This is a genomic window from Antribacter gilvus, from assembly GCF_003946865.1.
Classification (GTDB): domain Bacteria; phylum Actinomycetota; class Actinomycetes; order Actinomycetales; family Cellulomonadaceae; genus Antribacter; species Antribacter gilvus.
This window is the reverse complement of the sequence record NZ_QXTH01000014.1, coordinates 57672-115342: the sequence shown is the minus strand read 5'-3', so window position 1 is coordinate 115342 and position 57671 is coordinate 57672. Positions and strand designations below refer to the sequence as shown.

At 73.1% G+C, this 57671-nt stretch carries 45 protein-coding genes and 1 riboswitch (2 of these 46 cut by a window edge); of the genes, 26 read left to right on the top strand and 19 right to left on the bottom strand.

What is annotated here, in order from left to right:
• The 7 genes in view from D1350_RS20630 to D1350_RS20600 are tightly spaced (each overlapping or abutting the next) and all read right to left on the bottom strand, a layout consistent with a single transcriptional unit that may run on beyond the window.
• On the bottom strand, positions 1–960 hold the 5' portion of the coding sequence (locus tag D1350_RS20630; protein WP_125777926.1) for a PfkB family carbohydrate kinase. It extends 621 nt beyond the left edge of the window; only the first 960 of its 1581 coding nucleotides appear in the window; its start codon is at positions 958–960; its stop codon lies off the left edge, out of view.
• Complete coding sequence (locus tag D1350_RS20625) at positions 957–1643, bottom strand: D-sedoheptulose-7-phosphate isomerase (RefSeq protein WP_125777925.1); 687 nt, start codon at positions 1641–1643, stop codon at positions 957–959. The genes D1350_RS20630 and D1350_RS20625 overlap by 4 nt, the downstream gene beginning before the upstream one ends.
• On the bottom strand, positions 1640–2983 hold the full coding sequence (locus tag D1350_RS20620; protein ID WP_125777924.1) for a glycosyltransferase: 1344 nt from the start codon (positions 2981–2983) through the stop codon (positions 1640–1642). Before D1350_RS20620 ends, D1350_RS20625 begins: the two co-directional genes overlap by 4 nt.
• On the bottom strand, positions 2980–3987 hold the full coding sequence (locus tag D1350_RS20615) for a glycosyltransferase family 4 protein (protein ID WP_125777923.1): 1008 nt from the start codon (positions 3985–3987) through the stop codon (positions 2980–2982). The genes D1350_RS20620 and D1350_RS20615 overlap by 4 nt, the downstream gene beginning before the upstream one ends.
• Positions 3984–5102 (bottom strand): glycosyltransferase family 9 protein, encoded by a 1119-nt coding sequence (locus D1350_RS20610; protein WP_125777922.1) that lies wholly within the window; start codon positions 5100–5102, stop codon positions 3984–3986. Before D1350_RS20610 ends, D1350_RS20615 begins: the two co-directional genes overlap by 4 nt.
• On the bottom strand, positions 5099–6700 hold the full coding sequence (locus D1350_RS24845) for an HAD-IIIA family hydrolase (protein ID WP_125777921.1): 1602 nt from the start codon (positions 6698–6700) through the stop codon (positions 5099–5101). Before D1350_RS24845 ends, D1350_RS20610 begins: the two co-directional genes overlap by 4 nt.
• Positions 6697–8427: a carbamoyltransferase family protein gene (locus tag D1350_RS20600; protein ID WP_125777920.1), complete on the bottom strand. Its 1731-nt coding sequence runs from the start codon at positions 8425–8427 to the stop codon at positions 6697–6699. The genes D1350_RS24845 and D1350_RS20600 overlap by 4 nt, the downstream gene beginning before the upstream one ends.
• Before the next feature lie 191 nt (positions 8428–8618).
• On the opposite strand from D1350_RS20600, the gene D1350_RS23875 reads away from it, so the two are divergent.
• The 4 genes from D1350_RS23875 to D1350_RS20585 all read left to right on the top strand — a co-directional run bounded on the left by D1350_RS23875 (position 8619) and on the right by D1350_RS20585 (position 12500).
• The gene (locus D1350_RS23875; RefSeq protein ID WP_164545256.1) at positions 8619–8819 is read left to right on the top strand and encodes a hypothetical protein; all 201 of its coding nucleotides are present in this window, start codon (positions 8619–8621) and stop codon (positions 8817–8819) included.
• The gene (locus D1350_RS20595) at positions 8816–10201 is read left to right on the top strand and encodes an FAD-dependent oxidoreductase (protein ID WP_164545255.1); all 1386 of its coding nucleotides are present in this window, start codon (positions 8816–8818) and stop codon (positions 10199–10201) included. The genes D1350_RS23875 and D1350_RS20595 overlap by 4 nt, the downstream gene beginning before the upstream one ends.
• Positions 10202–10509: 308 nt before the next feature.
• Positions 10510–11574, top strand: a complete 1065-nt coding sequence (locus D1350_RS20590; RefSeq protein ID WP_125777918.1) for an alpha/beta hydrolase — start codon at positions 10510–10512, stop codon at positions 11572–11574.
• Between the two features lie 131 nt (positions 11575–11705).
• A complete protein-coding gene (locus D1350_RS20585; protein ID WP_240644249.1) occupies positions 11706–12500 on the top strand; it encodes a PAS and ANTAR domain-containing protein in 795 nt (264 codons plus the stop codon).
• Between the two features lie 69 nt (positions 12501–12569).
• Here D1350_RS20585 and D1350_RS20580 read toward each other — a convergent pair whose 3' ends face one another.
• Positions 12570–12845, bottom strand: coding sequence for a DUF4235 domain-containing protein (locus D1350_RS20580; RefSeq protein ID WP_125777917.1), 276 nt, complete (start codon positions 12843–12845; stop codon positions 12570–12572).
• Positions 12846–12882: 37 nt separating this feature from the next.
• A riboswitch (TPP riboswitch) is annotated at positions 12883–12987 on the top strand.
• An 18-nt stretch (positions 12988–13005) separates the two neighbouring features.
• On the opposite strand from D1350_RS20580, the gene D1350_RS20575 reads away from it, so the two are divergent.
• From D1350_RS20575 to D1350_RS20565, 3 genes are all read left to right on the top strand, one after another.
• The gene (locus tag D1350_RS20575; protein WP_125777916.1) at positions 13006–14052 is read left to right on the top strand and encodes a thiamine ABC transporter substrate-binding protein; all 1047 of its coding nucleotides are present in this window, start codon (positions 13006–13008) and stop codon (positions 14050–14052) included.
• A gap of 176 nt (positions 14053–14228) precedes the next feature.
• Positions 14229–15920 (top strand): ABC transporter permease, encoded by a 1692-nt coding sequence (locus D1350_RS20570; RefSeq protein ID WP_476692391.1) that lies wholly within the window; start codon positions 14229–14231, stop codon positions 15918–15920.
• Complete coding sequence (locus D1350_RS20565) at positions 15920–17071, top strand: ABC transporter ATP-binding protein (protein WP_125777915.1); 1152 nt, start codon at positions 15920–15922, stop codon at positions 17069–17071. The genes D1350_RS20570 and D1350_RS20565 overlap by 1 nt, the downstream gene beginning before the upstream one ends.
• 11 nt (positions 17072–17082) lie before the next feature.
• Here the strand turns inward: D1350_RS20565 and D1350_RS20560 are convergent, their stop codons facing one another.
• A complete protein-coding gene (locus D1350_RS20560) occupies positions 17083–18267 on the bottom strand; it encodes a PrsW family intramembrane metalloprotease (RefSeq protein ID WP_125777914.1) in 1185 nt (394 codons plus the stop codon).
• A 77-nt stretch (positions 18268–18344) separates the two neighbouring features.
• Here D1350_RS20560 and D1350_RS20555 point away from each other — a divergent pair, with 77 nt between their 5' ends.
• Complete coding sequence (locus tag D1350_RS20555; RefSeq protein ID WP_206074619.1) at positions 18345–19121, top strand: copper homeostasis protein CutC; 777 nt, start codon at positions 18345–18347, stop codon at positions 19119–19121.
• A 111-nt stretch (positions 19122–19232) separates the two neighbouring features.
• On the opposite strand, the gene pgi is transcribed toward D1350_RS20555, so the two are convergent.
• Entirely contained in the window at positions 19233–20942 is a 1710-nt protein-coding gene (gene pgi, locus D1350_RS20550) for a glucose-6-phosphate isomerase (RefSeq protein ID WP_125777913.1), read from the bottom strand.
• Positions 20943–21072: 130 nt separating this feature from the next.
• Between pgi and D1350_RS20545 the strand changes: the two genes are divergently transcribed.
• Complete coding sequence (locus D1350_RS20545; protein ID WP_125777912.1) at positions 21073–22287, top strand: phosphotransferase; 1215 nt, start codon at positions 21073–21075, stop codon at positions 22285–22287.
• A 118-nt stretch (positions 22288–22405) separates the two neighbouring features.
• Complete coding sequence (locus D1350_RS20540; protein ID WP_206074618.1) at positions 22406–23905, top strand: M81 family metallopeptidase; 1500 nt, start codon at positions 22406–22408, stop codon at positions 23903–23905.
• A 79-nt stretch (positions 23906–23984) separates the two neighbouring features.
• Here D1350_RS20540 and D1350_RS20535 read toward each other — a convergent pair whose 3' ends face one another.
• The gene (locus D1350_RS20535; RefSeq protein WP_125777911.1) at positions 23985–25115 is read right to left on the bottom strand and encodes a GNAT family N-acetyltransferase; all 1131 of its coding nucleotides are present in this window, start codon (positions 25113–25115) and stop codon (positions 23985–23987) included.
• Between the two features lie 108 nt (positions 25116–25223).
• Positions 25224–26213, bottom strand: a complete 990-nt coding sequence (locus tag D1350_RS20530) for a LacI family DNA-binding transcriptional regulator (protein WP_125777942.1) — start codon at positions 26211–26213, stop codon at positions 25224–25226.
• Positions 26214–26547: 334 nt separating this feature from the next.
• Between D1350_RS20530 and D1350_RS20525 the strand changes: the two genes are divergently transcribed.
• The 6 genes from D1350_RS20525 (at position 26548) to D1350_RS20500 (ending at position 33750) form a co-directional block, all read left to right on the top strand.
• Positions 26548–27855, top strand: coding sequence for an ABC transporter substrate-binding protein (locus D1350_RS20525; protein ID WP_125777910.1), 1308 nt, complete (start codon positions 26548–26550; stop codon positions 27853–27855).
• A 5-nt stretch (positions 27856–27860) separates the two neighbouring features.
• Entirely contained in the window at positions 27861–28919 is a 1059-nt protein-coding gene (locus D1350_RS20520; protein WP_420807830.1) for a carbohydrate ABC transporter permease, read from the top strand.
• Positions 28916–29803, top strand: a complete 888-nt coding sequence (locus D1350_RS20515) for a carbohydrate ABC transporter permease (RefSeq protein ID WP_125777908.1) — start codon at positions 28916–28918, stop codon at positions 29801–29803. Before D1350_RS20520 ends, D1350_RS20515 begins: the two co-directional genes overlap by 4 nt.
• A gap of 29 nt (positions 29804–29832) precedes the next feature.
• A complete protein-coding gene (locus tag D1350_RS20510; RefSeq protein WP_125777907.1) occupies positions 29833–32241 on the top strand; it encodes a beta-xylosidase/alpha-l-arabinosidase in 2409 nt (802 codons plus the stop codon).
• A gap of 71 nt (positions 32242–32312) precedes the next feature.
• On the top strand, positions 32313–32687 hold the full coding sequence (locus D1350_RS20505; RefSeq protein WP_125777906.1) for an RNA-binding S4 domain-containing protein: 375 nt from the start codon (positions 32313–32315) through the stop codon (positions 32685–32687).
• Positions 32688–32697: 10 nt separating this feature from the next.
• Positions 32698–33750, top strand: a complete 1053-nt coding sequence (locus tag D1350_RS20500; RefSeq protein ID WP_125777905.1) for a dipeptidase — start codon at positions 32698–32700, stop codon at positions 33748–33750.
• Positions 33751–33776: 26 nt separating this feature from the next.
• Here D1350_RS20500 and D1350_RS20495 read toward each other — a convergent pair whose 3' ends face one another.
• From D1350_RS20495 to D1350_RS20470, 6 genes are all read right to left on the bottom strand, one after another.
• A complete protein-coding gene (locus D1350_RS20495) occupies positions 33777–35264 on the bottom strand; it encodes a M1 family metallopeptidase (RefSeq protein WP_240644247.1) in 1488 nt (495 codons plus the stop codon).
• Between the two features lie 144 nt (positions 35265–35408).
• Positions 35409–35681 carry a hypothetical protein gene (locus D1350_RS20490; protein WP_125777903.1) on the bottom strand — a complete coding sequence of 91 codons (273 nt, stop codon included), beginning with the start codon at positions 35679–35681 and terminating at the stop codon, positions 35409–35411.
• A gap of 184 nt (positions 35682–35865) precedes the next feature.
• Complete coding sequence (locus tag D1350_RS20485) at positions 35866–36855, bottom strand: alpha/beta hydrolase (protein WP_125777902.1); 990 nt, start codon at positions 36853–36855, stop codon at positions 35866–35868.
• A gap of 107 nt (positions 36856–36962) precedes the next feature.
• Positions 36963–42374, bottom strand: coding sequence for an InlB B-repeat-containing protein (locus tag D1350_RS20480; RefSeq protein WP_125777901.1), 5412 nt, complete (start codon positions 42372–42374; stop codon positions 36963–36965).
• Between the two features lie 287 nt (positions 42375–42661).
• A complete protein-coding gene (locus D1350_RS20475) occupies positions 42662–45388 on the bottom strand; it encodes an InlB B-repeat-containing protein (RefSeq protein ID WP_125777900.1) in 2727 nt (908 codons plus the stop codon).
• A 285-nt stretch (positions 45389–45673) separates the two neighbouring features.
• Positions 45674–46264: a 1-acyl-sn-glycerol-3-phosphate acyltransferase gene (locus D1350_RS20470; protein WP_206074617.1), complete on the bottom strand. Its 591-nt coding sequence runs from the start codon at positions 46262–46264 to the stop codon at positions 45674–45676.
• 79 nt (positions 46265–46343) lie between these two features.
• Here D1350_RS20470 and D1350_RS20465 point away from each other — a divergent pair, with 79 nt between their 5' ends.
• The 9 genes from D1350_RS20465 to D1350_RS20425 all read left to right on the top strand — a co-directional run bounded on the left by D1350_RS20465 (position 46344) and on the right by D1350_RS20425 (position 55618).
• Complete coding sequence (locus D1350_RS20465) at positions 46344–48497, top strand: hypothetical protein (protein WP_125777899.1); 2154 nt, start codon at positions 46344–46346, stop codon at positions 48495–48497.
• Positions 48498–48545: 48 nt separating this feature from the next.
• Positions 48546–49076 carry a histidine kinase gene (locus D1350_RS20460; protein WP_125777898.1) on the top strand — a complete coding sequence of 177 codons (531 nt, stop codon included), beginning with the start codon at positions 48546–48548 and terminating at the stop codon, positions 49074–49076.
• A 70-nt stretch (positions 49077–49146) separates the two neighbouring features.
• Complete coding sequence (locus tag D1350_RS20455) at positions 49147–49989, top strand: DUF4097 family beta strand repeat-containing protein (RefSeq protein WP_125777897.1); 843 nt, start codon at positions 49147–49149, stop codon at positions 49987–49989.
• Positions 49990–50069: 80 nt separating this feature from the next.
• Entirely contained in the window at positions 50070–50999 is a 930-nt protein-coding gene (locus D1350_RS24785; protein WP_125777896.1) for a cold-shock protein, read from the top strand.
• Between the two features lie 147 nt (positions 51000–51146).
• Positions 51147–53015 carry a molecular chaperone DnaK gene (gene dnaK, locus D1350_RS20445; RefSeq protein ID WP_125777895.1) on the top strand — a complete coding sequence of 623 codons (1869 nt, stop codon included), beginning with the start codon at positions 51147–51149 and terminating at the stop codon, positions 53013–53015.
• Positions 53012–53653, top strand: a complete 642-nt coding sequence (gene grpE / locus D1350_RS20440) for a nucleotide exchange factor GrpE (protein ID WP_125777894.1) — start codon at positions 53012–53014, stop codon at positions 53651–53653. The genes dnaK and grpE overlap by 4 nt, the downstream gene beginning before the upstream one ends.
• 14 nt (positions 53654–53667) lie before the next feature.
• Positions 53668–54684, top strand: coding sequence for a DnaJ C-terminal domain-containing protein (locus D1350_RS20435; RefSeq protein WP_125777893.1), 1017 nt, complete (start codon positions 53668–53670; stop codon positions 54682–54684).
• A 4-nt stretch (positions 54685–54688) separates the two neighbouring features.
• A complete protein-coding gene (locus D1350_RS20430; protein ID WP_125777892.1) occupies positions 54689–55147 on the top strand; it encodes a heat shock protein transcriptional repressor HspR in 459 nt (152 codons plus the stop codon).
• A gap of 162 nt (positions 55148–55309) precedes the next feature.
• Positions 55310–55618, top strand: a complete 309-nt coding sequence (locus tag D1350_RS20425; protein WP_125777891.1) for a DUF1540 domain-containing protein — start codon at positions 55310–55312, stop codon at positions 55616–55618.
• A 24-nt stretch (positions 55619–55642) separates the two neighbouring features.
• Here D1350_RS20425 and D1350_RS20420 read toward each other — a convergent pair whose 3' ends face one another.
• Positions 55643–56410: a nucleotidyl cyclase domain-containing protein gene (locus D1350_RS20420; protein WP_125777890.1), complete on the bottom strand. Its 768-nt coding sequence runs from the start codon at positions 56408–56410 to the stop codon at positions 55643–55645.
• Positions 56411–56460: 50 nt separating this feature from the next.
• Here D1350_RS20420 and D1350_RS20415 point away from each other — a divergent pair, with 50 nt between their 5' ends.
• Positions 56461–57671 carry the 5' end (the start) of a sigma-70 family RNA polymerase sigma factor gene (locus tag D1350_RS20415; RefSeq protein ID WP_125777889.1) on the top strand. Its footprint extends 2869 nt past the window's final position, so only the first 1211 of its 4080 coding nucleotides appear in the window; the start codon lies at positions 56461–56463; its stop codon lies off the right edge, out of view.

Genomic DNA, 57671 nt, shown 5'->3' with positions numbered 1-57671 from the left:
CCCCCCGGGGGCGCTCGCCTCGGAGGGCGACGACCGGCGCTCCTCCAGCCCTCGCCGGAAGCCCTCGGCGCCGCCCGAGGCCACCCAGGCGCTCGCGGCGACGACCGCCTCGTGCACCGCTGCGCCGGGGGCGTCGCCGCGGGCCAGGCGGTCGGTCACGGTCACGGCGAAGCGGTCCCCCGCACCGCAGGGGTCGCCTCCGGGGCCCGCGGCGGCGGGCACGTGCTCCCCGGCACCGCGCCCGACGGCGAGGAACGCCCCGCGCTCACCCGCCGTGATCGCCACGGCGTGCGCCGACCACGCGCGCACGAGCAGGGCGGCCAGCGCCCCGGCACCGGCGGCATCGGCGTCGGCCCCGTCGGGGAGGGTGACGGCGGCCTGCTGCGCCTCCGCGAGGTTCGGGGTGACGATCGCCGCCCCGGGGACCGGGGTGCCGCCGCGGGGGTGCGGGTCCCAGACGAGCGGCACCCGGAAGGCCGCCTCCGTGAGGAGGTCGCGCAGGACCGGGTCGCGCGTCACGCCGCCGCCGTAGTCGGCCACGAGCACCGCGTCGCAGTCGTGCAGGGCGGCGCGCACCCCGGCCGCCGCCCGGCCCGACCGCAGGCCCGTGGGGGTGCCGGGGCCGCCGTCGTCCACCCGGACCAGGCTCTGGCCGGCGCTGCGGATGCGGGTCTTGCGGCGCGTGGCACCCTCGTGGCCCAGCGCCACGACGGTGACGCCCTTGAGCTGGCGCTGCAGCTCCTGGCCGTCGGCGTCGTCGGCCACGGGTGCGACGAGCGTGACGTCGGCGCGCTGCGCGGCAAGGATTGCGGCGAGCCCCGCGCCGCCGGGGCTCTGCCGCACCACGTCCACGTCGACCACCGGTACCGGTGCGTCCGGGCTGAGCCGCGTGACCGTTCCGTCGACGTCCCGGTCGAGCAGCAGGTCGCCCACCACGGTGAGCCGCGGCCGCCCGGTCATGTCCGGGCCCCCGTCCGGGACCCGGCCCGGGTCGCCGCCCGGACCCCGGCCACGCGGCCGGCGTCGTGCTGCTCCACGCGGGCGTCGATCGCCGCGCACAGCGTGTGCACCGCGACGAGGTGCACCTCCTGGACCGTCGACGTGGACTCCGCCGGGACGGTGAGCGCGTCGTCGCAGAGCGCGGCGAGAGGGTTCGGCGCGGGGCCGGTGAGGGCCCAGGTCGTCAGGCCGAGCTCGCGCCCGCGCCGGGCCGCGACGAGCACGTTGGCGCTCGACCCGGACGTCGAGAGGCAGAGCAGGACGTCGCCCGGGCGGCCGTGGGCCGCGACCTGGCGGGCGAACATCTCGTCCTGCCCGTAGTCGTTGACGATCGCCGTGAGGCTGGACGTCTCGGCGTGCAGCGAGATCGCGGCGAGCGGGACGCGCTCGCCCTCGAACCGGCCCACGAGCTCGGCGGTGAGGTGCTGCGCCTCGGCGGCGCTGCCGCCGTTGCCCGCCACGAGCAGGCGATGGCCGGCCAGCATGCGGTCGGCCAGGTCGCTGCCCCAGGTCTCGAGGCGGCCCACGTCCGCCGACAGGCTGTCGAGGCCGACGGCGAGGTCGGCGCGGTGCCGGCGCAGCCACCGACGGGCGCCGGGGCGACCGGGCTGCAGCGCCGTGGGGAGGTCGGGCTGGGAGCTCATCGGGCACCTCCCGCGATGCCGAGGTAGTCAGGTTGTCCGACGAGGTGACTACCTCGGCTTCCGGCCCGTGCCGAGGTAGTCAGCTTGTCGGACGGACGCACTATCTCGGCGGGGGTGCGGAGGAGCGCCGCGTACGCCTCGTAGGTGCGGCGCGCCACGGTGCCCCAGCCGTACAGCCGCTCGGCCCGGACGCGGGCGGCGGCGCCGAGCTCCCGGCGCAGCCGCGGGTCGGTCAGACGCCGGAGCGCGTCCGCGACGGCACCGGGGTCGTGCGGAGGCACGAGGATGCCGGTGCGCTCGTGCACCACCGAGTCGAGCATCCCGCCCACCGCGGAGGCGACGACCGGTCGCCCGCACGCGGCCGCCTCCAGCGGGACGATCCCGAAGGGCTCGTACCAGGGCGTGCAGGCCACCACGTCGACGCTGCGGAGGAGGGCCGGGACGGCGTCGTGCGCCACGGAGCCGAGGAACGTCACGCGGTCGCCCACGCCCCGTCGCGCCACGAGCTGCTGCAGGCGGCGCACCTCGGGGTCGGAGTCCAGCCGGGCGGCGGGCGGGCCGCCGGCGACGAGAAGCTCCACGGCCTGGCCCTCGCCGCGCTCGGCGAGCAGCGCGAGCGCCTCGACCAGGGTGTCCACGCCCTTGCGCTCCACGAGCCGGCCCAGGGACAGCAGGCGCAGCGGCCCGCCGTGGCCGTCCTGGCGGGCCCGGTCGGCGCCCGGCGTGAAGACGCCCAGGTCCACGCCGCACGGGACCACGCGGACGCGGGTGGCGGCGGCACCGAGGGCACGCAGCTCCCGGACCTCGTCCTCGCAGGTGGCGACCACCAGGTCCACCTCGCGGCACAGGGCCGCCTCGAGCGCGACGCGCTCGGGCGGGCTGGTGTCCGCCGTGCCCTGGTGCCGCCGCTTGACGACGCCGAGCGCGTGGAAGGTCTGGACCACCGGCACCGGAGGTGTCCCGCCCGACACCCAGCGGGACGCCCGCAGGGCCGCGAGACCGGACATCCAGAAGTGGGCGTGCACCAGGTCGGGTCGCTGGGCAGGGTCGCCGAACCGCTCGGCGAGGTCGTTGCCGAGGTCGCGCATCCAGGGGAGAAGCTCGTCCTTCGGCAGCGGTTCGGCGGGCCCGGCGTCGATGTGGACCACGTCGACCCCGTCGGTGAGGGTCACCCGTTCAGGGAGCGTGGGGTCGTCCCGCCGGGTGTAGACGTCCACGCGGTGCCCGTCGGCGGCGAGGTGCCGCGCCAGCTCGGCGACGTGGACGTTCTGCCCTCCGGCGTCGGCGCCCCCGAGGGCGGCCAGCGGGCTGGCGTGCTCTGAGACCATGGCGATCTTCATGAGGTCACCTCCTGTGTCAGCAACGAGGTCCAGCGGTCCAGGAACCGGTCCAGGGGGTAGTTCGCGAGGACGTGCTCGCGCGCGGCCTTGCCGTAGGAGGCCGCCTCGGCGGGGTCGGCGAGCCAGCGCCGCGCCACGGCGACCAGCTGGTCGGGGTCGGCGCTGAGGACGCCCGCCTCGGGCGGTACGGCTGCGTACGCCTCGGTGACGGGCAGCGCGAGGACGGGCAGGCCCAGGGCCATGGCCTCGAGCAGCGACAGGCCCAGGCTGGTCCAGCGGAACGGGTGGAGGTAGGCGCGGGCTCCCGCGAGCCGGTCGTGCAACCGGTCCTGCGGCACGTCGTGCAGCCGCTCGGCCGACCGGGCCGCCACCGGCCCCATCGAGGCGAGGTGCTCGGCCAGCCGGGACGTGCCCATCCCGTAGACCTCGACCGGGATCTCGCGTGCCACCCGGAGCAGCACGTCCGTGCCGGCCACGCGCCACCGCCGCACCGGCTCGTTGACGACGACGGCAAGACGGTCGCGCTCGCCGGTGTACCGGGGGCCGGGGTCGGGGATGCCGTGCTCGATGACCGTCGTGCGCGCGCAGCCCGTGTCCCACATGAGGGCGTTGAACCAGGTCACGTGGACGATCGGGACGTGACGCCCGGTGCAGGCGTCCTCGTCGGCCACGGGGTGCCGCGTCCCGGCCGCGTGCCCGGTCGGCGCGTTGTGCTCCAGGTAGACGGCGGGGACGTCCACCCCGGCGCGCCGCCCGGTCCACTGCTCGAGCAGCTGCGCCTCGTGCGGACGCTGGAGCACCACGACGTCGACCCCGCCGGCGTCGAACGCCCGCCGGAGCGCGCTCGGCCCCAGCTCGTGCACGGAGGCGGGCCAGTCCCAGGTGCGGGCCCGGCCGCGGCCGTCGGCCGGCCGGCCCGGCAGCACGGGCACGAGGTACTCGTGCTCGCCCTGGACGAAGGCGGTGGTCCACGAGCCGTGGACGTGCCACAGGAGGATCCTCATGCGTGTGCTCCTTCGATCCCGATCCTCGCCGCCCCCGTGGGTGCCCGGTGGGGCGGGCCCGCGAGACGCACGACGGCGTCGGACACCTCGTCCGGCGTGACCGACGCGAGGCACGGGTGGCCCGCCACCGGGCACGTCCGGGCGCGGGTGCCGCGGCACGCGGCCGACTGGTCTCCGAGCAGCAGGTACGGCACCCCGTAGGGAGCCCACCGGGACGCCGGGACGACGGGGGCGAACAGGCTCACCACCGGCGTGCCGACGGCGGCAGCCAGGTGCGCGGGGCCCGTGTTCCCGACCACCACGCAGGCCGCGGCCTCCAGGACCGCGGCGAGCTCGGCCAGGCTGGTGCGCCCGCCGAGGTCGACGGCGTGGTCGCCCGCGACGAACGCCGTGAGCTCCCGCTCCGCCGCCGAGCCGGTGACCACGACCTGCCACCCGTCGTGGGCGAGGCGCTCGGCGAGGGCCCGCGCGTCGCGCGGCGAGGGTGCCCGGGCGGGCACGGAAGCCCCGGGGTGCACGACGACAGAGCGCGCCCCGGGCACCGGGACGGACGGCAGTGGGACGGACGGCAACCGGACGGCCGGCAGCTGGACGGCCGGCAGCGGGCGGCGCACGGCGAGCCGGCCGTCGTCGTCGGGCGGCAGCTGTGCCCCGGCGGCCCGGGCGAGCTGGAGGGCGGCCTCCGCCTCGTGGAGGCCCGGCGGGCGCTGGTGGCGGACGTCGAGCAACGAGCCGGGGTAGTCCTCGCTGGTCGCGACGACCCGGCGCACGCCACCCAGCCGGGCGAGGAGCGCCATCGGCAGGGGCGACTGGTGGTACGACGTGAAGATCACCGCCAGGTCGTAGCGGCGGGCCACGAGGGCCGCGACGAGGTCGACCACGGCCTCCCGGTCCACCCGGGGCGGCTCGAAGCCGGACCACGGGGCGTCGAACCGCAGCACCTCGTCCACTCCCGGGAGCAGCGCCGCGGCCTGCAGCCCCGAGCCCGAGACCAGGAGGTCCACCTGGCCGTAGGTGGACGCGAGCGCCCGCACGGCGGGGCCGGCGAGGAGCACGTCGCCGTCGCTGTCGAGCCGCACGGCGAGAGCGCGGGTGCGGGTGCGGCGGGCCGTCACAGCAGGGTCACCGCCTCGTCCAGGGTGGTCGCCACCGCGGGGGCGGCGGACACCTCCTCGTGGCGGGTCACCTCGGTGGGCACGAGGACGCACCGTGCGCCGGAGGCGATGGCGGCACCCATGTCAGCGCCGATGTCGCCCACCACCGCGCACTCCGCGGGAAGGACCCCCAGCTCGGCCGCGGCCTGGAGCACGAGGCCAGGCTCCGGCTTGCGGCAGGGGCAGCGGTCCTCGGGGACGTGGGGGCAGCGCTGCCAGGTGTCGAACGGGCCGAGGAGGCGGCGGACGCGCTCGTCGACGGCGTCGACCTGCGCCGCGGTGACGATGCCGCGGCCGATCGCCGACTGGTTCGACACGACGCCCACGAGCACGCCGTCGGCCCGGAGGGCGTCCAGCACCCGCCGGGCGCCGGGAACCGGGACGACCGCGTCGGGGTCGCCGTTGTAGGGCACGTCGTGGACCAGGGTGCCGTCGCGGTCGAAGAGCACCGCCCGCAGGGGTGGCGGCCAGGCCGGGGCGCCCCGGCCGCCCAGGATCCGTCGCCAGCGCCAGGTGCCGGCGGCGCGGTGGGCCACGGCCGCGAACGGGATGAGGGGGCTGGTCACGGCCATGCGGCGGAGCTCGGCGCCGAAGCCGTCGTCGCCCGGGCGAGGGCCGGGGGCGAGGCGGCGGGCGAGGAAGTCGGCGGTGAGGGCGGCCCAGGCCGCGCCGCCGAGGGCCGCGAGGCGGGCTCCTGTCACGTTCGAGAACGTCATCAGGTGACGTGAGACGCCGGATGGCGGGACAGATGGCGTTCTCGAACCGGACAGCGCGGCCATGGCCAGCCCGGTGACCGCGGTCGCCGCCGCCGCGACCGTCGCCGCGTGCCACGGCAGCCGGCCCCGGCCCGTCTCGGCGAGGTCGCGCCAGCGGGGGCCGTGGAGCGCGCGCAGGAGCGCGTCGTCCTGGTTCCCGGCCTGGGACCGCAGGCTCGCGAGGTCGTTGGCCGGGCGGACGGGGTGCTGCACGAACCGGCTGCCCCGGCCGAGGCGCCACCCGGCGCGGCGCACGCGGAGCGCGACGTCGGCGTCCTCTCTATAGGCGCGCGGGAACCGCTCGTCGAAGCCGTGCACCGCCTCGAGGGTCGTCCGCCGGTACGCGAGGTCGGCGGTGGCCCAGGCGGCGTCCTGCAGGCCCGCGGTGCCGCGCTCGAGGTCGGTCGGCGGCCGGTGACCGGGCAGGGGGACCACGATCCGGCCCTGCACACCGCCGACGTCGGCCGCCGCGCCCACCAGATCGTGCGCCAGGGCGAGCGCCCAGCCGGGCGGGACCACGACGTCGTCGTCCAGGAAGGCGACCCAGGCCGACCGGACGCTGCGCCAGCCCGCGTTCCGGGCGGCGGCCGGGCCGCGCCCGCCCGTCCGGACCACCCGGACGCCGTCCAGCGGGCCGAGGTCCAGCTCCTGCCGGGGGCCCGAGGCGGGGACGGGCCGGTCGTCGACCACGACGACCTCGTCCGGCCGGGGTCCCTCGGCCCACGAGTCGCGGAGGGAGGCGAGGAGCGCCGGCAGCTGGGGGCGGCCGACGGTCGGCACGACGACGGAGTACGACGGCGTCATCCGGCACCTCCCGCCGCGAAGAGGTCTCCCCGGCGGACGAGGTGGGGACCCAGGACGAGGAGGTCGACGGGCGCCGAACCGAAGAGCTCGAGGGCGTCTCGCGGGTCGTCCACCATGGGGCGGCCCGCGGTGTTCAGGCTCGTGTTGATGACGACGGGGAGGCCCGTGCGCGCCTTGAAGGCGCTGATCATGGCGTGCAGGCGCGGCTGCGACCCGTCCACGGTCTGGATGCGGGCCGTGCCGTCGACGTGCACGGTGGCGGCGATCCGCTCGCGCCACTCCGGCGCGACCTGGTGCACGAACAGCATGTACGGGCTGGGGACCGGACCGCCCGCGAAGATCTCCGCCGCGTCCTCCAGGAGCACCATCGGCGCGATGGGCCGGAACTGCTCGCGGCCCTTCACGATGTTGAGCCGCTCGGTGTTCTCGCGCGGGCCGGGGTGCGCCAGCAGGGAGCGCTGCCCCAGGGCGCGCGGCCCGAACTCGGACCGGCCGTCGAACCAGGCCACCACGCCGTCGCCCGCCAGGACGTCGGCCACCTGCTCGGGCAGGTCCGGGGGCGTCGTGAACGGTACGCGCGCCGTCCGGAGCCACGCGGCGAGCTGCTCGTCGGTCCAGGAGCGGCCCAGCGCCGCGGAGCCCATCGGCTCGATCGGCACCCCGGCCTCGGCGGTGAGCTGCAGGGCCGCGCCGAGCGCCGTGCCGGCGTCGCCCGCGGCGGGCTGCACCCACACGTGCTCGAATGGGGAGCCGCGCCACACCCGCGAGTTGGCGACGCAGTTCAGGGCGGTGCCGCCCGCGAGCGCCAGCGCGTCGTCGCCGGTGCGGCTGTGCAGCCAGGTGGCCAGCTCGACGAGGATCTCCTCCAGCCGGGCCTGGACGGAGGCGGCGAGGTCCGCCTGGTCGGCGGGCAGCGTACCGTCCGTGTCGTTGTGGCTTCCGCCTGGCCCTGGTTCGCCCGGACCCTGCGGGGGGCGCGTGCCGGGGTCGCCCAGCATCCCGGGCTCGGCGGCCGCGGCCCACCGGGACCAGTCGGGCGCCTCCGCGAAGAAGCCACCTTCCGGGGTGGTGCGGAAGAGCTCGCGCAGCTCGGGCAGGAACCGGGCCCGGCCGTAGGAGGCCAGCGCCATGACCTTGTACTCGTCGCTCGACCGCAGGAACCCGAGGTGCTCCGTGAGCGACTCGTAGACCAGTCCCAGCGAGTGGGGCAGCTCCTGGCTCGCGAGGACCTCCAGCCGGCCGTGGTCGTACCTGCCCGCCAGGTGCGAGGAGCGCTCGCCGCGCCCGTCCAGCGACAGGACGCTGCAGACCTCGTACGGCGACGCGAGGGCCGCCGACGCCGCGTGGGCCACCTCGTGCGGCACGAACCGCACCGTCGCCGGGCTCAGCCCCGGGAGGGCGGTGGCGAGGAACTGGGGTGCCCGCTCCGCGTACCGCAGACGCAGCCAGTCCCACGGGTCCGGCAGGCCCATCTCGTCGGACGGCTTGGCCAGGGCCGGGTCGAACGAGTACGCGACGGCGTCGAGGTCGCCGGGCTCGAGCCCGCCCACGTCGAGGCACCAGCGCATGGCCTGCTCGGGGAGCTCCCAGGCGGCGAAGGGCACCGGCCGCTTGCCGTGCTTGCGGCGGGAGAACCGTTCCTCCTCCGCTGCCGCGATGATGCGCCCGTCGACGACCAGGGCGGCCGACGGGTCGTGGAACAGGGCGTTGACCCCGAGAACTCGCATCGTGACCCTCCGCGTGGGCGGCGTCACCGGGCGTCTTCCGGTTCCCTCACGGTGGTGTCGAGGAGAAGCACTCGCATCTTGAACCGCTTCTCCGCGGGGCCTCGCTGTGGGTGAGGCGGTGGGCGCGCGAGCGGGCCGCACGCATGCCAGCGTGGAGAGGACCGACAAGCCCCTGGCACAGGAGGTGCGCCGTGAGCGAGAACCCCGACAGGACGACGCCGTACGACCCGGACGACGACCCGGACACCCAGCCCGCGTCGCTCAACCCGCGGGAGGGCGAGCAGGCGTCCGGGCAGCCCACGGAGGGCCGGGGCGAGTACGAGGACACGGACGCCGACCCGGCGAACCTCAACCCCCGCGTGGGCGAGCAGGCACGGGGCGACCGCGAGTGAGCGGCACGAGCGGAGTCGTCGCCCCCGGGCCGCTGCGCGCCGACGTCGTCGTGGTGGGCGCCGGGCTGACCGGGACGGTCACCGCGCTCCTCCTCGCGGAGGGCGGGGCGAACGTCACCGTGCTCGACGCCGGGACGGCCCGCGGCACCACGACCGCCCGGTCCACCGGGAAGCTCTCGGTGCTGCAGGGCACCCGCCTCGCCCGCGTCGCCAAGCACGGCGACGAGGTGCTCCGGGCGTACGTGGCCGCGAACTTCGCCGGGATCGGCTGGCTGCGCCGCACCCTGGAGGACCTCGACGTGCCCGTCGAGAACCGGGACGACATCACGGTGGCGACCGCGGCCGAGCACGTGCCCGACGTCGACGCCGTGCTCGAGGCCTGCTCCCGCCAGGGCCTCGCCGCGGAGTGGGAGGAGCACCCGCCCGTCCCCGAGCCTGCCTTCGGCGCGGTCCGGCTCCCGGGGCAGGCCCAGGTGGACCCGCTGCGGATGCTCTCGGCCCTGCGGTCACGTCTCCGCGCGCGCGGCGTCCGGGTGCACGACGGCGTCCGGGTGCGCCAGGTGCGGAGGTCGTCGTCGGGCGTGGCGCTCCGCACCACCCGCGGGACCGTGCTCGCGGACCGCGTCGTCCTCGCGACCGGGGTGCCGCCGGGCCGCCTCGGCGGCCTGTTCCTCCGGCTCGAGGCGGGCCGGACCTATCTGACCTCGTGGGAGCTGGCCGACCGGTCGGCGCTGCCGGCAGGCTTCGCGGAGACCATGTCGATCACGGCGGGGTCCCCGGTCCGTTCGCTGCGCACCTCGGGGAACCTGGTCGTCGTCGGCGGGGAGGGGCACGCGGTCGGCCGGGAGGCGAGCCCCGCGGCCCGCGTCGCCGCGCTCGACGAGTGGGCGCGCGCGCACCTGCCCGTCGGCGTCCGGCGCCATGCCTGGTCGGCGCAGGACTACCGGAGCGACACGGACCTCCCCCTCGTCGGCCCGGCGGTGCCCGGCGACGACCGGGTGCTCGTCGCCACCGGGTACGACAAGTGGGGCCTCACCAACGGCGCGGCGGCCGGGCTGGCGCTCGCGGGCCGGATCCTCGGCGACCCGGTGGAGTGGGGGCCGCTGCTCGAGCCCTGGGCCCGCCCGCCCCGGCCCCGCGCGGCCACCGCGGTCACGTTCGCCGAGCAGGCGAAGGGGTGGGCCTGTGCGGTGACGATGCCCTCCGGCCGGCCGCCGAAGGGGACGACGGCGCGGGTGTCGCGGGTGTGCCCGCACCTCGGCGGCCTGGTCACCTGGAACGACCAGGAGCAGTCCTGGGACTGCCCGGTGCACGGCTCGCGCTTCGGGCCGGACGGGGCGCTCCTCGAAGGCCCGGCCACGGAGGGTCTGCGTCCCCGATGACGAGAATTCTTCACTGATTGCGCTATGGTGAAACTCTCCACCGGTAATGCGCGCGTGAGAAAGCGTTAACCGCGCAGCCATTGTACGGAGAATGGCCTTCCTGTCACTTCATGCGCTGAAACTTCCCCGCGCCGAAAAGCCTCGTACTGTCACGCTCAGCAGGGATGTTCCGGCCACCACGGCCGACGATCTCCCTGCTGAACCACCTTTCTGACAGCCGACGGACGGGCTGGTGACACCATTTCGGTCACCGGTACCGCCCGCGATGAGCCCTGCCTTTCGGCAGGGCGAAACCACAGGGGGAATGCGTGACACGAGGTGTTTTCACCAAGCCGTCGGCCTGGGTCGTCGTGGCCATGATCGCCGCGAGCCTGGTGGGCGTCGGGACCGCCACCGCTCAGGGCGACGCACGGTACGACCTGCCCGTCCCGGCCACCCGGGTCATGGGCCTGCAGTACGCCGACCTGCCCGGCAACGCGGGCACGGTGGACCTGTACCTGCCGGCCGACCAGCGCAAGCCCGCGCCGGTCATCGTCTGGTCCGCGGGCAGCGGGTTCATGGGCGACAACGGGAACTCGCGCGGCGAGCGGATCGCTGCCGCGCTGAGCCACCGGGGCTACGCCGTCGCGGCGGTCGCGGTCCGGTCGTCGAGCCAGGCGATCTTCCCGGCGCAGGTCAACGACGCCAAGGCGGCCGTCCGCTGGCTGCGGGCCCACGCCGACGAGTACAACCTCGACCCCGACCGCTTCGCCTCCATGGGCAACAGCTCCGGCGGGTGGGTGGCCTCCATGCTCGCCACGACGGGGAACGACCCGGCGCTGGAGGGCGCCGTCGGCCTCACCGGGCCGTCCTCGGCGGTCCAGGCGGGCGTCAGCTTCTTCGCGCCGACCGACTTCCTGCAGCAGGACGCGTACATGCTCCCGGGCGGCTGCGACATCATCAACCGGATGGGCGGCGGGACCGACTGCCACGACGACGCGACGAGCCCGGAGTCGCGCCTGCTCGGCGCACCGATCCAGGAGGTCCCCGGCCTGGCGAAGCTCGCCGACCCCGGCTCCTGGGCCGACGCCGAGACGCCGCCGATGCTGCTCACGCACGGCACGGACGACCTGCTCCTGCCCACGCACCAGGGGCAGGCGTTCTTCGAGGCGCTCAGCGCGGCGCGTGCGGAGGCCACGTTCTACACGGTCCACGGGTTCGGCCACGACATGTCGTTCCTCGACCAGGCGAACCACCACGCGCTCACGGACGTGCTCACCACCTCGGGGAACGCCAAGGTGCGGACCGCCGAGCCGGAGCCCGTCACATGGGACACCGTCGCGGACTTCCTCGACGCCGCGCTCAACCGCGGGACGCCTCCCGGAAAGCGCTGACCGGAGCGGCCGGGCCCCCGCCCGGGCCCGGCCGGTCGAACCTTCGAGCCGCCGAAACCTGTCCGGTCACCTAGACTCGGTGTCACGGAGTCATGAAGCGGCGCCAGACCATGCGGATCTGGGAGGTTCAAGTGACTACCATCTCGCACCGCACCGCCCCCCTTGTGGGCACCCGCCGTGGCGAGACCGCCACAGCGACCGTCTCGTCGATGCACTCGGTCGGCGAGCTCACCGAGGCCCTCGGCCTCGGGACCAACCTGCTTGTCGGCCGGTATCGCGTCGAGCTCACCACCGGGACGTGGTGGTGGTCCGACGAGGTGTACGCGATGCACGGCTGGGAGAGGGGCGAGGTCGAACCCGGCCTGGACGCCCTGGTCTCCCGCAAGCATCCGGACGACCGCGCCCGTGTGGTCCGCGCGGCCACCGAGGCGTTGCGGGCGGGCAAGCCGTTCGCCTGCGCGCACCGCATCATCGACGGCCACGGCCGGTCGAGGGCGGTCGTCATCACCGGTCAGGGCCGGCGCGACCCACGCGGTCGTTCCGCCGAGCTCGCCGGCTACGTGGTCGACGTGACGCCCGTCCAGAAGGAGGCCCTGGACCGGGAGTCCGACCGGGCCGTGACCCGGGCGTTCGTCAGCCAGGCGGTGGTCGAGCAGGCCAAGGGCGTGCTGATCGCCGTCCGCGGCGTCGACGAGGGCACCGCCACCCGCACGCTCCTCGAGGCGGCCAGCGGTGCCGGGGTCCCGCTCCACACCGCCGCGGCGCAGGTCATGACCGCGCTGACCGGCAAGGGCGCCATGGACGGTGTCGCCGAGGCCACCGTGGCGGGCGCGCTCGCCGCCGTCCACCCGGTGGAACGCCCGCGGGGGCACGACCCCCTGCTGACGCGTCGCCGGCCGCGACCGAAGGCCGCGGCAGCACGCTGACACGACAGTGAGCGAGCCCGTCGGGAACCGGAGCCAACGGATCCCGGCGGGCTCGACTGCTGTGCTGCGTCAGCGGACCTTGTGGGTGAGCCGCACAGCGACCCGCGCCGCGCCCTTGCTCGCCGCCCGGCGGACCAGCACCGCGGTGCCCGCGGCGACCGCCGCGAAGGCGGTGGCCTGGAGCATGTTGAGCTCGGGATCGTCGGCCTTGGTGGGCGCGGCCTTGCCGGTGACGCTCTTCCAGATGAGGCCCACGGCCTTCTGTGCCGCCCACCCGGCGGCGAAGGTCAGCGCGATGGTCGTGATCTTCACCGCAAGTGTCTGTTCCGTCTCATTCTCCGCCATGTGCTCACGGTAGCGGGACAGGGGTGAGTAGGCTTCTCGGATACGACAGGGGAGCGCCACCGGGCGCTGAGAGTGCGGACCACCGCAGACCCTTGAACCTGATCCGGTTCGTACCGGCGGAGGAAGTCGAAGGGAAAAGAAAGTGTCAGTTCGTCGTGCCATGAAGCCAGCTCCGGGGGTCGTCCTCGCCGGGGCGCTCGTGACCGCTCTCGCCGCCTGCTCGGGCGGGGGACCGGGCGAGGCGGGCGCGGGAGACGGGGACCCGGGCACCGTGACCCTCGTGACCCACGACTCGTTCGCGCTGTCCGAGGGCCTCCTCGAGGCCTTCGAGGCGGAGTCCGGCTACACCGTGAAGACCGTCGCCACCGGCGACGCCGGGACGCTCGTCAACCAGCTCGTCCTGACCAAGGGCTCGCCGCTCGGCGACGTCGTGTTCGGGATCGACAACACCTTCGCGTCGCGTGCGCTGGAGGCGGACGTGCTCGCGCCGTACACCCCGGGCACGCTGCCCGACGGCGCCGAGCAGCTCGGCGACGGCGCGCTGACGCCGGTGGACCAGGGCGACGTCTGCATCAACGCCGACCTCACCTGGTTCGAGGAGAAGGGCCTCCCGCTGCCCGTCTCGCTCGAGGACCTCGCGAAGCCGGAGTACAAGGACCTGCTGGTGGTGACCAACCCCGCGACGTCGTCGCCCGGGCTGGCGTTCCTCCTGACGACGATCGGCGGCTACGGCACCGACGGCTTCGAGGCGTACTGGCAGTCTCTCGTGGACAACGGCGTGAAGGTCGTCGACTCCTGGGAGGATGCGTACTACGTCGACTTCTCCGCCGTGGAGGGCGGCAGCCGCCCCCTGGTGCTGTCGTACGCGACATCGCCCGCGTTCACCGTGACCGAGGACGGCTCGGAGACCACCACCGGCGCGCTGCTCGACACGTGCTTCCGTCAGGTCGAGTACGCCGGCGTCCTCGCCGGCACCGACAACGAGGCCGGCGCGCAGGCGCTCGTCGACTTCCTCCTGTCGGCCGAGGTGCAGGCCGACGTGCCCACCTCCATGTACATGTACCCGGCCGACCCGTCGGTGGAGCTGCCGGAGGAGTGGACGAAGTTCGCGCCGCTCGCCCCGAAGCCGTTCACGGCCGACCCCGCCGAGGTGGCAGAGCACCGCGAGGAGTGGATCGAGCAGTGGACCGCGGTGGTGGTGGGCTGAGGCCAGAGCGCAGCGCAGGGTGGGGGCCGAGGAACGAGGCACCCGCCCGTAGCGGAGCGCCGGTCTCAGGCCAGCAAGAGAATGGGCTGAGGCCAGAGCGCAGCGCAGGGTGGGGGCCGAGGAACGAGGCGCCCGCCCGTAGCGGAGCGCCGGTCTCAGGCCAGCGAAAGTATGGGCTGAGGCCAGAGCGCAGCGCAGGGTGGGGACCCCGGCTCGGCTGGGGCCTCGCCGTCGCGCTCCCGCTGCTCTTCCTCGGCGTGTTCTTCGCGTGGCCGGTGGTCGCGCTGGTGCTGCGGGGGTTCGTGGCCGACGGTGCCGTGGACCTGGGCGGGTTTGCCGACGTCCTGAGCCGCCCCCGCACGTGGCGGCTCGTCGGGCTCACGCTCGCCCAGGCCGGGCTCGGGACGGTGTTCTCGGTGCTGCTCGGGCTGCCGCTCGCGTACGTGCTGTACCGGCGGTCCTTCCCGGGACGCGGTCTCGTCCGGGGCCTGGTGACCGTGCCGTTCGTGCTGCCCACCGTCGTGGTCGGCGTCGCGTTCCGCACCCTCTTCGTCGACGACGGCCTCCTCGGCTTCCTGCAGCTCGAGGAGACGCTCGCCGCGATCGTCGTCGCGCTCGTGTTCTTCAACGTGTCCGTGGTGACGCGGACCGTGGGCGGCCTCTGGGAGCGGCTCGACCCGCGGGCCGAGCAGGCCGCCGCCGCGCTCGGCGCCGGGCCCTGGCGGGTGCTGCGCACCGTGACGCTCCCGTCGCTCGGCCCGGCGATCGCCTCCGCCGCGTCCGTCGTGTTCCTGTTCTGCGCCACCGCGTTCGGCGTGGTCCTCGTGCTCGGCGGCGTCCGGTACGGCACCGTCGAGACGGAGATCTGGGTGCGCACCACCCAGTTCCTCGACCTCCGGTCGGCCGCCGTGCTCTCCGTGCTCCAGCTCCTCGTGATCACCGGCGCGCTCGTCGCCTCCGCCCGGGCCCGCGCGCGGCAGGAGGCGGCGCTCGCGCTCGTGGGCGACCGCGCGCCCGCAGCGCCGCTCTCGTGGCGCTCCCCGGGCGACGTCGCCGCGGTGCTCGCCGCCGCCCTCGTCGTGGGCGGGCTCATCCTCGTGCCGCTCGCCGGGCTGGTGCTCCGCTCGTTCCGCGGCCCAGGGGGCGGCTGGGGCCTGGAGAACTACGTCGCGCTCGGCACCACCGGCGGCCGGAACGCCCTGGTCGTCACGGTGTGGGAGGCCGCCGGGAACTCGTTGCGCACCGCCGCCCTCGCGACGGCACTCGCGCTGGTCGTGGGCGGGCTCGTGGCGCTCGTCGTGTCCCGCAGACCCCGGGCCGCCACCGCGCGCCGCGCCGTCACCCTGCTCGACGGGCTGTTCATGCTGCCCCTCGGGGTCTCGGCCGTGACCGTCGGGTTCGGCTTCTTCATCACTCTCGACCAGCCGCTCGGCCTGCCCGTGGACCTCCGGACGTCGGGGCTGCTCGTGCCGATCGCGCAGGCGGTCGTGGCCGTGCCGCTCGTGGTGCGGACAGTCCTGCCCGTGCTGCGCGCCGTCGACCCCCGGCTGCGCGAGGTGGCCGGCGTGCTCGGCTCGTCCCCCGGGCGGGTGCTCCGCACCGTGGACCTGCCGCTCGCTGCCCGCTCCCTCGGGCTCGCGACCGGGTTCGCGTTCGCGGTGTCGCTCGGGGAGTTCGGCGCCACGTCGTTCCTCGCCCGGCCCGACGCCGCCACCCTGCCCGTCGTCATCTTCCGGCTCATCGGGCGGCCGGGTCCCGAGAACTACGGCATGGCGCTCGCCGCGTCGGTGGTGCTGGCAGTCCTCACCGCGACGGTGATGATGCTGGCGGAACGGCTGCGCGGCGACCGCGCGGGAGGAGAGCTGTGATGCGCGCACCAGGCGCGGAGGACGGGCTGGAGGTCCGGGACGTCGTCGTGCGCTACCGGGCCAGCCGGGCGAGAGACCGCGCGGCCCGGGACACGGTCGCCGTGGACGGCGTCTCGCTCCACGTCGCGCCCGGCGAGATCGTCGCCCTGCTCGGCCCGAGCGGGTGCGGCAAGTCCTCGCTGCTGCGGGCCGTCGCGGGCCTGGAGCCCCTCGCCGCAGGCGAGGTGCGGTTCGACGGCCAGGACCTCGCCGGGGTGCCGGTGCACCGCCGCCGGTTCGGGCTGATGTTCCAGGACGGCCAGCTCTTCCCGCACCGGGACGTGACGCGCAACGTCGCTTACGGGCTGGAGGCCTCAGGGACGGCGGGCTCCGAGCGCGGTGCCCGGGTCGCCGAGCTCCTCGACGCCGTGGGGCTCGCCGGGTACGGGTCGCGCGCGGTGACGACGCTCTCGGGCGGGGAGCGGCAGCGGGTCGCCCTGGCCCGCGCCCTCGCGCCCCGGCCGCGTCTGCTCCTGCTCGACGAGCCCCTGTCCGCCCTGGACCGCGGCCTGCGGGAGCGCCTCGCGAGCGAGCTGCGCGAGGTCCTCACCGCGACGGGGACCACCGCCGTGTTCGTCACGCACGACCACGACGAGGCCTTCGTCGTGGCCGACCGCGTCGCCGTGATGGACCGCGGTCGCCTCCTCCAGGTCGCGCCGCCGGAGGAGCTGTGGCGCGCCCCGGCGTCACGCCGGGTGGCCGAGTTCCTCGGGTTCCAGGCGTTCGTCCCCGCGGCGGCGCTCCCGCCGGGCGTGCTGCCCGACGCCGGACGGCCGAGCCGGGCGGACCTGTCGCCTGAGACGGTGGTCGCCGTCGGGCCCGCAGGGCTCCGGCTGCTGCCCGACATCGGCGAGCCGCTGCGCGCCGTCGAGCAGGGGCCGCTGTGGCAGGCGTCAGTGGTGGGGACCGCGTTCCGGCGCGGCCGCGCGGAGGTGACGGTCGACGTGGACCTCGGGTCCGGCCCGGTCCGCGTCGTCGCGGTCGAGGAGCCCGCCCTCTACGACGGGGTCGCCGCCGACCCGGCCGGGCGGCGCCGTCGACCCGCCGTGGGCGAGAAGGTGACGATCGTCCTGGACCCGTCGGGCTGTGCGCTGCTGCCCGCCCTGCGATAACCCGGCGCGCCTCAGCCCGCCGGCGAGAAGCCCGTCGCCCCGCCCGCCGACCACGGCGCTGCCGGCGGGTGCGGCTGCCGGATCAGGAAGGCCTGCCGGGCCACCTGCATGAGCATGAGGAGCGCCTGCCGCTGCGGCTCGCCGACGACGGGGTCCTCCGCTCCCCGGGCCACCCGCTCGTGCAGCATCGCGAGCTCGGTGGCGCCGTGCTGGTAGTCCCGCATCGCGCGCGCCGCCCCCGTGCCGCCCACGGACTGCGCCCACGTGCGGGCCAGCCGCCGGCTGCGGAGCGTGGAGAGCATGGTGAGGTCGGCGGGCGTGACCAGTCCGCTCGGCAGGTACGCCGTGAGGTGGTGCGTCACCAGCCCGACGGTGCGCCGCCGGTCCCGGACCAGCGCCACCGAGACGCCGATGAGCACGCACAGCCCGACGAGGTACGCGAACGACAGACCGGCGTAGCCCCACCGGGTTGACCCGTTCCACAGCATGTGGAGGGCGATCGCCCCGGCGAGCCCGCCGAGGGGTGCGGCCCAGCGCTTCACGCTCCCGCGCGGCGCGAGGGCCGCGGCAGTGACACCCAGGCCGGTCATCGCCGTGCACAGGGGGTGGAGGAGCGGGGACAGCACGCCGCGCATGAGGAACGTGTAGCCCAGGAGGTCGGCCTCCACGGCCGAGATGAAGTACGTGACGTTCTCGACGGCGGCGAACCCGAGGCCCACCATGGCCGCGTAGATCACGCCGTCGGTGGGACCGTTGAGCTCGTGCCGGCGGAACCACAGCATGCCGAACAGCACCAGCCCCTTGAGGATCTCCTCGACGAACGGCGCCTCGAAGGTGGCGGTGACGTACCAGCCCTCCTCCGGGGACAGCGACGTGGTGACGAGCATGAGCCCGAGCGTGTTGAGCACGGCCGCGACGAGGGTCGCCACGCCGGCACCCCACAGGAACGCCAGGACCAGCGCGTTCGGCGGCTCCGGCTCCAGCCGGTCGAGGGCGAGCACCAGGGGGAGCCACAGCCCCAGGGGCAGGAGCGCGAGGATCAGCCCGGCGACGAACGGCGCGCCGCCCGTCACCGCCGCGTAGCCGAGCGAGACGAGCAGGCAGAGCGACGAGACCGCGATCCCGACGATCACCCCGACAGGCGGCCGGCCCGGGGACCGGCCTTGAAGGATCGCGTTGGGATCGATAACAGCCATGGGCGGGATATTACGGATCGTTGGTGCGGCCGTCCCGGCGAGCCACATCGTGTCGGCGCGCAACTACGCTGGCGCCCGTGCCTCACGAACCTTCTGTCGCATCTTCTGTCGCCCTGGAGCTCGCCGTGCAGGACCCCGCCGGGGCGCTGGTCGCGGCCGGCGTCGGCGCCCTCCGGGTGGAGCTGTGCGCCGCGCTGGGCGCGACGGGCGGGATCACGCCGTCGGCCGGGCTCCTCGAGGCCACGCTGGACGCGCTCGGGCCAGGATCCGCCGTCGGCGTGCACGTGCTGGTCCGCCCGCGGCCGGGCGGCTTCGTCTACGACTCCGTCGAGGCGACGGTGCAGGCCCGCGACGTCCGTGCGGCGGTCGCGGCGGGCGCCGCGGGGGTCGTCGTCGGCGCGCTGCTGCCCTCGGGGGCCGTGGACGTGGCGACGGTACGCCTGCTGGTCGACGCCGCCCGCGCCGCCCGGTCCGACGCCGAGGTCACCTTCCACCGGGCGATCGACACGGTCGCCGACCCGGTCGCCGTGCTGGACGTGCTGGCCGGCCTCGGTGTGACCCGGGTGCTCACGTCGGGGGGCGCGCCCCGCGCCGTCGACGGGCTGGACCGGCTCGCCGCCCTCGCGTCCCGCGGGCGCGAGCTGGGCGTGCAGGTCATGGCGGGCGGCGGCGTGCGCCCCGACGACGTCGGCGCGCTGGTCGCGGTGGGCGTGCACGCCGTGCACCTGTCCGCGAAGCGCACCGTCACGGACGACGGCGGTCCCGGCGGCGGGGGAGACGGCGGCTACGAAGTCACGGACGAGCCGGTGGCGCGGGCCGCGGCGGAGGCGCTGGCACTCGCCCTCACGCGGTGACGCCGAGATAGTGCCTTCGTCCGACGAGGTCACTACCCCGGCGGGAGACGAACGCCGGGATAGTGCCTTCGTCCGACGGAGGCACTATCTCGGCGCCTGGCTGGCGGCAGGTCAGCCCCGCAGCTCGCGGTACTTCGTGATCAGCGCGGCCGTGGACGCGTCCTGTGCGGCGAGCGCGGCGTCGTCGCCCGCCACGGCCGGGGCGACCTCGAGCGCGAGCTTCTTGCCGAGCTCCACGCCCCACTGGTCGAACGAGTCGATGCCCCAGACCACGCCCTGCACGAAGGTGATGTGCTCGTAGAGGGCCACCAGCTGCCCCAGCACCGACGGCGTCAGGGCGGGCGCGAGGATCGACGTCGTCGGCCGGTTGCCGGAGAACACGCGGGCGGAGACCAGCTCCTCCGCCGTGCCCTCCGCGCGCACCTCGTCGGCCGTCTTGCCGAAGGCCAGCGCCTTGGTCTGCGCGAAGAAGTTGGCGAGGAACAGCCCGTGCACGTCGGCGCCGGCCTCGACGGCCCCGCCGTCTCCCACGTTGTCCGCCAGGGGGTACGCGGGCTGGGCCACGGCGATGAAGTCGGCCGGGATCAGGCGTGTGCCCTGGTGGATGAGCTGGTAGAACGCGTGCTGGCCGTTGGTCCCGGGCTCGCCCCAGAAGACCTCGCCCGTCTCGGTGGTGACGGGTGTGCCGTCCCAGCGCACCGACTTGCCGTTGGACTCCATCGTGAGCTGCTGCAGGTACGCGGGGAAGCGGTGCAGCTGCTGCGCGTAGGGCAGCACGGCGTGCGTGTGCGCGCCCCGGAAGTTCGTGTTCCACACGTTGAGCAGGCCCATCAGGACCGGCACGTTCTTGGCGAGCGGCGCCGTCGCGAAGTGCTCGTCCATGGCCCGGAAGCCCGCGAGCAGCTCGGCGAACCGCTCCGGCCCGATCGCGATGGCGAGCGACGTCCCGATGGTGGAGTCCATCGAGTACCGGCCCCCCACCCAGTCCCAGAAGCCGAACGCGTTCTCGGGGTCGATGCCGAACGCCGCCACCTTGTCGAGCGCGGTGGACACGGCCACGAAGTGCTTCGCGACGGCGTCGCGGCGGCCGTCCTCGGTGTCCTCGATCGCGCCGGCGGCGACGAGCGAGCGGAGCAGCCAGTCGCGGGCGAGCCGTGCGTTGGTCAGGGTCTCCAGGGTGCCGAAGGTCTTGGACGCCACGATGAACAGCGTGGTGGTGGGGTCGAGGTCGGCGGTCTTCTGGGCGACGTCGGTGGGGTCGATGTTCGAGACGAACCGGACCTCGAGACCCTCGGCGACGTACGGCTCGAGCGCCTCGTAGGCCATGACGGGCCCCAGGTCGGAGCCGCCGATCCCGATGTTGACCACGGTCCGCACCTGCGAGCCGGTGACGCCCGCCCACTCGCCGGACCGCACCTTGTCGGCGAACGCGTACATCTTCCGGAGCTCGGCCTGGACGTCGGAGTCGATGTCCTGCCCGTCCACGACCAGCGCCGGGGTGGTGCCCGCCGGGCGCCGGAGCGCCGTGTGCAGCACCGCACGGTCCTCGGTGACGTTGATGTGCTCCCCGGCGAGCATGGCGTCGCGGCGCTCGGCCACTCCTACCTGCTCGGCGAGGGCCACCAGGGACGCCAGCACCTCGTCGGTGACCAGGTTCTTGGAGAGGTCCACGTACAGGTCGGCCGCCTGGAAGGCGAACCGCTGGGCGCGTCCGGGATCGGTGGCGAACCAGCGCCGGAGGTCGGGCTCGAGGGTCTCGGACTGCTTGCCGAGGTCAGCCCACGCGGTGGTGGTCGTGGCGTCGACGGGGGAGGTACTCATCGGGGCGTCCTGCGCTTCCGGTCGGGTGGATACGTCCGCACCCCAACCTAGTGACCCGGGGCGTCGGCCGCGCTGTCGCGTCGATCACGCGGGACACGTCCGGACGGGTCTGCGCTGCAAGGATGGTCGCGTGAGCGCGCACCTGGACCTTCTGACCGGTGACCGTGCGCGCGGCCTCCTGGCCGTGGCCGCGACGGCCGCGGGCGGCGAGCTGGTCGACTGGCAGGTGCGCCAGGTGGACCACCGGCCAGCGTCCGCGACCACCACCGTGGCGTACCGGGCGAGCGTGCTCCGCGACGGCGCGGTGCGGACCACGACGTTCGGCGCCAGCGCCGGCCGCCCGCAGGACCACGGCGCCCCGGGCGTCCTCACGGTGCCCGACGGCGACGCGCGGGTCGCCGTCTGGACCTTCCCCGACGATCCCGCGCTGCCCGCCCTCCGCCGGGCCTTCGACCCGGCGTTCGCTACCGACCTCCTGGCGGAGGCCGGCAGCCGCGGCAGTCGCGGAGGCCGCGACCGCCCCGAGCTCCGCGTGCGCGCGTACCGCCCGACCCGGCGGGCGGTGGTGGAGGTGCGGACCCCGTCGGCCCGGGTGTTCCTCAAGGTGGTGCCGCCGGACCGGCTGCCCGACCTGCACGCCCGCCACGCCATGCTGAGCGGCGCAGGCCTCCTCGTCCCGGCCCCGCTCCGCCGGGACGACGACGGCCTGCTGGTCCTCTCCGCGCTCGACGGCACCGGCATGCGCACGGCCCTGCGCGACGGCGGGGAGCTCCCCGCCCCCCAGGACGTGCTGGACCTCCTGGGTCGGCTCCCGGACGCCGTGGCTGGACTGCCGCGGCGGCGGGCGTGGAGCGAGTCGACGCGCCACTACGCGCGGGTGATCGGCGCCGCGATGCCCGCGGAGGCGGGGCGTGCGGCCGACCTCGCGGGCGGGATCCGGGAGCGGCTCGCCGCCTCGGGCCGCGCGGCCGGGACCGAGCCCACCCACGGTGACCTCTACGAGGCCCAGGTCCTGCTCGACCCCGCCGGACGCATCACCGGCCTGCTCGACGTCGACACCGCCGGCCCGGGCCACCAGGGCGACGACCTGGCCTGCCTCGTGGCGCACCTCGACGTGCTCGCCCACGTGGAGGGGTTCGACCCCTTTCGGCAGCGCGTCCTGGCCCGCGCGTACGCGGAGGGGTTCGCGTCCGCCGTCGACCCGCGGGACCTCGCCGTGCGGGTCGCCGGCGTGCTCCTCTCCCTGGCCACAGGCCCGCACCGGGTCCGGGCGCCGGGCTGGCAGGCGGCGACGTCGCGCCGCCTGGACGCGGTCGCGGGCTGGCTCGCTAGGAACGGCTGGTGAACGCGCCAGACTGCTTCCAGGGTCGCCCACGGACCGCTTCGCGGACCTGGAAGCAGTCTGGCGCGTTCACTTCCCAGGCCGACACCTCGACGTCATCTCACCCCCCTAGGGTGGCGGCGTGACGTCCACACCCCGACCGCGGATCGCGATCTGCGGCATGGCCATCGAGTCCAGCACGTTCTCCCCGCACCGGTCGGGCTGGGAGGCGTTCACCCTGCTCCGCGGCAACGAGCTGGTGCGGCGTTATCCGTTCCTCTGGGACGGCGCACCCCTCCGGCGGACCGCGGAGTGGGTGGGGGTGCTGAGAGCGGGCGCGCTGCCCGGCGGCGCCGTCCCTGCCGACGTGTACGAGGGCGTCCGCACCGAGATCCTGACGGTCCTCGACGCGGAGGGCCCGTTCGACGGCGTCTTCCTCGACCTCCACGGCGCCATGACGGTGCTCGGGTACACCGACGTGGAGGCGGACCTGGTCGCGGAGGTGCGTGCCGTCGTCGGCCCGGGGTGCCTGCTCTCCACCTCGATGGACCTGCACGGGAACGTGTCGCGGGAGCTCGCCGCGGCGAGCGACCTCCTCACCTGCTACCGCATGGCCCCGCACGAGGACGCCGACGAGTCGCGCGAGCGGGCCGCCGCCAACCTGGTCGCACGCCTCACGCCCGGCCCGGACGGCGTGCCGCCCGGCCGCCCGCACAAGGCGTGGGTGAGCGTCCCCGTGCTCCTGCCGGGGGAGAAGACCAGCACGCGCCTCGAGCCCGCGAAGGGCATCTACGCGGAGGTGCCCCGTGTCGAGGCGCTCGACGGCGTCCTCGATGCCGCCGTCTGGGTGGGCTACGCCTGGGCGGACGAGCCCCGCTGCCGGGCCGCCGTGGTCGTGACCGGCGACGACGAGGCCGTCATCTCCCGCGAGGCCGAGCGCCTTGCGCGCCGCTACTGGGACGCGCGCGACGACTTCGCCTTCGTGGCGCCCGCCGGCTCCTACGACGAGTGCGTGGCCGTGGCGCTCGCGAGCGACGCCCGGCCCTTCCTCCTGTCCGACTCGGGCGACAACCCCACGGCGGGCGGCGCGGGCGACGTCACCTGGACGCTCGCCCGGCTCCTCGACGAGCCGGCCTTCGCCGCGCCCCCCGAGGCGGGCGGGCGCACCGCGATCTACGCGTCCTTGCCCGACGCCGGGGCCGCCGCCCGGGTCGCCGCCGCCGGACCCGGCGCCACCGTCGAGGTGGAGGCCGGGGCGAGGGTCGACGACGGCCCGCACGGCCCGGTCACCCTCCGGGGCGTCGTGGAACATGTGCGCACCGACGACCCGGTGGGCGGGATCGTGGCGGTGATCGCGGTGGGCGGTCTGCGCGTGATCCTCACCGAGCGGCGCAAGCCGTACCACTCGGAGTCGGACTTCACGTCGATCGGGCTGGACCCTCGGGGCACGGACGTGGTGGTGGTGAAGATCGGCTACCTGGAGCCCGAGCTCTACGACCTGGCCGAGGACTGGATGCTCATGCTCACCCCCGGCGGCGTGGACCAGGACCTGCTGCGCCTGGGCCACAAGAACCTCGCGCGGCCCGTGTACCCGTTCGACGCCTTCGACGAGGAGCCTGACCTGCGGGCCGCGCTGCTCTGAGGAGCCCTCACCGTGCCGGGCGGGCCCGGAAGAGGCCGGGGCCGGCCAGGTGCCCGTGCGCACCGGCCGGCCCCGGGGATCAGAGGTGGAGCTGCCACTCGCTCTGCACGCCCGCCGGGGCGAAACCCAGCGCGACGTTGATCGCGAGCATGTGGTCGTTCTCCTGGGCGTTCCACGTGTGGACGCGCCGCGCGGCGGGGTTCGCACGCGACAGCTCGTCGAGGACGGCGACCTTCACGAGCAGCCCGAGCCGGTGCCCGCGGTGCTCGCGGAGCACGAGGGTGTCGTCCTGGAAGACCACCTCCGGCCGGTCCTCCGAGAACGACACGCACGAGAACCCGGCCAGCGTGTCTGACTCCTCGTGCTCGGCCGCGGCGAGGACGAACCGGCTGCCGCCGGCCAGCATCGCCCGGTGCTTGTCGCGGACCCGGTCGGCGTCCCAGGGGTCTTCCTCGATCTCGAGGCCGGCGTTGGGGGCGTCGGTGGACATCCGGGTGTACAGCGTCGCCAGACCGGCCAGACGCTCCTCGGGCACCTCGTCGCACCACACGTGCACCCGGTACCCCGACGCCGCGGCGCGGGCGCCCGCGCGCAACGGGTCCAGGCGCCCGGCCGGGACAGGGACCGGCAGGTGTGAGTGCCGGTCCACCTGCTCGAGCACGAAACCCTGCCGCAGCGCGAACTGGGCACCCGGGTCCGAGCGGGGGAAGCGGCCGCTGCCGGTGGGCGGCACGAGGGCGTCCGGCCCTGGCGGCGGTTCGGCGCCGCCCAGGTCGGCGTCACCGACCACCACCGTGCGGCCCGCCGCACGGAGGTCAGCGAGGCACGCCTCCCAGAGTGCCGTGCCGACGCCCTGGCGACGCCAGCCGGGCAGCACACGGACGTGCGCCAGAGCCAGGTGCGGGTTGCTCCGCATCGGCAGCCCCACGACCGCCCGGCCCACCACGGACTCCGGCGACGGCGCTGCGGAGCCGTCCGTGCCGCCGTCGGCCACCGCGACGTACCGCAGCACCCGTTTGTGCTCCTGCTCCTCGACCATCGTGGTGAGGATGGTCCGGGCGTCGAGCGCGAGGTCGTCGTAGCCCAGCCCGTCGAGCTCGACGGCCCGGTCCACGAGGACCGACCCGTGCACGGCCCAGGCCTCGGGGGAGGCGAGCGGGTCGTCGCCGGCGGGGACAGGGACACGCAGCACGCGGACCCGCGCGGTCACGAGTTCACCATGCCGTGGTACGCCTTGCGCGGGGGAGGTCATGCCCCCACCCTCCCCGGCCGTCGCCGGGTCGGCCACCTCTTTTCGCGCCTCAGGCGTTCTCTGGCCTCAGGCGGCAGGCGGGGCGCAGGACGCCCGCTCCACCAGGCTGGTGGGCAGGCGGAGGTGCTGTTCCCGCTCCGAGCCGTCGAGGAGGTCGATGAGCATCCGCAGCGCCTCGGCGCCCATCTGGTGCAGCGGCTGGGCGATCGTGGTGAGCGGCGGCGTGCAGGTGGCCGACTCGGGAACGTTGTCGTAACCGATGACGGACAGGTCCTGCGGTACGCGGAGGCCCATCTCGTGCGCCACCTCGATCATGCGGATCGCGGAGAGGTCGTTGGCCGCGAAGACGGCGGTGGGCCGGTCCTCGCGGTCGAGGAGCTCGTGCGCGGGCGCGTCGGCGCGGTCGGGGCGGTAGCCACCCACCCGGACGAGGTCCGGGTCGACGGCGAGACCGTGCGCGGACATGGCCTCTCGGAACCCGAGCTCGCGCAGGCGGGCCGACTCCAGGTCGGGGCGTCCGCCGAGGTAGGCGATGCGGGTGTGGCCCAGGCCGATGAGGTACTCGGTGGCGGTCCGGGCGCCCTCGAGGCTGTCGGAGTCGACGGTCGGCGCGCCGGACGGGCCCGTGTGCGGGTCGATGGCGACCACGGGGACGCCGTCGTGCACCGGGGCGACCACCGTGGGCGTGACGATGACGGCACCGTCGATGAGCGTGCCGCCGAGGCGCGACACGGAGCGGCGCTCCCAGCCGACGCGGTCGGCGCCGGCGGTGCTGCCGCCCGAGTAGGCGAGCAGCTCGTAGCCCGTGCCCTCGATCGCTGCCGAGATGCCCTTGAGGAGCTCGGTGCTGAAGGGCTCGAACTCGGCGACCAGCACGCCGATCACGTTGGTGCGCCGCCTGCGCAGCGAGCGCGCGACGAGCGAGGACTCGTACCCGAGGTCCTCCACGACCTCCAGCACGCGCTCCGCCGTCGACGCGGCAACGCCATACCTGCCGTTGACCACCTTCGACACCGTCGCGACCGAGACTCCGGCCACGCGCGCCACGTCGGTGATCGTGACTCGCCCAGGGCGGTCGACGCCGTCCGTGCGCGCCGCTGAGCGCGGCTCGGGCGTGAGCCGGGTCCCGGACACCGCGCTGCTGTCCGACGGCGTCGTGGTCGCCAGATCCTTTGTCGCACCTGCCCCGAGCCCCACGGTGGGCTCGGGAGTGTCTCCCGCACTCTGCACAGTCAGACAGTACCTTGGGTAGCGGTTGGCGATGGTGTGGTAGACGACGTTGCGAAAACGTTATCGCAAACGTTTGACTCCTCACAGGGTCACCTGCCACTGTCGTACTCGACAGCATCCGAAACTGTCGACCCGTCGACGACGACCAAGGGGTTTCACGATGACCAGGATGAAGCGAGGCACCGCAGCCATCGCGCTCGGCGCGACCGTCGCGCTCTTCGCAGCCGCTTGTGCGGGCTCGGGCGGACCCACCGACGCAGGTGAGAACGCCGACGCCGACACCATTACGTGGTGGCACAACTCGAACACCGGCGAGGGCAAGGAGTACTACGACAAGGTCGCCGCCGACTTCGAGGCCGAGACCGGCGTCAAGGTCGAGCTCCAGGCGATGCAGCACGAGGACATGCTCACCAAGCTGCAGGCGGCCCTCCAGTCCGGTAACGCGGACGAGATCCCCGACGTGTACATGAGCCGGGGTGGCGGCGAGCTCAAGAACGAGGTCGAGGCCGGCCTGGTCCGCGACCTCACCGACGCGGCCGCGGACGAGATCGGCAAGATCAGCGCCTACACCGAGCAGTACGAGGTGGACGGCAAGGTCTACGCGCTTCCCTACACCATGGGCGTCGTGGGCTTCTGGTACAACAAGGACCTCTTCGAGCAGGCCGGGATCACGGACGTGACCTCGAACCCGACGATCGAGGAGTGGTACGGCTGGGTCGACAAGCTGAAGGCGGCCGGCATCGAGCCCGCAGCCGTCGGCGCCGGCGACAAGTGGCCCGCGGCCCACTACTGGTACTACAACGTGATCCGCGAGTGCCCGAACGACACGATCGAGGCCGCGATCGAGAGCAAGGACTACTCCGACCCGTGCTTCGTCACGGCGGGCGAGCACCTGGTCGACATCGTCAACCACCAGCCGTTCAACGCCGGCTTCCTCGCCACCAAGGCGCAGGAGGGCCCGACGTCGGCCTCCGGCCTGCTCGCGACCGGCAAGGTCGGCATGGAGCTGGCCGGCCACTGGGAGCCTGGTGTGGCTGGTGGCCTCACCGAGGACGGCAAGGTCCCGAGCTTCCTCAGCTGGTTCGCGTACCCGACCTTCGACGGTCAGGGCGGCGACCCGACGACGATGATGGGTGGCGGTGACGCGTGGTCCGTCTCGACCAGCGCCCCCGACGCTGCCGTGGACTTCGCCAAGTACCTCCTGAGCGACGAGGTCCAGGTGGGCTTCGCCGAGCTGGACATGGGTCTGCCGACCAACCCGGCCGCTGCCGACTCCCTGTCCGACGCCGCGCTGGCCGAGCTGCTCAAGGTCCGTAACACGTCGACCTCGGTGCAGCTCTACCTCGACACGCGTCTGGGCCAGTCCGTGGGCCAGCCGATGAACGACGAGATCGCCCTCGTGTTCGCCGGTCAGAAGGGTCCGCAGGACATCGTCACTGCGGTCCAGACCGCGGCTCAGTCGGAGTGATCGACGTGGCAGACGGAGCGCGCGCCCGCCGGGCGCGGAACGCCTCGCCTGCGACGTCCTCCCGCCACGCCGCCGGCAGCGCCTTCGCGCTGCCGGCGGCGCCGGTGCGGGGCGGACGGCGCGGCGCCGGACCGATCAGGCGCAAGGGACCCGACCGCCGCAAGGCGCTCGAGATCGCGGTCTTCGTGACGCCCGCACTGGTGTTGTTCTTCCTGTTCGTGGTGTGGCCGATCCTCACGGCCATCCAGCTCTCGATGTACAAGTGGAAGGGCTTCGGGCCCCTCACGAACTTCGTGGGCATCGACAACTACACCGCGGTGCTCAGCAACCCGTACTTCATCGAGGCTGTCGGGCACAACTTCATCGTGGTCATCATGTCCGTGGTGATCCAGCTGCCGCTGGGCCTCGGCATCGCGCTGCTGCTCAACCGCAAGATGTGGGGCCAGGGCCTGCTCCGCACGATCATCTTCGTGCCGTACGTGCTCGCCGAGGTCATCGCGGGTGTCGTGTGGGCCCAGCTGCTGCTCCCCAAGTACGGCATGGTGGACGCGCTCCTGAAGTCCGTGGGCCTCACGCCCCCGGAGCAGGGCTTCCTCGGGGACCCCTCGATCGCGATGGGGACCGTCATCGCTGTGCTGACCTGGAAGTACCTCGGCCTCGCCGTGATCCTCTTCCTCGCCGGCCTGCAGGGCGTGCCCGACGAGCTCTACGAGGCGGCCCAGCTGGACGGTGCGTCGTGGTGGCAGGTGCAGCGCAACATCACGATCCCGCTGCTCGGCCCGACCCTGCGGACGTGGGCCTTCCTCTCGATGATCGGCGCACTCCAGCTCTTCGACATGGTGTGGATCCTCACCGGCGGTGGCCCTGCCAACGCCACGACCACCATGGCGACCTTCCTCATCAGCCAGGGCACCAAGGCGTCGAACTTCGGCATCGCCGGGGCCGCGTCCGTGATCCTCTTCGTGATCGCCCTGGTCATGGCCGTCTTCTACCAGGTCTTCATCCTGCGCCGTGACGTCCAGCCCGACAACGACCGGAAGAACCGGAAGAAGGTGAAGCGATGAGCGTCGCACCGACGTCGGACCTCTCGATTGCCCCCCACGTGCGGCGTCGCAAGTCGTCCTCCGACTCCTTCCGGGGCGGTAGCCCCCTCATCTACGGCATCGCGCTGGTCGTGGTGGCCGTCACGCTCGGCCCGGTCATCTACGGCGTCCTGGGCGGTTTCCGCACCAACGCCCAGCTGGCCGCGACGCCGGCCGGCCTGCCCAGCCCGTGGGTGCTCGACAACTACCTGGGCGTGCTGGCCAACCCGGCCTTCTGGCAGTACACGTGGAACTCGGTGGCTGTCGCGATGATCACCACGGCAGCCGTGGTCGTCTTCGGCACGATGGCCGCGTACCCGCTGGCCCGCTACGAGTTCAAGGGCCGCGAGGCGCTGTACATGGTCTTCGTGCTGGGCCTGCTGTTCCCGGCCGCCGTGGCCATCGTCCCGCTGTTCATCCTGATCACCCAGAACTTCGGGCTGGGCAACACCTGGCTGGGCGTCGCCCTGCCGCAGGCCGCGTTCGCGCTGCCCACCACGGTGATCATCCTGCGACCGTTCCTCATGGCGATCCCCAAGGAGCTCGAGGAGGCGGCGCTGCTCGACGGCGCGTCGCGGATCGGCTTCTTCTGGCGGATCCTGCTCCCGCTCTCGGGCCCGGGCATGGTCACGGTCGGGGTGCTGGCGTTCGTGGGCTCGTGGAACGCCTACCTGCTGCCGCTGCTCCTGCTGCAGGGCGAGAACAAGACCCTCCCGCTGGGCGTGGCCGACTTCTCCTCGGAGCACTCGTCGGACACTGCCGGCGTGTTCGCCTTCACGACCCTCGCGATGATCCCGGCGCTGATCTTCTTCCTCGCCATGCAGAAGCGGATCGTCAACGGTCTCCAGGGCGCCGTCAAGGGCTGACCCGGTTCAACAGAGAGGACACGGTCCCGATGACGGATCTCGATGTCACGCTGCCCGCGATGCCTCAGGTGTCCGAGCGCGTACGGGCTCTGCACGCGCAGATGACCCTCGAGGAGAAGCTGGCGCAGATCGTCGGCTACTGGCTCGACCAGGGCGGCGACGTCGTGGCACCCATGCAGGGGGAGATGGCGGCCGGCCGGAAGGACTCCGGCAAGCTGCCCGAGATCACCGCCCACGGGCTGGGGCACTACACGCGCGTCTACGGCACGCGGCCCGTCGAGCCGGTCGAGCGCGCCGCGTGGCTGTGGGCCGAGCAGCGTCGTCTCAAGCGGGAGACGCGCCTCGGCATCCCGGCGCTGGTCCATGAGGAGTGCCTCACGGGCCTGGCGGCGTGGAAGGCGGCGACGTTCCCGACGCCGCTCGCCTGGGGTGCGTCGTTCGACCCCGCGCTGGTCGAGGAGATGGGTGCGCTCATCGGTGAGTCGATGCGCGAGCTGGGCATCCACCAGGGCCTCGCGCCGGTGCTCGACGTGATCCGCGACGCGCGCTGGGGCCGGGTCGACGAGTGCATCGCCGAGGACCCGTACCTGGTGGGCACGGTCGGCACGTCGTACGTACGGGGCCTGCAGAGCTCGGGCGTGCACGCCACGCTCAAGCACTTCGTGGGCTACTCGGGCTCGCGGGCGGGCCGCAACCACGCGCCGGTCAACGCCGGCCCGCGGGAGATCGCGGACACGTTCCTGCCGCCGTTCGAGATGGCGGTCCTGGACGGCAACGTCCGGTCCGTCATGGCCTCGTACATCGATGTCGACGGCGTCCCGCTGCACTCCTCGGAGGAGTACCTCACGGGCGTCCTCCGGGAGCAGTGGGGGTTCGACGGCGTCGTGGTCGCCGACTACTTCGGCGTCGCCTTCCTGACGGTCATGCACGCGATCGCCGCGGACCGTGGTGGCGCCGCGGCCGCGGCGCTGACGGCGGGTCTCGACATCGAGCTCCCCTCGGGCGACGCGTTCCTGGAGCCGCTGGCCGAGAAGGTGCGCTCCGGCGAGCTCGACGAGGCGTACGTGGACCGGGCCGTGCTGCGTGCCCTGGCCCAGAAGGAGGATCTCGGCCTCCTGGACGAGGACGCTTTCGAGGGCGAGCCGCCCGCGACGATCGACCTCGACTCGCCACGGCACCGCGAGATCGCCCGGCGCCTCGCCGAGGAGTCGGTCGTGCTGCTGTCGAACGACGGCGTCCTGCCGCTCGGCTCGCTGAGCGGCGCGCCCGCACGGGTGGCCCTGATCGGCCCGAACGCGGACCGCTCGGAAGCCCTCATGGGCTGCTACTCGTTCGCCAACCACGTGCTGGCGCACCACCCCGAGTTCCCCCTGGGCTTCGAGATCCCCTCGGTCGCCGAGGCGCTCCGCGGGGAGCTGTCCGACGCGGAGGTCACCTTCGCGCAGGGCTGCGACGTCGAGGGCGACGACACCTCCGGCTTCGCGGAGGCCGTGGCGGCTGCCTCGGCCGCCGACGTGGCGGTCGTCGTCGTCGGTGACCAGGCGGGCCTCTTCGGCCGGGGCACCGTGGGCGAGGGCAACGACAGCGAGTCGCTCGAGCTGCCGGGCGTCCAGCGCCGGCTCGTCGAGGAGGTCGCCGCCACCGGGACCCCGGTGGTCATGGTGCTCCTCACCGGCCGCCCCTACTCGATCGGCTGGGCGCTCGACGGCGACCAGGCGAAGCCGGGCGCCGTGCTCCAGGCGTTCTTCCCGGGCGAGGAGGGTGGGACCGCCCTCGCCGGCGTCATCACGGGCCGGGTCAACCCCTCGGGCCGCCTGCCGGTCTCGCTGCCCCGGTCCACAGGGTCGCAGCCGTACTCGTACCTGCACCCGATCCTCGGGGGCCCGTCCGAGGTCACGTCGACGGACTCCACGCCGCTGCGGCCGTTCGGCTTCGGCCTGTCGTACACCACGTTCACGCACGACGAGCTCGTGGTGGACCCGGAGGTGGCCGCCGGCGGCACGTTCCGTGCCTCCGTCCGCGTCACCAACTCGGGTGCCGTGCCCGGCTCCGACGTGGTGCAGCTCTACGGGCGCGACGTGGTGGGCTCGATCGCTCGTCCGACCGTCCAGCTGCTCGGCTACCGCCGGGTGGACCTGGCGCCGGGCGAGGCCGCGACGGTCACGTTCGAGGTCCCGACCACGCGCCTGGCCTTCTCGGACCGCACGCTCACGCGGGTCGTGGAGCCCGGCGACGTCGAGGTGTGGGTGGGAGCCCACGCCGCGGACAACGTCCTCAAGGTGGTCGCCGAGGGCATCGCCGACCTGGACGAGCCCCACGGTGGCACGGACGGCCAGGGCGAGTCCCCGGCGTCGGCCCGCGCGACCGTGCGGATCACGGGCGAGGTGCACCGTGTGACCACGGCGGACCCGCGCTGGGTGACGACCAAGCTGTCCTGACGTAGCGCCGCCGAGGTAGCCCCCCGCTTCGGGGGGCTACCTCGGCGCTTTTCCCGGGGGACAATGGGGCGATGCGCATCGACCTGTGGTTGTGGGCAGTGCGGCTGACCAAGAGCCGTTCGGTCGCCGCCGACCTCTGCCGCACCGGCAAGGTCCGGATCAACGGCGTCCCCGCCAAGCCGGCCACCACCGTGGTGGTGGGCGACCGCGTGACCTGGCGCGAGCCGCTGCGCGACCGGGTGGTCGAGGTCGCCGAGCTGATCCCCAAGCGCGTGGGGGCACCGATCGCCGCCAAGGCGTACAAGGACTTCAGCCCGCCGGTGCCCACGCGGGCAGAGCGGGAGGCCGTGGGTCTCCGCGACCGCGGCACGGGTCGCCCCACCAAGCGGGAGCGCCGCGAGATCGACCGGCTCCGCGGCCGGGACGGACCACCCCCGGAGGCCTAGGGTTCCCCGCATGACGACCGCCGAGCGCATCCAGGCCCTCCTCGCGACGCACCCCGTCTGGGACGGCCACAACGACCTGCCGTGGGAGCTGCGCGAGCAGGCCGCGTACGACTTCGACGCGATGGACATCGCCGGGCCGGTCCCGACCACGCACACCGACCTCCCGCGCCTGCGCGCCGGGGGAGTGGGCGCGCAGTTCTGGTCGGTGTTCGTGCCCGCGACGCTCGCCGGCGGCGCGGCGGTCACCGCCACCCTCGAGCAGGTGGACGCCGTGCACCGGATGGTGGAGCGCTACCCGGACCAGCTGGCGCTCGCCCGGACGGCCGACGACGTCGAGGCCGCCTGGGCCTCCGGCCGCATCGCGTCGCTGATGGGCGCCGAGGGCGGCCACTCGATCGACGCGTCGCTGGGCGTGCTGCGGATGCTCTACACGCTCGGCGTGCGTTACCTGACGCTCACGCACAACGACAACGTGCCCTGGGCCGACTCCGGCACCGACGCCGAGGTGCTCGGCGGCCTCTCGCCGTTCGGCGAGGACGTGGTGCGGGAGATGAACCGGCTGGGGATGCTCGTGGACCTCTCCCACACGTCGGCGGGCACGATGCGCCACGCGCTGCGGGTCACGTCCGCACCGGTGATCTTCTCCCACTCGTCGGCCCGGGCGGTCTGCGACGTCCCGCGCAACGTGCCCGACGACGTCCTGGCCGCCCTGGGCGCGAACGGCGGCGTGTGCATGGTGACGTTCGTGCCGCAGTTCGTCTCGGAGAAGGTGGCGGCGTGGCGCGACGCGGGGCAGCAGGGTCCCCGGCCCCGCGTGACGCTCGACGACGTCGCGGCGCACGTGGAGCACGTGCGCGAGGCGGCCGGCGTGGACCACGTGGGGCTCGGCGGCGACTACGACGGCACGCCCGTGCTCCCGGACGGGCTCGAGGACGTGACGGGCTACCCGCGGCTCCTGGCGGCCCTCGCGGAGCGGGGGTGGTCCGACGCGGACCTGGGGAAGCTGGCGAGCGGGAACGCGCTGCGGGTCCTGCGGGCGGCGGAGGAGGCGGCGTCGGCCTGACGCCGCCCCCTCGCGCGCACCTGCCGTCAGAGGGCCGGCTTCACCGGTCCGTAGAGCCACGCGTCGAAGAAGCCGTCGAGGTCCTGGCCCGACGCCTCCTCGTACACGGCCTGGAAGTCCTCAGCCGTCGCGGCCGAGCCGGCGTAGCGCTCGAGCCAGAGCCGCGCGCCGGCGAAGAACGCCTCGTCGCCCACCTCGAGCCGCAGCGCGTGGAGCGTGCCGGCGCCGCGGTTGTAGACCTGACCGGCGAAGAGCCCCAGCGGTCCGGGGTCGCCGATCGGGAGGGCCCAGTACGACGGCGTGCGCGCCGGCGCGTACCAGGTGTCGAACTGCGCCTGGGTCGTGGCCCCGCCCCGGTGCTCCGTCCACAGCCAGGTGGCGTAGGTGGCCCAGCCCTCGTTGAGCCAGATGTCCTGCCAGCGCTCGGGGCTCACGGAGTTCCCGAACCACTGGTGGGCGGTCTCGTGGGCCACCGTGCCCTGACCGGCCGAGCCCGAGTACACCGCCCGGGTCTGCGTCTCGAGGGCATAGCCCACCGAGTCGTCGTCCACGATCGCCCCGGCGGACACGAACGGGAACGGCCCGAACAGGGACTCGAAGAAGTCGATCATCTGCGGCTGCAGCGCGAGGCTGGCGTCGGTGGTGGCCCGGCGCGTCGGCGAGAGGTCGCGGTCCACGTAGTCGAGGACCGGCACGCCCGACGCGCTGTACGCCACAGGCAGGATCTCGAAGTCGCCCACGCTCGCCGTCGCCAGGTACGACGCCATCGGGTCGGGCGCGTCCCACACCCAGGTGGTCCAGCCGTCGGTCGTGACCGGCTCGCCCACGGGCAGCCCGTTCGCGACGGCCACCTTGCCCTCGGGCACGGTGATCTCGAAGGAGTACGTGGCCTTGTCCGTGGGATGGTCGCTCACCGGGAACCAGGTCATGGAGCCGTCGGGCTCGCTCGCCACGAGGGCGCCGTCGCGCATCGTCACCCAGCCGTACAGGGCCTCCTCGACGTCCTCCGGCCGGGTCGTGGTGCCGCCGTACGCGACGACGACCTCGACGGTCTGGCCCTTCGTGATCTTGGGCCGCGGCTGGACCACCAGCTCCCAGCGGCGCGCTCCGTCGTCGGACACCTGCCAGAAGGCGGCGCCCTCCACCGCGGCGCCCTCCTCAGGCTGCCCGACGGCGGCCGCGGGCCGGCCGTCGACCGAGACGCTCGTGGCGGCGAGGCCGCGGAGGTCGAGCTGGAACCGGTCGAGGTCCTGCGTGGCGGTCAGGGTGATGGTGGCCGTCGCGTCGAGGGTGCCCTCCAGCGGGGCCGGAGCCGGGCCGGGCGGGGTGAACGTGAGGTCGAGGTCGTAGTGCTGGACGTCGAACCCGCCGTTGCCGGAGGCAGGGAAGTACGGGTCGCCGGCGCCCTCGGCCCCGGCCGTGTAGCGCGGGCCCGGCTGTCCGGGCGCGGCAACGGCCGCGGTCCCGGCCGCGAGCGGCCCGACGACGGCTCCCGCCGCCAGCAGGGCTGTCACCTTTGTGACGGTCTTCCTTGTCAGCGCTCTCCTGTGCATCGCGCACCCTCCCGCTCGGAATCGTGATGCGCGTCACTGTAGGCGCGTCATGTTTCCCCGGGCTACCGCCGCGCCGCTGTCAGGAGCCGCCGTCAGGAGCCGCTGTCAGGAGCCGAGCTCGACGACCTTCTTCTGGAAGCCCAGCGCCACCTTCTGGAGCGACTCGAGCGGCGTCTGCTCGTTGTGGTGGCTGATCTGACGCAGCATCGAGCCGGAGGACGCCAGCAGGGCGACCATCACGTCCCGGGCGTCGTCCCGCGTCGTGAGCGCCTCGCGGAGGAGGTCCTGGACGAGCGGCGACCGCAGCCCGTCCTCCTCCGGATCCAGGAGCGCGGTGAGAAGTGCGATCGACAACGAGCTGCCCCGGACGCTTGCCATGGTCGACTCCCCTGTGGTCGGTGCCCCGAGCCGGCCACCCAGGTGCCGGCTGACGACGTCAACGCCGGGCGCGCACCCCCTGTGCGTGTCCCGGCTGTGACGACTTGTCTACCGCACGACGGGCCGTAACGCAGCCTGAGCCCACGATGTGTCGGTGTGACGCCACCGGAGGTTCGACCCCTGGTCAGGCCGTCAGGTGGCGCGCCACCCACGCCTCACGCACGGCACGTGCCGCGCGCGACACCGCGGCGTCCGGGACGAGCGCGTCGAAGGCGTGGTAACCGCCCGGCCAGACGTGCAGCTCGCAGTCCCCGCCCGCGGCCCAGATGGCCGACGCGTAGGCCACGGCCTCGTCGCGGAACACCTCGGCGGAGCCCACGTCGACGAAGGTGGGCGGGAGGCCGCTCAGGTCCGTGGCGCGGATCGGTGCGGCGTAGGGCGACACGTCGTCGGTGCCGTAGCGGTGGCCGAGGAGCGCGCCCCAGCCGGTGCGGTTGCTCACGCGGTCCCACACGCCCACGCCGTCGAACTGCAGGGTCGAGACGGTGGCGTCCCGGTCGTCGAGCATCGGGCACACGAGCAGCTGCGCGGCCACCGCCGGTCCCTGGCGGTCGCGCGCGAGGAGCGTCGTGCCCGCGGCGAGTCCGCCGCCCGCGCTGCCCCCGGACACCATCAGGCGGTCCGGGTCGAAGCCCAGCCCGGCGGCCTGCGCGGCGAACCACACGAGGCCCGCGTAGCAGTCCTCGACCGGGACCGGGTCCGGGTGCTCGGGCGCCAGCCGGTAGTCCACGGTGGCGCACACCGCCCCGTACCGCTCGGCCCAGTCGGCCAGCTCGGCCAGCCCGCCGAGCCTGCTCCCCGTGACCATCCCGCCGCCGTGGATCGAGTAGACGGCGGGGGCCGGGGCGTCCCGGTCCGTGCGGGCGGCGGGGTCCGTCGGGCGCACCACCGAGATCACGATCTCACCGCCCTCGTAGCCGGGCACCACGTGGTCCGTGAGCTCGACGGCGCGCCCCGCGAGGACCTGGTCGACGGGGGTCGGGGCCGACGCCGCGCGCTGGGCCGGGATCTGCTCGGGCAGCAGGGGCTCCTGCAGCCCGGGGAACACCTCCAGCGCCGCGGTGAGGAAGTCGGCAAGCTCGGGGTCGAACGGGGGGCGGGGGACGGCGGGCATCGACGCTCCTTCGCGTGTGGTCGGACCGCAGTACCCTATCCGGTCCCGGGCGTGGTCGAGGGGGCCGTCCGGTGGTTACCGGTCGACCCCCTCGGTGTGCGGCGCGGTCAGTCGGGCTGGCCGTGTCGTCGTGCCCAGGTGAGCAGGCCGAGGCCGGTGAGGAGGCCGAGGGCGGCGAGGCCGATGAGGCCTTCGGTGCCGTTGGCGCCCGTCACGGGCAGCGGGGGCCTGGCGACCACCGGGGGCTTGGGTGCCGGAGGCTTGGCTGCCACGGGGCAGACCGCGTCGGCGCCGAAGGTGACCACGTAGGTCGCTGTGGGCGAGTGGGTGGTCCAGCCGGCCGGGAGCGTGCCCCAGGCGTAGCCGTCCATGAGGGTCGCGGTGATCGTCACGGACTGCCGTGCCTGGTAGGGGCCGTCAGGGCTGGCGGTGTAGGTGATGCCCGGGGTGGGCGCCACCGTCAGGACCTGCTTCGTGACCTTGCCGTCGACGCACTGCGACGGGGTCACGCTCGGGACCGCAGGTGAGGTCGGGAGGCACTCGACGTCGTCGAACACCACCTCGAAGGTGGCGACCGTCGGGGAGGCCTCGGACCAGCCCGCGGGCATGACGCCCCAGGCGAAGCCGTCGGCCAGGGTGGCCGTCACGACGACGGTGTCACCGGCGGCGTACGGGCCCTCGACGTCGACCGTGTAGGTGACGCCCTCGGTGGTGGCGAGCACCAGGGTGGGTGCCGTCACCGCGCCGTCGACGCAGACGGCCTGGGTGACCGTGGGCGCAACGGGCATGACCTCGGCGCACTCGACCTCGTCGAAGGTGACCTCGAACGTGGCGACCGTGAGAGAGACCTCGGTCCAGCCGTCGGGCAGCTCGCCCCAGGCGAAGCCGTCGGCCAGGGTGGCGGTGACCGTGACCGTCTGTCCGGGGGCGTACGGCCCCTCGGCACTGACGGTGTAGGTGATGCCCTCGGTCGTGGCGAGCACCAGGGTGGGTGCAGTGAGCTCGCCCGCGACGCAGACGGCCTGGGTGACCGTCGGCGGGGCGGGCATGACCTCGGCGCACTCGACCTCGTCGAAGGTGACCTCGAACGTGGCAACCGTGAGAGAGACCTCGGTCCAGCCCGCAGGCAGGATGCCCCAGGCGAAGCCGTCGGCGAGGGTGGCCGTGACGACGACCGTGTCACCGGCGGCGTACGGGCCCTCCGGCTCCACCGTGTAGGTGATGCCCGCGGTGACCGCGACCACCAGGGTGGACGGGGTGACGGTGCCGCCTACGCAGACAGCCTGCGCGAGGACCGGCGAGACGGGCGCGATCTCGATGCACGCCACGTCGTCGAACACCACCTCGAAGGTGGCGACCGTCGGGGAGACCTCGGTCCAGCCTGCGGGCATGACGCCCCAGGCGAAGCCGTCGGCGAGGGTGGCCGTCACGACGACCGTGTCACCGGCGGCGTACGGGCCCTCGACGTCGACCGTGTAGGTGACGCCCTCGGTGGTGGCGAGCACCAGGGTGGGTGCCGTCACCGCGCCGTCGACGCAGACGGCCTGGGTGACCGTCGGCGGGGCGGGCATGACCTCGGCGCAGGCGACCGTGGCGAACGTCAGGTCGAACGTGGCGACCGTCGGCGAGACCTGGACCCAGCCCGTGGGCAGGGTGCCCCAGCCGAAGCTGTCGGCCAGTGTCGCGGTGACCGTGACCGTCTGTCCGGGGGCGTAGGGACCCTCGACGCTGACGGTGTAGGTGATGCCCTCGGTCGTGGCGAGCGCGAGGGTGGGTGCGGTGAGCTCGCCCGCGACACACACGGCCTGGGTGACCGTGGGCGCGGCCGGGACCGCATCGATGCAGGCCACCTGCGCGAACGTCACCGCGTAGGTGGCGACGGTCGGGGAGACCTCCATCCAGCCCTCGGGCAGGACGCCCCAGGCGAAGCCGTCGGCGAGGGTGGCCGTGACGGTCACCGACTGGCCCGCGACGTAGGGCCCCTCGGGGGCGACGGTGTAGGTGACGCCCTCGGTCGTGGCGAGACCGAGGGTAGGTGCCGTCACGACGCCGCCCACGCAGACAGCCTGCGTGAGGGTCGGCGCGACGGGTACGACGTCGACACAGGCGACGTCGTCGAACATCACCTCGAAGGTGGCGACCGTCGGGGAGACCTCGGTCCAGCCCGCGGGCATGACGCCCCAGGCGAAGCCGTCGGCGAGCGTGGCGGTCACGGTGACCGAGCCGCCGGCGGCGTACGGGCCGGCGTCACTCACGGTGTAGGTGACGCCCGTGGTCGTGGCGAGCGCGAGGGTGGGTGCGGTGAGCTCGCCGCTCACGCAGACGGCCTGGGTGACCGTCGGCGCGGCCGGCATGACCTCGGCGCACGCGACCTCGTCGAACGTCACCTGGAACGTGGCCTCCGTCAGGGAGACCTCGACCCAGCCGGTAGGCAGGTCGCCCCAGGCGTAGCCGTTGGAGAGGGTCGCCGTGACGGTGACCGTCTGCCCGGGGGCGTACGGCCCCTCGACCACGGAGTAGGCGATGCCCGACGTCATGGCGAGTACGAGCGTCGGTGCGGTGAGCTCGCCGCCCACGCAGACGGCCTGGGTGACCATCGGTGCGGCCGGGACGACCTCGACGCAGGCCACCTGCGCGAACGTCACCGCGTAGGTGGCGACGGTCGGGGAGACCTCGACCCAGCCTGCGGGCATCTCGCCCCAGGCGAAGCCGTCGGCGAGGGTGGCCGTGACGGTGACCGACTGGCCCGCCACGTAGGGACCTCCGGGGGCGACGGTGTAGGTGACGCCCTCCGTCGTGGCGAGCGCGATCGTGGGGGCTGTGACGGCGCCGTCGACGCAGACCGCTTCGGTCACTGTCGGTGGGACCGGCACCGCCTCGACGCACACCACCACGGCGAAGGTGACCTCGAACGTGGCGACGGTGAGCGAGACCTCGGCCCAGCCCGTGGGCAGCTCGCCCCAGGCATAGCCGTCGGCGAGGGTGGCGGTCACCGTGACGGTGTCACCGGGGGCGTAGGGCCCCTCGGGGGCGACGGTGTACGCGATGCCCTCGGTGGTGGCGAGCGCGATCGTCGGCGCGGTGAGCTCGCCCGCGACGCAGACGGCCTGGGTGACCGTGGGCGCGGCCGGGACCGCCTCGATGCAGGCCACCACGGCGAAGGTGACCCCGAACGTGGCAACGGTCGGGGAGACCTCGGTCCAGCCCTCGGGCATGGCGCCCCAGGCGAAGCCGTCGGTGAGGGTGGCCGTCACGGTGACCGCCTGGCCGCCGGCGTAGGGGCCCTCGGCGCTGACGGTGTAGGTGACGCCCTCGGTGGTGGCGAGCGCGATCGTCGGAGCGGTCAGCGCGCCGTCGACGCAGACGGCTTCGGTCACTGTCGGCGGGACCGGCATGACCTCGGTGCACGCCACCTCGTCGAAGGTGACCTCGAAGGTGGCTTCTGTCGGAGAGATCTCGGTCCAGCCCTCGGGCATGGCACCCCAGGCGTAGCCGGCGGCGAGGGTGGCCGTCACGGTGACGGTGTCACCGGGGGCGTACGGCCCCTCGACGTCCACCGTGTAGGTGACGCCCTCGGTGGTGGCGAGCGCGAGCGACGGCGCGGTGAGCTCGCCCGCGACGCAGACGGCCTGGGTGACGGTCGGCCCCGCCGGAGCGACCTCGATGCACGCGACGTCGTCGAACGTCACCGCGAACGTGGCGCTCGTCGGGGACGCCTCGGTCCAGCCTGTGGGCATGGTGCCCCAGGTGTAGCCGTCGGCCAGGGTCGCTGTCACGGTGACGGACTGGCCTGCGGTGTACGGGCCGGCGGGGTCGGCCGTGTAGGTGATGCCGTCGCCGTTGGGCGGGAGGGTCAGGGCCGGCGGCGTGAGCTGGCCACCCACACAGACGGCCTGGGTGACGGTCGGGTCCACGGGCGTGGTCTCGACGCAGGACACGTCCTCGAAGGTCACCGCGAAGGTGGCGACGGTGGAAGAGCCCTGGGTCCATCCCGGGGGCATGGCACCCCAGAAGAACCCGTCGGACAGGGTGGCCGTCACGGTGACGGACTGGCCCGCGGTGTACGGGCCGGCGGGGTCGGCCGTGTAGGTGATGCCGTCGCCGTCCGGCGGGAGGGTCAGGGTCGGGGGTGTGAGCACGCCGTCGGCACAGACGGCCTGGGTGACGGTCGGGTTGTCCGGCGTCGTCTCGACGCAGGAGACCTGGTCGAACGTCACAGCGAAGGTGGCGACGGTGGGGGAGGCGACCACCCAGCCCGCGGGCAGGTCGCCCCAGGTGAAGCCGGTTCCCGTGATCGTCGCGGTGACCGTGACCGGCTGGCCGGCGGTGTACGGGCCCGCGGGGCTGACGGAATAGGTGATGCCTGCGCCGTTCGGCGGCAAAGTGAGGGTCGGTGCTGTCAGCTGGCCGCCGACGCACGTCGCCTGCGTGACCGTGGGGTTCACCGGCACGGTGGTGACGAGGACGGCGTTCGCGAAGAGCGGCACGGTCTGGAGGCCGTTGCCGGTGTTCGACGTCGTCCCGGTGCTCTGGGTGACGACGATGCCGTGGTTCGCCGCGTGAAGGTTGCCCGAGATGGATCCCGGCGGATTCCCGCAGGTGAGGGTCGCGTGGTATTCGACCACGATCGTCTCGCCCGCCTCGACGTCGGTGACCGTGCTGATCAGCGCGATCTGGCCGTCGGAGTAGGTGCCGGAGGCGAACGTGCCCGCGATGGCCTCCTCGCCGTCGCTGACGTACCCGGAGTCACCGAACGCGAGGAAGGCAGTCACCTGGGTGATCCCCACCTGGTCGTTGGCGCCGAACGTGGTGTCGAACCGCGTCTCGACGGTGAACGTCGACTCGCCCGTCGGCGCCGTGCTGCTGACCGGGATGATCTGGAAGTAGACGATCGTGTCGCCGCACTCGAAGAACCTGTTCTGCGAGTTCGCGGTGAGCTGCGTCTGGACGCTCGAGCTGTCCGCCGAACCGGGGTTCGCCGTCGTGTAGGTGTCCGGGTGGGCCGCGCGGAAGATCGGGTTCGTGATGTTCCCGGCCGACGGGCCGGGGCCCGGGACGTCGATCATCGGGACGATCGGCGCGGCGGCCGCTGCGGGCTCCTCTGCCGGTGCAGGCTCCTCTGCCTGCTCGACGGCGGCCTTCTTCTCGGCGGGCGCCGCCGGGTCTACAGGTACGGGACCTGGTTCAGGCGCGGGCTCGGGTTCGACGACGGCCGGTGGCGCGGGCGCGGGCTCCTCGGCGGGCGCGGGCTCAGGTGCCGGTTCTGGGGCCGGTTCCTGGGCGGGCTCTACGGGAGCCTCTTCGGTCGTGGATTCCTGGGTGGTGGTGGAGTCCTCTGCGGTGAGGCTCTCCGTCATCGGCTCGACGACGGCTGCGCCGTCGGACGCCTCGTCGGCCGTGGCGGCCCCCAAGGTGAGCCCGCCGGCCGTCGTCGAGAGGGTGGCTGCCAGACACGCGCCCAGCAGCCTCCTTCCCCAGTCCTTCCGGGCGCGGGTGCGCCCGTGCTTCATGGTGTGCATGACAATGCCCCCAGCTGACGCAAGGGGGTCGGTGCTCGATTGTGCCCCGATGGAAGCCCCCATGGCGCCACATTCGACGGTGGCACTTGTCAAGCAGCACGGGACATTCGAGGGAAGGTGAATAAGCAGGAGAGAGGGTTTCTCGGCCCTTGAGCGCCATTCTGAAGGGTGATTACACAATGCCCTCATCAAGTGAAGGAAATTCGCGCGAATTTCTTCGATGCCCGGGTGCATGACGGAGGGGGCCGACCGGTGGTTTCCGGTCGGCCCCCTCGGTCACGACGGGGTCAGCTGGCCTGGCCGCGTCGTCGTGCCCAGGTGAGCAGGCCCACGCCGGTGAGGAGGCCGAGGGCGGCGAGGCCGATGAGGCCTTCGACACCGTTGGCGCCCGTCACGGGCAGCGGGGGCCTGGCGACCGGGGGCTTGGCTGCCGGAGGGCAGACCGCGTCGGCGCCGAAGGTGACCACGTAGGTCGCCGTCGGCGAGTTCGTGGTCCAACCTGCGGGCAGGGTGCCCCAGGCGTAGCCGTCCATCAGCGTGGCGGTGATGGTGACGCTCTGTCCGGCCCGGTACGGGCCGTCAGGGCTGGCGGTGTAGGTGATGCCCGGGGTGGGCGCCACCGTGAGGACCTGCTGGGTGACCTTTCCGTCCACGCACTGCGACGGCGCGACCTTCGGGACCGCAGGTGAGGTCGGGATGCACTCGACGTCGTCGAACGTCAGCGCGTACGTGGCGACGCTGGGCGAGTCCATGACCCAGCCTGCAGGCATCTCGCCCCAGGAGAAGCCGTCGGCCAGCGTTGCGACGACCGTCACGGACTGGCCCGCGACGAACGGGCCCGCCGGCTCGACCGTGTAGGTGACGCCCTCGGTCGTGGCGAACGCGATCGTGGGTGCGGTGAGCTCGCCGCCCACGCAGACGGCCTGGGTGACCGTCGGAGCGACCGGCATGACCTCGACGCACGCGACCTCGTCGAACGTGACCTCGAACTCGGCCTCGGTCGGGGAGATCTCGACCCAGCCTGCGGGCATCTCGCCCCAGGCGAAGCCGTCGGCGAGGGTGGCGGTGACGGTGACCGTCTGTCCGGGGGCGTACGGGCCCTCGACGTCGACCGTGTAGGTGATGCCCTCGGTCGTGGCGAACGCGATCGTGGGCGCGGTGAGCTCGCCTGCGACGCAGACGGCCTGGGTGACCGTGGGCGCGACGGGCATGACCTCGGCGCACTCGACCTCGTCGAAGGTGACCTCGAACGTGGCGACGGTGAGCGAGACCTCGGTCCAGCCCGTGGGCATGGTGCCCCAGGCGAAGCCGTCGGCGAGGGTGGCGGTGACGGTGACCGTCTGCCCGGGGGCGTACGGGCCCTCGACGCTGACGGTGTAGGTGATGCCCTCGGTCGTGGCGAGCGTCAGGGTGGGTGCGGTGAGCTCGCCGCCCACGCAGACGGCCTGGGTGACGGTCGGAGCGACCGGAGCGACCTCGACGCACGCGACCTCGTCGAACGTCACCTCGAAGGTGGCGACCGTCGAGGAGACCTCGACCCAGCCCGCGGGCATGACGCCCCAGGCGAAGCCGTCGGCGAGGGTGGCGGTGACGGTGACCGTCTGCCCGGGGACGTAGGGGCCCTCGACGTCGACGGTGTAGGTGATGCCCTCGGTCGTGGCGAGCGTCAGGGTGGGTGCGGTGAGCTCGCCGCCCACGCACACGGCCTCGGTGACGGTCGGAGCGACCGGCACGACCTCGACACACGTCACGTTGTCGAACACGACCTCGAACTCGGCGGTGGTCGGGGAGGTGACGACCCACCCTGCGGGCAACTCGCTCCCCCAGATGAAGCCTGCGCCGGTGATGGTGGCAGTGACCGTGACGGTGTCGCCGGCGGTGTACGGGCCGGCCGGGTCCACGGAGTACGTGATGCCGCCGCCGTTCGGCGGCAGGGTGAGGGTGGGCGCCGTGACGACCCCACCCACGCAGACGGCCTGGGTGACGGTCGGGTTCACGGGAACCGTGGTGACGAGCACCGCGTTGGCGAAGAGCGGCACGGTCTGGACGCCGTGGCCGGTGTCCGACGTGGCGCCGGTGCTCTGGGTGACTTCGATGCCGTAGTTGCCCACGTGAAGGTTGCCCGTGACGTTCCCGGGCGGGTTCCCGCAGGTGAGAGTGGCGTGGTACTCGACGACGATGGTCTCGCCCGCCTCGACGTCGGTGACCGTGCTGAAGAGCGTCATCACGCCGTCGGACCAGGTGCCCGACGCGGCCGTGCCGATGATGGTCTCCTCACCATCGCTGACATAGTTCGAGTCGGTGAAGGCGAGGAAGGCAGTCACCTCGGTGATGCCCACCTGGTCGTTGGCGCCGAACCTCGTGTCGAAGCGGGTCTCGAGGGTGATCGTGGACTCGCCGGTCGGCGCGGTCCCGCTGATCGGGATGATCTGGTAGTAGACGATCGTGTCGCCACACACGAACGGGCGGGTAGCGCTCGTGAGCTGCGTGACGACGTTGCTGCTGTCCGCCGCGCCGACGGTCGCCGTGGTGTAGCTGTTCGGGTGCGCTGCCCGGAAGATCGGGTTGGTGACGTCTCCAGCGTCCGGCCCGGGGCCAGGGACGTCGACGAGGATGCCCACGCCGGCGTCGGCCTCGGACGCGGGATCTGTCTCGATGGCCTCCTTCTGGGCAGGCGCCTTCTCGGCAGGTGCCTGCTCAGCAGGCGCCTGGTCCGCGGGTGCCAGCTCCGCGGGTGCCAGCCCCGGCTCCGGCGCAATCTTCGGCGGGTCGCTGGCGGGTGGCTCGGCCGTCTCCGTCTCGGGTGCCGATTCCTCGGCGGGCTCCTCGGCGGCGAGGTCCTCCGTCGTGACGGCGTCGGCGGCGGCCCCGGTCTCGGTCGTCGGCTCGACGACGGCTGTGTCGCCGACCGCCTCGTCCGCGATGGCGGCGCCGATCGTCAGCCCGCCGGCCGTGGTGGCCAGAGTCGCCGCCAGACACGCGCCCAGCAGCCTCCCGCCCCATGCAGATGTCATTCCCCGGGCGCGAGTACGCCCATGTCTCGTCTGGTGCATGACGACCCCCAGCTATGACGATGAGGGGGTCGGTGCTGCGACATGTGCCCCGATGGAAGCCCCCACATCTCCACATTCGACGGTGGCACCTGCATGTGAAGTGGGCCCTGCCCAGCGAGGGTGAATAACCCCGAAAAAGCGCTTCCGGGTCCGGAATGAGAGCATTTATCTCGGGTGAACTCCGGAAGGGATCCATCATGAAAAAAAATTCACAAGCGAAAGATCCGGTTTGTCCACTGAGGGCCTTTAGGTGGGGTCCGGCTCGTCCTCCGCACGCAGGCGAGGCTCGGTGCGAAGCGCGGGGTTCCAGCCGGACTTGTCGGCGTAGAACGCCCGGACCACGTCCATGTCCGCCCGGACGTCTCCGGTGATCTCGATCGTGGGGCCCAGGCCGGTCGTCATCGTCGTCCGGTCCACGTAGCCGAGGGTCACCGGCACGCCCGCCTCGCGAGCGATCCGGTAGAAGCCCGACTTCCAGTAGGAGCCTGAGCCGCGGGTGCCCTCCGGTGTCACGACGAGATGGAACACCTCGCCGCGGCGTACCCGCTCGAGCACGTCCTCGACCACCGTGCTGGGGTCGCGGCGGTCGACGGGGATGCCGCCGAGCTTCCGCATGAGCGGTCCGCGCCACCCCGTGAAGAGGGTGTGCTTGCCGAGCCAGCGGATAGGTACCTCGAGCTCCCACGCGATCGCCAGCATGACCACGAAGTCCCAGTTGGACGTGTGCGGGGCACCGATGAGGAGGCCCGCACGGTGGGGGGCCGGCTCGCTGCGGAGCTCCCAGCCGCTGAAGCGCCAGAAGAGGCGCGCGAGGGCGCGCCGGATCGTTCGGGACATCACCCGAGTCTAGGACCTCTGTCCTCGCTACACTGCGCCCGCCCGATGTCTCCACCCGGCTCCGAGGAGAGCGCAACACATGACGTATATGGCTGACGGACCGAGGTCCGGACGGGCGACGGGGAGAGCTCTGGCGGGGCTGGGCGGGGTGGCGATCGTCCTGGCGTCGATGCTCGGCGCGCTGCCCGCTGTCGCCGACGAGGGGATCTCGGAGACGTCGCACAACCGCTTCGTCTACGACGCCGCGGGTGGCGTGGTCCAGGCGACCGTGACGACGACGATCCGGAACGACACGCCGGACAGGGTGACCGCCACCGGCGTCCAGTACTTCTACTGGGACGCGTACGGGATCCAGGTCCCTGCCAGCGCCACCGACGTGCGGGCGACGAGCGGCGGAGCGAACCTGCCGGTCGCGCTGGAGCCCACCGAGGACCCGCACATCTCCTTGGCGACCGTCTCCTTCTCGGCCCTGCTGTACGGCCGGACCCGGACGATCGAGTGGGCCTATGCGATCCCCGGCGACCCGATCCGGTCGGAGGGGTACACCCGGGTGGGCCCCGGGTACGCGACGTTCGCCGCGCAGGGCGTCGGCGATCCCGGGCAGGTCACCGTCGAGGTCGTGGTTCCCGAGTCCATGTCCTTCGAGAGCACCGCGGGCGGTTTCATCGAGACAGCGGCGGACGGCGTCGTCACCCACACGTCGACCATCAACACCGACGAGTACGGGATCTGGGCCTTCGTGTCCGCACGCGACCCGGAACAGGTCGACAAGCACACCGTCGAGGCGGGTCCTGCCAGTCTCACGCTCCTGAGCTTTCCCGGGGACACCGAGTGGGCGAGCTTTGCCACCGAGCGGCTGACGACCGGCCTGCCTGTCGTCGAGGAGGTCCTGGGTCGTCCCTGGCCGGGCGGACTGAAGACCATCCGCGAGGACGTCTCGCCCGAGGTCCTGGGGTATGCCTGGTTCGACCCGGAGGCCGACGAGATCATCGTCTCGGAGGACCTTGACGACGCGACGTTCTTCCACGAGCTGACACACGTCTGGATCAACACCGAGAGCGTCTCGGGCCGCTGGCTCTCCGAGGGCCTCACGGACGTCGTCGCCCACCGGGTCGTCGGCAAGATCGGCGGCACCCCCGCGCCGCCCGCCGCGCCCGACCGTCAGGGCGCCGGAGCGCTCGCGCTGACCGGGTGGAGCGACGCCCACTTCGGCGATCACGAGGCCGAGGACTACGCCTACGCCGCGTCCCACACGGTGGTGGCGGAGCTCGTCGGAGACCTTGACGACGCCGCCTTCACGGCGATCGCGTCGGCGGCCCTGGCGGGCGAGAGCGCCTATGAGGCCCCGGGGGCGAAGAGCGGCCGAGGGACCACCGACTGGCGGCGGTTCCTCGACCTCGTCGAGGTCCGCGGCGGTGTCCCGGGTGCCACAGACGTCTACCGCGCCTGGGTCGTGAGCCCCGAGCAGGTGACGAGCCTCGACGAGCGAGCCGTCGCACGCGAGGGTTACGTCGCGGTCGACACGGCCGACGGCGAGTGGCTCCCGCCCTCGGGGTTGCGCTCGGCGATGACCGGCTGGAGCTTCGACACCGCCGGCGAGATCACTGCCGCGGTCGGGACGGCCGCTGCGGACGCCGGAGCAGTCCAGGTCGCGGCACAGGCCGTGGGCCTCCCGGCGCCGGCGGCCCTGCGCACGGCGTACGAGACCGCCGACCAGGACGGCGAGTACGCCGCGCTCGTGACCAGGCTGCCGCGTGCCGTCGAGGTCGTCGAGCTCGTGGGCGAGGCCTCGAGTGCGGTGGCCGCCGAGCGTGACCCGTTCTCCGAGCTGGGCGAGCTCGTGCTCGACGCGGACACGCTGGCCGGCGAGGCGCGCGCGGACCTCCACGCGGGTCACCTCGAGACCGCGGCGGACCTCGCGGACGCGACATCCGGCCGGGTCGGGCTGGCCCCGTGGGTCGGGGTGGGCGTGATCCTGCTCGCCCTCGCCGCCCTGGCCGGCGGCACGCTCCTGGTGCTGCGCCAGGTGCGGGCACGACGGCGCCGCGTGGCGGAGCCCGCGGCCCCCGAGGAGCTCGTGGAGCGGCTCGAGGAGGGCGAGGTGCCCGAGGAGCTGCCTGAGGAGGCGCCTCAGGCTGCGGAGGCGCCCGACCAGGCGCCCGACCAGGCGCCCGACCAGGCGCCCGACCAGGCGCCCGACGAGAAGCCCGACGAGGCCCCCAAGGAGACATGACATCACCTGGTGTTGCGATGACACCACTCGTGATGTCATGATGGCGTCATGGACCTCTCGCACTATGTCGACGACCTGCAGCACCGGCTGGCCACCGCGGCCGAGGCCGGGGGTGAGGACGCCCGTCAGCTGGCACAGCGGCTGACGGCGCCGCTCGACGCCGCGGTGCGGCTCGTGCTGCTCGACGCGCTCTCGGCCGCTGCGGGCGAGATCTCGGCCGAGCTCGCGCCCGGCTCGGTCGACATGCGCCTCCGCGGCGGCGACCCGGAGTTCGTCGTCGCCGCGCCCGCCGCCGTCGTCGACCCGGGCGCGGCGGCGGGCGGCTCGACGACGGCTGCCGCCGGCCCGCCGGCCCTGCCGGTCAGCGAGGCCGACGGCGCCACGACCCGTACCACCCTGCGCCTGCCCGACCACCTCAAGGTGCAGGTCGAGGTGGCGGCCGCCCGGGACGGCATCTCGGTCAACACGTGGCTGGTACGGGCCGTGGCGGCCGCGCTCGAGCAGCCCACCGGTGGCCCCGCCCCCACGGCTCGCCCCGAGCCGCGGAGCGCCAACCGCCACACGGGCTGGGTGCGCTGACCTGCCCTCCGTGGGTGGCGCCGCGGCGCCGCCCGTCCGACCTGCTCTCACCACCGCCTTGGAGGACCTCGTGCCCAGCTTCCCCGCCCCCACGCCCGTCCCTGTCGTCGTGGACGTGCCCTTCGGCAACCTGCACGTCATCGCCGGAGAGCGGGACGACGTCGTCGTCACCGTCCTGCCCGCCGACCCGGCCAAGTCGGGCTCTGTTCGCGCCGCCGAGGAGACGCGCGTGGCGCGGGACGGCGACGCCGTCACGATCATCTACCCGGCCGCCTGGAAGCAGTACGTCCTGCCCTTCGCGGCCGGTGGTGCCAAGGTCACCATCGAGCTCCCGGCCGGCTCGGACCTGAGCGGCAAGGCCGGCTCGTTGTATGCGGAGGGCAGGCTCGGGTCGGTCGATCTCACCCTCAACGGCGGCGACGCCCGTGTCGACGAGGCGGACCGTCTCGACCTCAAGGTCTCGGCCGGGTCGGTCATCGTCGGCCGGACCACGGGCGCCACCTCCGTCAAGGCGAGCGCGGGCTCCGTGCGGATCACCGAGGTTGCCGGCGACGCCACCGTCCGTGCGGCGAACGGGACCACGACCGTCGGCTCCGTCACGGGATCGCTGAACGTCGTGGGGGCGCATGCCGACATCTCCGTGGGCCGTGTCACCGGCACCGTCACAGCCAAGGCCGCGTCGGGCGGCATCCGCGTCGACCGCGTCGAGTCCGGCGCGGTGACACTCACCACGTCCTACGGGACCATCGAGGTCGACGTGCCCGAGGGCACCGCCGCCTGGCTCGACGTCTCGTCCGAGCGCGGGACCGTCCGCAACCAGCTGACCCCGGCCGCCGGCCCCGTCGACGACGAGGCCACCGCCGAGATCCATGCCAGCACCGGGTGGGGCGACATCATCGTCCGCCGCCCCTGACGTCTCGGGCGGGGCCACCTGTCCACGGTCTGTCGGGGACAATGGGCGAGAGCAATGTCTGCCGAGACGAGGAGTCCTAGGTGCCCGAGGGAACTGTCCGATGGTTCGACGCCGACCGAGGGTTCGGCTTCATCGACCTCGGGAACGAGGCCGAGGACCTGTTCGTGCATGCGTCCGAGATCGTCGGCGACGACGGACCGAAGCTTCTCCGCGAGGGGCAGGTCGTCGAGTTCGAGGTGGGCGAGGGTGACCGCGGCCCGCAGGCGCGCCGCGTCCGGGTCACGGGCGACCGGGCCGCCGACGCGCCCGTGGGCGTGCTCGGTACCGTCAACTGGTACGAGCCGACCAAGGGATACGGCTTTGTCACGCCCGACGGCGGTCGCGTCGAGATCTTCGTGCACAGCTCGGCCATCGTCGGGGGCGGTGTGATCTCCGAGGGGCAGCGGGTGGCGTTCCTCGTCGTCGAGGGGGAGAGGGGCCCGCAGGCGGACCACCTGCTACCGCTCGGGGCGGAGGCTGCACAGCCGGCGTCCGACGGCGCGGACGGCACCGTGTCCTGGTACGACGACACCAAGGGTTTCGGGTTTATCGCTCCCGACTCGGGTGGCGAGGACGTCTTCGTCCACGTCAAGGCGCTCGGCTCGGGGATGACCGAGCTCTCCGAGGGTGCACGCGTGACGTATGACGTCGTCGACGGCGAGAAGGGGCCGAATGCCCGCAACGTGCAGCTGGTGCGCGGCTCCGGGAGTGCGCGTGCGGCCACGGACCGCGGTCGGCCGAGCCGGCCCGCGGCATCCGGCGGGCCTGTGCGCGGAGGCGAGGGCATCGTCGCGCGCTACGACGCGGAGCGCGGTTTCGGCTTCATCACCCCCGATGCCGGGGGTGTGGACCTGTTCGTGCACGTGTCGGTCGTGCGAGGCGCCGAGGTCCTGGAGGAGGGTGACCGGGTCCGCTTCAAGGTGCGTCAGAGCGACCGGGGACCGCAGGCCGACAGCGTCGAGCTGTTGTGAGCTAGCCCCAGGGTCCTGGGAACCAGTGCGTCCTCTGTGACGTTGAGCGGAGCGGGCTCAACTTTGGCCCTGCGGGCTTGCATCGGCGGGCGCCGCGACCTAAGTTGAGTGCAGCAGACTCAACCTGTCGTACGGAGGCAGAGAACCATGGCACGTGCAGTCGGGATCGACCTCGGAACCACCAACTCGGTGGTCGCCGTCCTGGAGGGCGGCGAGCCCACCGTCATCGCCAACGCGGAGGGCTCGCGGACCACCCCGTCGGTGGTCGCGTTCTCCAAGACTGGCGAGGTCCTCGTGGGTGAGGTCGCCAAGCGTCAGGCGGTGACCAACGTCGACCGCACCATCTCCTCGGTCAAGCGCCACATGGGCACTGACTGGAACACGGACATCGACGACAAGAAGTACACGCCGCAGGAGATCTCCGCCCGGATCCTGGGCAAGCTCAAGCGCGACGCGGAGGAGTACCTGGGCGAGCCGGTCACCGACGCGGTGGTCACGGTTCCCGCGTACTTCAACGACGCCGAGCGTCAGGCCACGAAGGACGCCGGGCAGATCGCCGGCCTCAACGTCCTGCGCATCGTGAACGAGCCCACGGCCGCCGCCCTGGCGTACGGCCTGGACAAGGGCAAGGAGGACGAGCTCATCCTTGTCTTCGACCTCGGTGGCGGCACGTTCGACGTCTCGCTGCTCGAGGTGGGCAAGGACGAGGACGACTTCTCGACCATCCAGGTGCGTGCCACCTCCGGCGACAACCGCCTGGGTGGGGACGACTGGGACAACTGCATCGTCGAGTACCTCATCAAGCAGGTGAAGAACTCGTCGGGCGTGGACCTCTCCAAGGACAAGATCGCGCTGCAGCGTCTGCGCGAGGCCGCGGAGCAGGCCAAGAAGGAGCTCTCGTCCGCGACGAGCACCAGCATCTCGATGCAGTACCTCTCGATGAGCGAGAACGGCCCCATCCACCTGGACGAGAAGCTCACGCGCGCTCAGTTCCAGCAGATGACGCAGGACCTCCTCGACCGCACCAAGGGTCCGTTCCACGCTGTGATCCGTGACGCCGGCATCTCGGTGTCCGACATCGACCACGTGGTGCTCGTGGGTGGATCCACCCGCATGCCCGCCGTGACCGAGGTCGTCAGGGAGCTCACCGGCGGCAAGGAGCCGAACAAGGGCGTGAACCCGGACGAGGTCGTGGCTGTCGGCGCGGCGCTCCAGGCGGGCGTCATCAAGGGTGACCGCAAGGACATCCTGCTCATCGACGTCACCCCGCTCTCGCTCGGTATCGAGACCAAGGGCGGCGTGATGACCAAGCTCATCGAGCGCAACACCGCCATCCCGACCAAGCGCAGCGAGATCTTCTCGACGGCGGAGGACAACCAGCCGTCGGTGGCGATCCAGGTGTTCCAGGGCGAGCGTGAGTTCACCCGGGACAACAAGCCGCTGGGCACGTTCGAGCTCACGGGGATCGCTCCGGCCCCGCGCGGCATGCCGCAGATCGAGGTCACCTTCGACATCGACGCGAACGGCATCGTGCACGTGTCGGCGAAGGACCGCGGCACGGGCAAGGAGCAGCGGATGACGATCACTGGCGGCTCAGCCCTCCCCAAGGAGGACATCGAGCGCATGATCAAGGACGCCGAGGCGCACGCTGCGGAGGACAAGCAGCGCCGCGAGGAGGCGGAGACCCGCAACCAGGCCGAGTCGTTCGCGTACTCCATGGAGAAGCAGATCGCGGACAACCGCGACAAGCTCCCGGCTGACGTGGTGACCGAGGTCGAGGCGGACATCGCCGGCGTGAAGTCCGCGCTCGAGGGCGAGGACGCCGGTGCCGTGAAGACCGCGTACGAGAAGCTCGGCGCGTCGTCGCAGAAGATCGGCCAGGCGCTCTACGCTTCGGCCGACGCCCAGCCGGAGCCCGCAGCGGCAGGTGGCCCCACGGCCAGCGCCCAGTCGGCGCCCTCGGACGAGGACGTCGTGGATGCCGAGATCGTCGATGACGAGGACGACCGCAAGTGACGGACAAGAACCCGCAGGACGTCCCGGAGCCGGAGGGCTCCGAGGAGCCTCCCTTCCACTTCACCGACAAGCGCAAGGTGAACCCGGAGACGGGTGCGCCGGCCGCGCCGGGGTCCGGCACGCAGCCGGCCGGCACGCCTGGCGAGAGGTCCGGGGACCCGCTCGAGGCGCTCGACTTCGAGCCGTCGGCCGAGGCGGGCGGCGATGCCGCCCTCCTCGCGGCCAAGGCCGAGGCGGCGGAGCACCTCGACGCGCTGCAGCGTGAGCGGGCCACCTTCGTCAACTACCGCAACCGTGCCCTCCGCGACCAGGAGGCAGCGCGTGACCGGGGCGTCCAGGACGTCCTGGCGGCGCTGCTCCCGGTGCTCGACGACGTCGAGCGGGCTCGTCAGGCCGCTGAGCTGAGCGGCCCGATGGCGGCGATCGCGGAGAAGCTGGACCAGGCGCTCGCCAGGTTTGGCGTCGAGCGGTTCGGTCAGGTGGGCGAGGAGTTCGATCCCCAGGTCCACGACGCGCTGATGCACTCCACCGCGGAGGACGCCACGGCCACCACCGTGAACCTCGTGGTCGAGCCGGGCTACCGGATCGGCGACAAGGTGGTCCGGGCGGCGCGCGTGGGCGTCGTCGGCCCCGAGTAGCGGGAGGAGGCGTCGTGACCGGTCAGGACTGGATGGAGAAGGACTTCTACACCGTTCTCGGCGTCGCCAAGGACGCCGATGACGCGACCATCAAGAAGGCGTACCGCAAGCTCGCGCGGCAGCACCACCCGGACCAGAACCAGGGTGACGACGCCGCGGAGGCGAGGTTCAAGGCCATCGGGGAGGCGTACGCCGTCCTCTCGGACCCGGAGCAGCGGCGTCAGTACGACGCCGTCCGGGCCATGGCCGGCGGTGCGCGGTTCTCCGCCGGCCCCGGCGGGGCCGGCGGCACCGCCGGCTTCGAGGACATCTTCGGCTCGATGTTCGGCGGCGGCGCACCGGGCGGGTCGCGCGTCCGGTACTCGCAGACCGGCCCGGGCGCCGCGGGCGCGGGCGGGTTCGAGGACCTGCTGGGCGCGATGTTCGGCGGTGCCGCGCGCCCGCAGGCCGGGTACGGCCCGGGTACGGGCTTCACCGCGCCCCAGAAGGGAGCCGACGTGGTTGCAGAGACCACGCTGCCCTTCCGGGCTGCGGTGGAGGGCTCCACGGTCGAGTTGGTGGTCGACGGCCGCAAGGTGACCACGCGGATCCCCGCAGGCGTCAACGACGGCAAGAAGCTGCGCATCCCCGGCAAGGGGCGACAGGGCCAGGGCGGCGGGCCGGCCGGCGACCTCGTGGTCACCGTGCACGTGGCGCCCCACCCGGTCTACACGCTCGACGGCGCCAACCTGCGCATGACGGTACCCCTCACGTTCGCGGAGGCGGCGCTCGGTACCACGGTCGAGGTACCGACGCTGGCCGGGGAGACGGTGCGCCTCAAGGTTCCGGCGGGCACGCCGTCCGGCCGGGTCCTCCGGCTGAAGGGACGGGGCGTCACCACGGCCCGGGAGACGGGCGACCTGCTGGTGACGGTCCAGGTCGTCGTGCCGCAGAAGCTGAGCCGCAAGGCGCGGGAGGCCCTCGAGACCTTCGCTGCCGAGAGCGACGGCCAGGACGTGCGGGCGGACCTCGCCCAGCGTGCCGCGGAGTAGATCGATGATCACCGACGACTCGCCCGTGCTGACGGTGTCGCAGGCCGCGCAGCTCGCCGGTATGCATCCGCAGACCCTCCGGCAGTACGACCGCCTGGGCATCGTCACGCCGCGCCGCACGGTGGGGCGGGGGCGCCGCTACTCCCGGCGGGACGTGGCCCGGCTGCTGCAGGTCCAGCGGCTGGCGCAGGTCGAGGGCATCAACCTCGCCGGGATCAAGCGCATCCTCGACCTCGAGGAGCATGTCTCGGTCCTGGAGCACCGGCTCGAGGAGCTGCTCGCGCAGGCTCAGCAGTCGGGCAGGGTCTTCGCCGCCGCGACCAGCGGGGACGTGATCGTGGTGCCACGAGGGCGCCGGGTACGCCGCACCGACCTGCGGATCGACGTCGACCACCGTGCCGTGGACCGTGCCGACACGGCCGGCGCCCTGGTGCTGTGGCGGCCCTCGCCGCCCCGCCAATGACCTCCGCCAATGCCCCCGCCGATGACTTTTCGGCATGCAATTCTTTCCTAATTCGACGCGGCCTTTACCTGAATTGAGGTAAGGTATTCCTTGCTGTACGCGAACGGATTCCCGGAATATCGTGGTGGTATTCCGCAGGGATCAGCAGCGAGGAGTCGAACCATGAGTGCACTGATGGAGATGCCCGAGGTTGCCGAGTGCTCGGTCGACGGTTGCGGGTACAACCACGACCACGGATGCCACGCCGGCGCCGTCACGATCGCCGGTCACGTGGGCGACGCGAGCTGCGCCACCTTCATCCCGCTCACCACGAAGGGTGGGCTCGAGAAGGTGATCGCCCACGTCGGCGCGTGCCAGCGAGGCGAGTGCGTGCACAACAGCTCGCTCGAGTGCGCGGCTCCCTCGATCCGCGTCGGCGCGGGGCCCGACAACGCCGACCACGCGGACTGCCTCACCTTCGCGCCGCGCTGAGACAGCGCTCCGCGCCGCGCTGAGTCAGCGGCCGAGCTGGTCCAGCAGCATGAGCGCGTCGTCGTGCGAGTCCGGCAGGCGCTCCACCCACACGCGGGTGGGGCGCCGCAGCTCTGCGGTGAGCCCGAGCACCTCCGCGTTCTTCTCCACGACGCGGCGCAACGACTGACCGAGCTGTGCCGTCGCAGGCCCGCGCTCGCAGAGGACCACAAACGTGGCGTCGCCGACCGCCGCCATCGGGTGGCCGTCGCCGAAGACCTGCTGCAGGGTGCGCCCGATCGCCGCGGACCGCGCCGACCGCTGCCAGGTGTCCAGGCTCTCCAGCCCGACGTCGAGCACGAGGAGGCAATGGGTCGACGTCACGTCGGACCCGTTCCGCGACGCCACGCCATACGTTTCCCGCAGCCGTTCGCCGAGGTACTCGTTGGTCGGCAGCCCTGTCGCAGGGTCGTGGCACATCACCTGGAACGGCACGCGCTCGTGCTCCTCGACCCAGCCGATCGCCACCGCGCGGATCGCTGTCGCGTCCACCGGGATGCCCACCGTCGTGTAGAGGCACGCCACGTCGTCCATCGCCTCGGCGATCCCGACGCCCACACCGGCGCGCGCCGATCCGAGGCGCTCGCCTGCTGGGGCGACCGACCGACCATCCGTCAGTGCCTCCGCGAACGCGTCGACGGCTGCGTGATACCAGTCGCCCGGCCGTAGCCACACGGCGGCGAGGCTCGCTGCGCGCCAGCGTTCGCGCAGGTCGCTGATGCCGGGCTCTGTGCCCTGCTGCGGCTTGCTCATAATGAGAGGACTCCCACGGGAGTACATCATGACGCAGGTTTACGCCGAGTGTGCGGCAGTTCACCCGATCTCATCCGGCGGATTCACCCTCTACCAAAGCGCTGGGCGCGGCCTATAGTCAGGGGCTAGAGTCTGAGTGCCCGGATTTCCGGGATCACCCGCCATTCACGGGCCGTCGCCATGGGCGGCGAGGTAGTGGGGAAGACGTGGCAGAAGTCGACAGCGGTGCGGGGAATTCCCCCAGCGACGCCGAGCTCATCCTGAGGGTCCGAGACGGGGACCGGGACGCTTTCGGCGCGCTCTACAGCCGTCACGTCCAGGCGACCCGCCAGGTTGCCCGCTGTCTCGTCGCACCGTCGGATGTCGAAGAGGTCGTGTCCGACTCCTTCGAGAGCACCTTCCAGACTCTCCTCCGCGGCAAGGGCCCGGACCTCAACTTCCGCGGTTACATCCTGACGGTCGTGCGCAACACGGCCACCACGCTGGCCCGCGGCGTCCGGCGTACCCGTCCCACGGCCGACGACGAGCTGGAGCACGCGCTCGGCCGTCTCGCGTCCGACGAGGACCCGGCACTGGCCGGCTTCGAGCGCACTGTCGTCTTCCGCGCGTACCTCAAGCTGCCCGAGCGATACCGCATGGTGCTCCACTACGCGCTCGTCGAGGAGCACAGGCCCGCGCAGATCGCCCCGCTCCTCGGCCTCTCGCCCAACGGCGTCTCCGCTCTCCTGTACCGGGCGAAGGAGGCTCTCCGCGCCGGCTACCTGCAGCAGCACCTGTCGCACGCCCCGTCCGCCGCCTGCCGTGAGGTGAACAGGTCTCTCGGCGAATACGTCCGAGACAGCCTCTCGAAGCGCGAGAAGGCCAAGGTGGACGACCACCTGACCGGCTGCGGCACGTGCAGCGCCCTGGTCCTCGAGCTGCACGACGTCGCCCACGGCATGAAGTGCGTCGTCGCGCCCCTGATGCTCGGGGTCGCGGGTCTCGGCCTGGTGGGCGTCGCCCTCCCGATCGGCGGTACGGGCACGGCGGTCCTGCTGAAGGCGGGCTATGCGGCAGCGGCGGCAAAGGCGGGGACGACGACGGTCCTCACCTCCTCCGCAGGTTCCGTCGCCTCCGGCAGCGCGGTCGGTACTGGCGCGGTCACCACGAGCGCGACGACTGCGAGCACTGTCGGTGCCGGCGCGGGAACCGTGACCAGCACCGCCGTCGGCACGGTGAGCACCGTGACCAGCACGGCGGGCACGTCGATCGGCGGCGGCTC

Excerpts from the sequence above, each read along its gene's own strand:
- D1350_RS20615 (WP_125777923.1), bottom strand. The coding sequence starts at position 3,987 with ATGAGGATCCTCCTGTGGCACGTCCACGGCTCGTGGACCACCGCCTTC.
- D1350_RS24845 (WP_125777921.1), bottom strand. The coding sequence starts at position 6,700 with ATGACGCCGTCGTACTCCGTCGTCGTGCCGACCGTCGGCCGCCCCCAG.
- D1350_RS20625 (WP_125777925.1), bottom strand. The coding sequence starts at position 1,643 with ATGAGCTCCCAGCCCGACCTCCCCACGGCGCTGCAGCCCGGTCGCCCC.
- D1350_RS20460 (WP_125777898.1), top strand. The coding sequence starts at position 48,546 with ATGGACCTCTCGCACTATGTCGACGACCTGCAGCACCGGCTGGCCACC.
- D1350_RS20490 (WP_125777903.1), bottom strand. The coding sequence starts at position 35,681 with ATGGCAAGCGTCCGGGGCAGCTCGTTGTCGATCGCACTTCTCACCGCG.
- D1350_RS20575 (WP_125777916.1), top strand. The coding sequence starts at position 13,006 with ATGAAGCCAGCTCCGGGGGTCGTCCTCGCCGGGGCGCTCGTGACCGCT.
- D1350_RS20420 (WP_125777890.1), bottom strand. The coding sequence starts at position 56,410 with ATGAGCAAGCCGCAGCAGGGCACAGAGCCCGGCATCAGCGACCTGCGC.
- D1350_RS20485 (WP_125777902.1), bottom strand. The coding sequence starts at position 36,855 with ATGCCCGCCGTCCCCCGCCCCCCGTTCGACCCCGAGCTTGCCGACTTC.
- D1350_RS20565 (WP_125777915.1), top strand. The coding sequence starts at position 15,920 with ATGCGCGCACCAGGCGCGGAGGACGGGCTGGAGGTCCGGGACGTCGTC.
- D1350_RS20600 (WP_125777920.1), bottom strand. The coding sequence starts at position 8,427 with ATGCGAGTTCTCGGGGTCAACGCCCTGTTCCACGACCCGTCGGCCGCC.
- D1350_RS20525 (WP_125777910.1), top strand. The coding sequence starts at position 26,548 with ATGACCAGGATGAAGCGAGGCACCGCAGCCATCGCGCTCGGCGCGACC.
- dnaK (WP_125777895.1), top strand. The coding sequence starts at position 51,147 with ATGGCACGTGCAGTCGGGATCGACCTCGGAACCACCAACTCGGTGGTC.
- D1350_RS20465 (WP_125777899.1), top strand. The coding sequence starts at position 46,344 with ATGACGTATATGGCTGACGGACCGAGGTCCGGACGGGCGACGGGGAGA.
- D1350_RS20430 (WP_125777892.1), top strand. The coding sequence starts at position 54,689 with ATGATCACCGACGACTCGCCCGTGCTGACGGTGTCGCAGGCCGCGCAG.
- D1350_RS20620 (WP_125777924.1), bottom strand. The coding sequence starts at position 2,983 with ATGAAGATCGCCATGGTCTCAGAGCACGCCAGCCCGCTGGCCGCCCTC.
- D1350_RS20470 (WP_206074617.1), bottom strand. The coding sequence starts at position 46,264 with ATGTCCCGAACGATCCGGCGCGCCCTCGCGCGCCTCTTCTGGCGCTTC.
- D1350_RS20560 (WP_125777914.1), bottom strand. The coding sequence starts at position 18,267 with ATGGCTGTTATCGATCCCAACGCGATCCTTCAAGGCCGGTCCCCGGGC.
- D1350_RS20425 (WP_125777891.1), top strand. The coding sequence starts at position 55,310 with ATGAGTGCACTGATGGAGATGCCCGAGGTTGCCGAGTGCTCGGTCGAC.
- D1350_RS20580 (WP_125777917.1), bottom strand. The coding sequence starts at position 12,845 with ATGGCGGAGAATGAGACGGAACAGACACTTGCGGTGAAGATCACGACC.
- D1350_RS20475 (WP_125777900.1), bottom strand. The coding sequence starts at position 45,388 with ATGACATCTGCATGGGGCGGGAGGCTGCTGGGCGCGTGTCTGGCGGCG.
- D1350_RS20500 (WP_125777905.1), top strand. The coding sequence starts at position 32,698 with ATGACGACCGCCGAGCGCATCCAGGCCCTCCTCGCGACGCACCCCGTC.
- D1350_RS20480 (WP_125777901.1), bottom strand. The coding sequence starts at position 42,374 with ATGCACACCATGAAGCACGGGCGCACCCGCGCCCGGAAGGACTGGGGA.
- D1350_RS20515 (WP_125777908.1), top strand. The coding sequence starts at position 28,916 with ATGAGCGTCGCACCGACGTCGGACCTCTCGATTGCCCCCCACGTGCGG.
- D1350_RS20510 (WP_125777907.1), top strand. The coding sequence starts at position 29,833 with ATGACGGATCTCGATGTCACGCTGCCCGCGATGCCTCAGGTGTCCGAG.
- D1350_RS20505 (WP_125777906.1), top strand. The coding sequence starts at position 32,313 with ATGCGCATCGACCTGTGGTTGTGGGCAGTGCGGCTGACCAAGAGCCGT.
- pgi (WP_125777913.1), bottom strand. The coding sequence starts at position 20,942 with ATGAGTACCTCCCCCGTCGACGCCACGACCACCACCGCGTGGGCTGAC.